At 70.5% G+C, this 55923-nt stretch carries 52 protein-coding genes and 1 pseudogene; 26 read left to right on the top strand and 27 right to left on the bottom strand.

What is annotated here, in order from left to right; all coding sequences use genetic code 11:
* Positions 1-11: 11 nt before the first annotated feature.
* Together ACFWV3_RS29870 and ACFWV3_RS29865 are read right to left on the bottom strand one after the other, a co-directional pair.
* On the bottom strand, positions 12-1325 hold the full coding sequence (locus ACFWV3_RS29870; protein ID WP_382415957.1) for an ATP-binding protein: 1314 nt from the start codon (positions 1323-1325) through the stop codon (positions 12-14).
* Positions 1322-1987, bottom strand: coding sequence for a response regulator transcription factor (locus ACFWV3_RS29865; protein ID WP_382415955.1), 666 nt, complete (start codon positions 1985-1987; stop codon positions 1322-1324). The genes ACFWV3_RS29870 and ACFWV3_RS29865 overlap by 4 nt, the downstream gene beginning before the upstream one ends.
* Before the next feature lie 161 nt (positions 1988-2148).
* Between ACFWV3_RS29865 and ACFWV3_RS29860 the strand changes: the two genes are divergently transcribed.
* Positions 2149-3357, top strand: coding sequence for a glycosyltransferase (locus ACFWV3_RS29860; protein WP_382416104.1), 1209 nt, complete (start codon positions 2149-2151; stop codon positions 3355-3357).
* Positions 3354-5399: an ArnT family glycosyltransferase gene (locus ACFWV3_RS29855; protein ID WP_382415954.1), complete on the top strand. Its 2046-nt coding sequence runs from the start codon at positions 3354-3356 to the stop codon at positions 5397-5399. Before ACFWV3_RS29860 ends, ACFWV3_RS29855 begins: the two co-directional genes overlap by 4 nt.
* Positions 5400-5405: 6 nt before the next feature.
* Here the strand turns inward: ACFWV3_RS29855 and ACFWV3_RS29850 are convergent, their stop codons facing one another.
* Positions 5406-6185 carry a hypothetical protein gene (locus ACFWV3_RS29850; RefSeq protein ID WP_382415952.1) on the bottom strand — a complete coding sequence of 260 codons (780 nt, stop codon included), beginning with the start codon at positions 6183-6185 and terminating at the stop codon, positions 5406-5408.
* A gap of 180 nt (positions 6186-6365) precedes the next feature.
* Positions 6366-8099 carry a hypothetical protein gene (locus tag ACFWV3_RS29845; RefSeq protein ID WP_382415950.1) on the bottom strand — a complete coding sequence of 578 codons (1734 nt, stop codon included), beginning with the start codon at positions 8097-8099 and terminating at the stop codon, positions 6366-6368.
* 235 nt (positions 8100-8334) lie between these two features.
* Here ACFWV3_RS29845 and ACFWV3_RS29840 point away from each other — a divergent pair, with 235 nt between their 5' ends.
* Entirely contained in the window at positions 8335-9588 is a 1254-nt protein-coding gene (locus ACFWV3_RS29840; RefSeq protein ID WP_382416102.1) for a DUF2252 domain-containing protein, read from the top strand.
* A gap of 6 nt (positions 9589-9594) precedes the next feature.
* Here ACFWV3_RS29840 and ACFWV3_RS29835 read toward each other — a convergent pair whose 3' ends face one another.
* A complete protein-coding gene (locus ACFWV3_RS29835) occupies positions 9595-10509 on the bottom strand; it encodes a diguanylate cyclase (protein WP_382415948.1) in 915 nt (304 codons plus the stop codon).
* A gap of 216 nt (positions 10510-10725) precedes the next feature.
* On the opposite strand from ACFWV3_RS29835, the gene ACFWV3_RS29830 reads away from it, so the two are divergent.
* From ACFWV3_RS29830 to ACFWV3_RS29815, 4 genes are all read left to right on the top strand, one after another.
* Positions 10726-11433, top strand: coding sequence for a hypothetical protein (locus ACFWV3_RS29830; protein ID WP_382415947.1), 708 nt, complete (start codon positions 10726-10728; stop codon positions 11431-11433).
* Positions 11434-11500: 67 nt separating this feature from the next.
* Positions 11501-12058, top strand: coding sequence for a hypothetical protein (locus tag ACFWV3_RS29825; protein ID WP_382415945.1), 558 nt, complete (start codon positions 11501-11503; stop codon positions 12056-12058).
* Positions 12045-13259, top strand: a complete 1215-nt coding sequence (locus ACFWV3_RS29820) for an MAB_1171c family putative transporter (protein ID WP_382415943.1) — start codon at positions 12045-12047, stop codon at positions 13257-13259. The genes ACFWV3_RS29825 and ACFWV3_RS29820 overlap by 14 nt, the downstream gene beginning before the upstream one ends.
* Complete coding sequence (locus tag ACFWV3_RS29815; RefSeq protein WP_382415941.1) at positions 13260-14636, top strand: NAD(P)/FAD-dependent oxidoreductase; 1377 nt, start codon at positions 13260-13262, stop codon at positions 14634-14636.
* On the opposite strand, the gene ACFWV3_RS29810 is transcribed toward ACFWV3_RS29815, so the two are convergent.
* Positions 14620-15093 (bottom strand): VOC family protein, encoded by a 474-nt coding sequence (locus ACFWV3_RS29810; protein ID WP_382415939.1) that lies wholly within the window; start codon positions 15091-15093, stop codon positions 14620-14622. The two genes, ACFWV3_RS29815 and ACFWV3_RS29810, sit on opposite strands and share 17 nt — an antisense overlap.
* Before the next feature lie 86 nt (positions 15094-15179).
* Between ACFWV3_RS29810 and ACFWV3_RS29805 the strand changes: the two genes are divergently transcribed.
* Positions 15180-16181, top strand: a complete 1002-nt coding sequence (locus ACFWV3_RS29805; protein WP_382415937.1) for a helix-turn-helix transcriptional regulator — start codon at positions 15180-15182, stop codon at positions 16179-16181.
* Between the two features lie 5 nt (positions 16182-16186).
* Here the strand turns inward: ACFWV3_RS29805 and ACFWV3_RS29800 are convergent, their stop codons facing one another.
* Both ACFWV3_RS29800 and ACFWV3_RS29795 read right to left on the bottom strand, forming a co-directional pair.
* Positions 16187-16369 carry a DUF4262 domain-containing protein gene (locus ACFWV3_RS29800; RefSeq protein WP_382415936.1) on the bottom strand — a complete coding sequence of 61 codons (183 nt, stop codon included), beginning with the start codon at positions 16367-16369 and terminating at the stop codon, positions 16187-16189.
* A gap of 115 nt (positions 16370-16484) precedes the next feature.
* Positions 16485-16622 (bottom strand): annotated as a pseudogene (locus tag ACFWV3_RS29795) (DUF4262 domain-containing protein); the annotation flags it as partial.
* A 249-nt stretch (positions 16623-16871) separates the two neighbouring features.
* Here ACFWV3_RS29795 and ACFWV3_RS29790 point away from each other — a divergent pair.
* The 3 genes from ACFWV3_RS29790 (at position 16872) to ACFWV3_RS29780 (ending at position 21251) form a co-directional block, all read left to right on the top strand.
* Positions 16872-19865 carry a TIR domain-containing protein gene (locus tag ACFWV3_RS29790; protein ID WP_382415934.1) on the top strand — a complete coding sequence of 998 codons (2994 nt, stop codon included), beginning with the start codon at positions 16872-16874 and terminating at the stop codon, positions 19863-19865.
* 136 nt (positions 19866-20001) lie between these two features.
* Positions 20002-20805, top strand: coding sequence for an SAM-dependent methyltransferase (locus ACFWV3_RS29785; RefSeq protein ID WP_382415932.1), 804 nt, complete (start codon positions 20002-20004; stop codon positions 20803-20805).
* A gap of 17 nt (positions 20806-20822) precedes the next feature.
* Positions 20823-21251: a very short patch repair endonuclease gene (locus ACFWV3_RS29780; protein ID WP_382416100.1), complete on the top strand. Its 429-nt coding sequence runs from the start codon at positions 20823-20825 to the stop codon at positions 21249-21251.
* A gap of 43 nt (positions 21252-21294) precedes the next feature.
* On the opposite strand, the gene ACFWV3_RS29775 is transcribed toward ACFWV3_RS29780, so the two are convergent.
* The gene (locus ACFWV3_RS29775) at positions 21295-22407 is read right to left on the bottom strand and encodes a DNA cytosine methyltransferase (protein WP_382415930.1); all 1113 of its coding nucleotides are present in this window, start codon (positions 22405-22407) and stop codon (positions 21295-21297) included.
* Between the two features lie 98 nt (positions 22408-22505).
* Entirely contained in the window at positions 22506-24113 is a 1608-nt protein-coding gene (locus tag ACFWV3_RS29770) for a ricin-type beta-trefoil lectin domain protein (RefSeq protein ID WP_382415927.1), read from the bottom strand.
* Between the two features lie 163 nt (positions 24114-24276).
* Between ACFWV3_RS29770 and ACFWV3_RS29765 the strand changes: the two genes are divergently transcribed.
* The 6 genes from ACFWV3_RS29765 (at position 24277) to ACFWV3_RS29740 (ending at position 32000) form a co-directional block, all read left to right on the top strand.
* Positions 24277-24783, top strand: a complete 507-nt coding sequence (locus tag ACFWV3_RS29765) for a SigE family RNA polymerase sigma factor (RefSeq protein ID WP_382416098.1) — start codon at positions 24277-24279, stop codon at positions 24781-24783.
* The gene (locus ACFWV3_RS29760; protein ID WP_382415925.1) at positions 24780-25712 is read left to right on the top strand and encodes an LCP family protein; all 933 of its coding nucleotides are present in this window, start codon (positions 24780-24782) and stop codon (positions 25710-25712) included. Before ACFWV3_RS29765 ends, ACFWV3_RS29760 begins: the two co-directional genes overlap by 4 nt.
* Before the next feature lie 86 nt (positions 25713-25798).
* A complete protein-coding gene (locus tag ACFWV3_RS29755; RefSeq protein WP_382415923.1) occupies positions 25799-28555 on the top strand; it encodes an AAA family ATPase in 2757 nt (918 codons plus the stop codon).
* 138 nt (positions 28556-28693) lie between these two features.
* Positions 28694-29614 (top strand): hypothetical protein, encoded by a 921-nt coding sequence (locus tag ACFWV3_RS29750; RefSeq protein WP_382415921.1) that lies wholly within the window; start codon positions 28694-28696, stop codon positions 29612-29614.
* A 109-nt stretch (positions 29615-29723) separates the two neighbouring features.
* Complete coding sequence (locus ACFWV3_RS29745) at positions 29724-30818, top strand: nucleotide disphospho-sugar-binding domain-containing protein (protein ID WP_382415919.1); 1095 nt, start codon at positions 29724-29726, stop codon at positions 30816-30818.
* Positions 30819-30854: 36 nt separating this feature from the next.
* A complete protein-coding gene (locus tag ACFWV3_RS29740; protein ID WP_382415917.1) occupies positions 30855-32000 on the top strand; it encodes a glycosyltransferase in 1146 nt (381 codons plus the stop codon).
* 19 nt (positions 32001-32019) lie between these two features.
* On the opposite strand, the gene ACFWV3_RS29735 is transcribed toward ACFWV3_RS29740, so the two are convergent.
* The 3 genes from ACFWV3_RS29735 to ACFWV3_RS29725 all read right to left on the bottom strand — a co-directional run bounded on the left by ACFWV3_RS29735 (position 32020) and on the right by ACFWV3_RS29725 (position 34071).
* A complete protein-coding gene (locus ACFWV3_RS29735) occupies positions 32020-32403 on the bottom strand; it encodes an STAS domain-containing protein (protein ID WP_382415915.1) in 384 nt (127 codons plus the stop codon).
* A 201-nt stretch (positions 32404-32604) separates the two neighbouring features.
* Positions 32605-32970, bottom strand: a complete 366-nt coding sequence (locus tag ACFWV3_RS29730; RefSeq protein ID WP_382415913.1) for an ATP-binding protein — start codon at positions 32968-32970, stop codon at positions 32605-32607.
* Between the two features lie 105 nt (positions 32971-33075).
* Positions 33076-34071 carry an FAD-binding oxidoreductase gene (locus ACFWV3_RS29725; RefSeq protein ID WP_382415911.1) on the bottom strand — a complete coding sequence of 332 codons (996 nt, stop codon included), beginning with the start codon at positions 34069-34071 and terminating at the stop codon, positions 33076-33078.
* 70 nt (positions 34072-34141) lie between these two features.
* Between ACFWV3_RS29725 and ACFWV3_RS29720 the strand changes: the two genes are divergently transcribed.
* Together ACFWV3_RS29720 and tuf are read left to right on the top strand one after the other, a co-directional pair.
* Positions 34142-35014 carry a LysR family transcriptional regulator gene (locus ACFWV3_RS29720; RefSeq protein WP_382415909.1) on the top strand — a complete coding sequence of 291 codons (873 nt, stop codon included), beginning with the start codon at positions 34142-34144 and terminating at the stop codon, positions 35012-35014.
* Positions 35015-35224: 210 nt separating this feature from the next.
* Positions 35225-36409: an elongation factor Tu gene (tuf, locus tag ACFWV3_RS29715; protein WP_382415907.1), complete on the top strand. Its 1185-nt coding sequence runs from the start codon at positions 35225-35227 to the stop codon at positions 36407-36409.
* 92 nt (positions 36410-36501) lie between these two features.
* Here the strand turns inward: tuf and ACFWV3_RS29710 are convergent, their stop codons facing one another.
* Genes ACFWV3_RS29710 through ACFWV3_RS29690 form a run of 5 tightly spaced genes read right to left on the bottom strand, consistent with a single transcriptional unit; the run spans position 36502 to position 40732 of the window.
* The gene (locus ACFWV3_RS29710) at positions 36502-37458 is read right to left on the bottom strand and encodes a TIGR03557 family F420-dependent LLM class oxidoreductase (protein ID WP_382415905.1); all 957 of its coding nucleotides are present in this window, start codon (positions 37456-37458) and stop codon (positions 36502-36504) included.
* Entirely contained in the window at positions 37455-39212 is a 1758-nt protein-coding gene (locus ACFWV3_RS29705; protein ID WP_382415903.1) for a thiamine pyrophosphate-requiring protein, read from the bottom strand. The genes ACFWV3_RS29710 and ACFWV3_RS29705 overlap by 4 nt, the downstream gene beginning before the upstream one ends.
* The gene (locus ACFWV3_RS29700) at positions 39209-39931 is read right to left on the bottom strand and encodes a metallophosphoesterase (protein WP_382415901.1); all 723 of its coding nucleotides are present in this window, start codon (positions 39929-39931) and stop codon (positions 39209-39211) included. The genes ACFWV3_RS29705 and ACFWV3_RS29700 overlap by 4 nt, the downstream gene beginning before the upstream one ends.
* Positions 39928-40176 (bottom strand): BON domain-containing protein, encoded by a 249-nt coding sequence (locus ACFWV3_RS29695; protein WP_382415899.1) that lies wholly within the window; start codon positions 40174-40176, stop codon positions 39928-39930. Before ACFWV3_RS29695 ends, ACFWV3_RS29700 begins: the two co-directional genes overlap by 4 nt.
* Positions 40139-40732, bottom strand: a complete 594-nt coding sequence (locus ACFWV3_RS29690; RefSeq protein ID WP_382415897.1) for a nucleotidyltransferase family protein — start codon at positions 40730-40732, stop codon at positions 40139-40141. Before ACFWV3_RS29690 ends, ACFWV3_RS29695 begins: the two co-directional genes overlap by 38 nt.
* Before the next feature lie 902 nt (positions 40733-41634).
* On the opposite strand from ACFWV3_RS29690, the gene ACFWV3_RS29685 reads away from it, so the two are divergent.
* Positions 41635-41862: a zinc-ribbon domain-containing protein gene (locus ACFWV3_RS29685; protein ID WP_382415895.1), complete on the top strand. Its 228-nt coding sequence runs from the start codon at positions 41635-41637 to the stop codon at positions 41860-41862.
* A gap of 73 nt (positions 41863-41935) precedes the next feature.
* On the opposite strand, the gene ACFWV3_RS29680 is transcribed toward ACFWV3_RS29685, so the two are convergent.
* Positions 41936-42511 carry a DUF998 domain-containing protein gene (locus tag ACFWV3_RS29680; RefSeq protein ID WP_382415893.1) on the bottom strand — a complete coding sequence of 192 codons (576 nt, stop codon included), beginning with the start codon at positions 42509-42511 and terminating at the stop codon, positions 41936-41938.
* 151 nt (positions 42512-42662) lie between these two features.
* On the opposite strand from ACFWV3_RS29680, the gene ACFWV3_RS29675 reads away from it, so the two are divergent.
* Positions 42663-43346, top strand: a complete 684-nt coding sequence (locus ACFWV3_RS29675; RefSeq protein WP_382415891.1) for an SRPBCC domain-containing protein — start codon at positions 42663-42665, stop codon at positions 43344-43346.
* Positions 43343-44170 (top strand): alpha/beta fold hydrolase, encoded by an 828-nt coding sequence (locus ACFWV3_RS29670; RefSeq protein ID WP_382415889.1) that lies wholly within the window; start codon positions 43343-43345, stop codon positions 44168-44170. The genes ACFWV3_RS29675 and ACFWV3_RS29670 overlap by 4 nt, the downstream gene beginning before the upstream one ends.
* Here the strand turns inward: ACFWV3_RS29670 and ACFWV3_RS29665 are convergent.
* The 5 genes from ACFWV3_RS29665 to ACFWV3_RS29645 all read right to left on the bottom strand — a co-directional run bounded on the left by ACFWV3_RS29665 (position 44080) and on the right by ACFWV3_RS29645 (position 48503).
* Complete coding sequence (locus ACFWV3_RS29665) at positions 44080-45285, bottom strand: MFS transporter (protein WP_382415887.1); 1206 nt, start codon at positions 45283-45285, stop codon at positions 44080-44082. The two genes, ACFWV3_RS29670 and ACFWV3_RS29665, sit on opposite strands and share 91 nt — an antisense overlap.
* A 28-nt stretch (positions 45286-45313) precedes the next feature.
* The gene (locus ACFWV3_RS29660; RefSeq protein WP_382415885.1) at positions 45314-45892 is read right to left on the bottom strand and encodes a Pr6Pr family membrane protein; all 579 of its coding nucleotides are present in this window, start codon (positions 45890-45892) and stop codon (positions 45314-45316) included.
* Positions 45893-45899: 7 nt separating this feature from the next.
* Positions 45900-47066: an NAD(P)/FAD-dependent oxidoreductase gene (locus ACFWV3_RS29655; protein ID WP_382415883.1), complete on the bottom strand. Its 1167-nt coding sequence runs from the start codon at positions 47064-47066 to the stop codon at positions 45900-45902.
* An 81-nt stretch (positions 47067-47147) separates the two neighbouring features.
* On the bottom strand, positions 47148-48092 hold the full coding sequence (gene sigJ / locus ACFWV3_RS29650) for an RNA polymerase sigma factor SigJ (RefSeq protein ID WP_382415881.1): 945 nt from the start codon (positions 48090-48092) through the stop codon (positions 47148-47150).
* A gap of 12 nt (positions 48093-48104) precedes the next feature.
* Entirely contained in the window at positions 48105-48503 is a 399-nt protein-coding gene (locus ACFWV3_RS29645; RefSeq protein ID WP_382415879.1) for a DUF2000 family protein, read from the bottom strand.
* A gap of 50 nt (positions 48504-48553) precedes the next feature.
* Between ACFWV3_RS29645 and ACFWV3_RS29640 the strand changes: the two genes are divergently transcribed.
* The gene (locus tag ACFWV3_RS29640) at positions 48554-49315 is read left to right on the top strand and encodes an AraC family transcriptional regulator (RefSeq protein ID WP_382415877.1); all 762 of its coding nucleotides are present in this window, start codon (positions 48554-48556) and stop codon (positions 49313-49315) included.
* A gap of 4 nt (positions 49316-49319) precedes the next feature.
* Positions 49320-51917 carry a BTAD domain-containing putative transcriptional regulator gene (locus tag ACFWV3_RS29635; protein ID WP_382415875.1) on the top strand — a complete coding sequence of 866 codons (2598 nt, stop codon included), beginning with the start codon at positions 49320-49322 and terminating at the stop codon, positions 51915-51917.
* On the opposite strand, the gene ACFWV3_RS29630 is transcribed toward ACFWV3_RS29635, so the two are convergent.
* The 3 genes from ACFWV3_RS29630 to ACFWV3_RS29620 are packed head-to-tail and all read right to left on the bottom strand — an operon-like array spanning position 51886 to position 54300.
* Positions 51886-52908 carry an FAD-dependent monooxygenase gene (locus tag ACFWV3_RS29630; protein WP_382415873.1) on the bottom strand — a complete coding sequence of 341 codons (1023 nt, stop codon included), beginning with the start codon at positions 52906-52908 and terminating at the stop codon, positions 51886-51888. The two genes, ACFWV3_RS29635 and ACFWV3_RS29630, sit on opposite strands and share 32 nt — an antisense overlap.
* 35 nt (positions 52909-52943) lie before the next feature.
* The gene (locus ACFWV3_RS29625; RefSeq protein ID WP_382415871.1) at positions 52944-53543 is read right to left on the bottom strand and encodes a DUF305 domain-containing protein; all 600 of its coding nucleotides are present in this window, start codon (positions 53541-53543) and stop codon (positions 52944-52946) included.
* A 4-nt stretch (positions 53544-53547) separates the two neighbouring features.
* A complete protein-coding gene (locus ACFWV3_RS29620) occupies positions 53548-54300 on the bottom strand; it encodes a lytic polysaccharide monooxygenase (protein ID WP_382415869.1) in 753 nt (250 codons plus the stop codon).
* Positions 54301-54663: 363 nt separating this feature from the next.
* On the opposite strand from ACFWV3_RS29620, the gene ACFWV3_RS29615 reads away from it, so the two are divergent.
* Positions 54664-55065, top strand: coding sequence for a hypothetical protein (locus tag ACFWV3_RS29615; RefSeq protein ID WP_382415867.1), 402 nt, complete (start codon positions 54664-54666; stop codon positions 55063-55065).
* 92 nt (positions 55066-55157) lie between these two features.
* Positions 55158-55703, top strand: coding sequence for a DUF305 domain-containing protein (locus ACFWV3_RS29610; protein ID WP_382415865.1), 546 nt, complete (start codon positions 55158-55160; stop codon positions 55701-55703).
* The last annotated feature ends 220 nt before the right edge of the window (positions 55704-55923 follow it).

The following is a 55923-nucleotide window of genomic DNA, read 5'->3' as shown; positions in this document are numbered from 1 at the left end:
TCGTCTGCTGCTCAACGGAATTCGGGCAGTTGGACGAACACCGAAGCGCCGCGCGGCCTCGGCACGAACCGCACCGTGCCGCCGTGCACCGCCACGATGTCCGCCACGATCGCCAGTCCCAGACCGGATCCGGGCAGGCCACGGGCGTCCGGCGCGCGCCAGAACCGGTCGAACGCCGACTGCCGGTGCTCGAACGGCACTCCTGGCCCCTCGTCGCTGACGACGAGCCAGCCCGGCCGCGAGCGGACCGTGATCGTGGAGCTCGCCGGGGAGAACTTCACGGCGTTGTCGAGCAGGTTGAGCACGCTGCGTTCCAACGCGCCCGCGTCGCCGACCACCGACCACCCGGCGCGGTCGACGTCGAAGACGTGGTCGTGGGCACGGCTGCGGGCCCGTTTGACGGCGCGGTCGATCACCTCGGCGACGTCGACCGGGTCCCTGGCCAGCTCCCGGTCGTCCCTGGCCAGCACGACGAGCTCCGCGACGAGGTCGCCGAACTCCTGGCTCTGGGCCTGCAGGCGGTCGAGGACCTCGCCGCGCTGGGGCAGCGGACGACCCGTGCGCTCGCTGCGGACCAGCAGGTCGACGTTGGTGCGCAACGAGGTGAGTGGCGTGCGCAGCTCGTGCGCGGCGTCGTTGACCAGGTCCCGCTGGCGCCGCCGGGACTCGGCCAGCGCCGCGGTCATGGACGTGAACGCGCGGCCCAGCCGCCCGACCTCGTCGCTGCCGGAGACGATGACCGGGGTCGTGAGGTCCTCGGTGCGGGCGATGTGCTCGACGGCCTCGGTGAGGCGTTCCATCGGGGCGAGGGCGCGGCGCGTCAGCCACAGACCTCCCGCGGCGACCACCACCGCGCCGAGGATCGACACGCCCACCAGCACTCCGGCGAGGGTGGCCAGCGTGGTGTCGATCTCGGCGGTGCTGCGGCTGAGGATCAGGACCTCGCCGCTCTCCAGAGGTTGCAGCAGGACGCGGGCGTCGGCACCGGACTGCGTCACGCCGTCGCGGAACACCGGCGTCGTCACGAAGTCGTCGGCGCTGGTCACCACCGGGTCGACGCCGGGTGGCGCGCAGGTGTGGCCGTCGAGGCCCAGGGTCTGGATGCCCTGCAGGACCTGCCGCAGGCCCTCCGCCGGGACGCTCGCGTCGCACCGGATCTTGATCCGCGGCGGGGGAAGGCTGGCCTGCAACGAGTTGTCGAGCTGCGAGCGCAGGTTGTGCTCGGTGGCGAGCCACGTCACGACGCTGATGCCGGCGATCGCGACGGCCACCACGAACGCGGTGATCAGCGCGAGCTTGCTGCGCAACAGCACCGGGCGGGTCACGGCGACTCGCGCAGGATGAAACCCATGCCCCGCACGGTGTGCAGCAGCCGCGGACGGCCACCCGCCTCCGTCTTGCGGCGCAGGTAGCCGATGTACACCTCGAGGAGGTTCGTGCCGGGGTCCTTGCCCCACACGGCGTGCTTGAGGTGGTTCTTCGTCAGCAACCGGTCGGGCTCGCCCAGGAACACGGCCAGCAGGTCGAACTCGGTCGGCGTCAGGTCGAGCCGCTCGCCGCCGCGCACGACCTCACGGGCGTCCGGGTCCATCCGCAGGTCGGCGAACTGCAACAGCCTCGGCATCGGCCGGTTGCGGTTCTGCTTGAGCAACGCCCGCACGCGGGCCAGCAGCTCCTCCAGTGCGAACGGTTTGACCAGGTAGTCGTCGGCACCGGCGTCCAGACCGGTGACCCGGTCGCCCAGCGCGTCGCGGGCGGTCAGCATCAGCACGGGCAGGCGCTCCCCCGCCGCGCGCAGCCGCCGGCAGGCCTCCGAGCCGTCCAGCACGGGCATCATCAGGTCGAGGATGGCCAGGTCGGCACCCCCGAGCCGGAGCAGGGCCTCGGCACCGTCCGCGGCGGTCGTGACCTCGTAGCCCTCGAACTCGAGACTGCGCCGCAGACTGTCCCGCACGTCCGGGTCGTCGTCCACCACGAGCAGTCTCATGGTGACGACGGTAGGGCCGCAGGCTGTGAGCCAGCTGTGCATCGCCGCTCTCACGATTCTCTCAGCGCCAGCCAAGGACGTTCTCACGACGGCGTCGACACGCTCGGTTGCACAACGGCCACTTCGGTGTCCACAGTGGAACGGAGACCCCCATGGCGGTGATGACCGCGCAAGCCACGGGCACAGTCGACATCATGATCCCCGTCTACAACGAGGAACGCGCGCTGCCCGGCTGCGTCGAGGTGCTCCACGAGTTCCTGAGCGAGCAGTTCCCGTTCGACTGGTCGATCGTCGTCGTCGACAACGCCAGCACCGACAGGACCCTGGACGTCGCCGCGGAGCTGGCGGAGAAGTACGAACGGGTGCGCGTGCACCACCTCGACCGCAAGGGCCGCGGGCTGGCGTTGCGGGAGTCGTGGGGCTCCAGCGAGGCCGCGGTCGTCGTCTACATGGACGTCGACCTCTCCACCGGGCTCGACGGGCTGCTGCCGCTGGTCGCGCCGCTGCTCAACGGGCACTCGGACCTCGCGATCGGCTCCCGGCTCGCGCCGGGGTCGCGCACGGTGCGCGGGCCGCGCCGGGAGCTGGTCTCGCGGGCGTACAACGCGCTGATCCGGCTCACGCACGGCGCCCGGTTCAGCGACGCCCAGTGCGGCTTCAAGGCGGCCAGGACCGACGTCATCCGGCCGTTGCTGGGACAGGCGCGCGACGAGGCGTGGTTCTTCGACACCGAGCTCCTGCTGCTGGCCGAGCACAACGGCCTGCGCGTGCACGAGGTCCCGGTGGACTGGATCGAGGACGTCGACAGCCGGGTCGACGTCGTGGGCACCGCCATCGACGACATCAAGGGGCTGGTGCGGGTGGCCAGGGCGAAGGCCAACGGCACCGCGCGGGTCTCCGGCCTGCCGCGGCGGCCGGAACCGAAGGCGATCCACCCCGACGCCGTGCTGAGCCGCAGCGAGGGCGGGCTCTCGTGGCAGGTGCTGTCGTTCGCGGTGATCGGCGTGATCTCGACGCTCGCGAACCTGGCCCTGTACGGGCTCTTCCGGCTCTGGTGGCCGGTGCTGGCGGCCAACCTGGTGGCGTTGGTGATCACCACTCTCTTCAACACGGAGGCCAACCGCCGCTTCACCTTCACGGCCCGCAACACCACCCGCGGCAGGACGCACCTGCAAGGGTTCGTGGTGTTCGGCCTCTACTACGCCTTCACGTCGGCCGCGTTGCTCGTCTTGCACGCGGCCTCCCCCAACCCGCCCCGCGCGCTGGAACTGGTGGTGCTGCTGGGCTCGTCGGCCCTGGGCACGGCGGGGCGGTTCTTCCTGTTGCGGAGCTGGGTGTTCCGCCGCGCCGAACGAAAGGACCCCGCATGACCGCCACTGCCGAAGTGGCCGCTCCGGTCGACCGACCGGCCGGAGCACAGCAGTCCCGTTGGCACGTCTGGGCTCTCGTCGCGATCTGCGTCCTGGCCGGTGCGCTCTACGCGTGGGCCATCGGCGCGGGGCAGATCGGCAACTCGTACTACTCGGCCGCCGCGAAGTCGATGTCGACGTCGTTCACCAACTTCCTGTTCGGCTCGTTCGACCCGGCCGGCGTGGTGACCGTCGACAAGCCGCCGATGGCGTTGTGGCCCCAGGCGGTCGCCGTATGGATCTTCGGTTTCCACGGCTGGGTCGTGCTGCTGCCGCAGGTCCTTGAAGGCGTCGCCGCTGTGTTCCTGCTGCACCGCACGGTCCGGCTGTGGGCGGACGAGAACGTCGCGCTGCTCGCGGCGCTGATCTTCGCCCTGACGCCGATCACGGTGGCGATCAACCGCGACAACAACCCCGACACGTTGCTGGTGCTGCTGCTGGTCGCGGCCGCCTACGCGTTCACCCGCTCGGTCAGGTCGGCGGAGAGCCGGCCGCGGACGAGGTGGCTGCTGTGGTGCGCGTTCTTCATCGGCTGCGGGTTCCTGACCAAGATGCTGCAGGCGTGGATCGTGGTGCCCGGGTTCGCCCTCGCGTACCTGGTGGGGTCGTCGGCACCGGTCAAGCGGCGGGTGCTCGACCTGCTGGCGGCCGGCGGGGTGCTGGTCGTGTCGTCGTTCTGGTGGGTGGCGCTGCACGCGTGGTGGCCGGGCTCGAAGCCGTACATCGGGGGCAGCACGGACGGCGGCGCGTGGGACCTGATCATCGGCTACAACGGGCTCGGCCGGGTGTTCGGCGGGAGCGGCAACCGGGGTGGTGGGGAGCAGATCGGTCAGCTTCCACCCGGCCAGGTTCCGAGCGGTCAGATGCCGTCCGGCGTGGAGTTCGGCGGTGGGCCCGGCGGTGGCTCGATGTTCGGCGGGCAGGCCGGTGCGACGCGCATGTTCGACGCGGCCGTCGGCGGGCAGATCTCCTGGCTGCTGCCGTTGTGCCTGATCGTGCTGGTCGCGGTGGCCGTGGCGGGAGTGCTGCGGTGGCGGCGCGGCGTGCCCGGCGACCCGGCCGAACGCGCGGGCTGGTTCCTGTGGGGCGGCTGGCTGCTCGTCACGGCGGTGGTGTTCAGCTTCGCGCAGGGCATCTTCCACCCGTACTACACGACGATGCTCGCTCCGGCGGTCGCGGCGATCGGCGCGGCCGGGCTGGTGATGTTCTGGCGGGCCAGGAGCTTCGTGCGGTTCCTGCTGCCGTTGTCGGTGGCGGTGACGGCGGTGTGGGCGTTCGTCGTCGTCTCGCGCGACCCGTCGTTCCACGGCTGGACGCGGTGGGCGGTGCTCGGCGTCGCGGCGGTGGCGATCGTCGTGCTGCTGCTGGGACTGCGCCGGGCCGGGCTGGTGGCCGCCGTCGTCGCGGTGCTGCTCACGCCCGCCGTGTGGTCGACGGCGACCGCTGCCACGGCCAGTTCCAACGGCACGATCCCCGCGGCCGGCCCGAACACGCCCGGCGGCGTGCAGATCTTCCGGAACGGTCAGCAGCCGCCGAACGGCGTGCAGCCGCCCGGCGGGCAACGACGGCCCCAGCAGAACGGCCGGGGCACCCGCGGGCAGGTGCCCGGCGGGTTCGGCGGCGAGCGGACGTCGTTGAGCGACGAGCAGAAGCGGATCCTCTCCTATGCCGAGGAGCACAGCGGTGGCGCGGAGATCACCCTCGCGGTCGCCGGGTCGTCCCAGGCCGCCTCGCCGTACATCCTCGGCTCGGACGAGGTCGTGATCGGCATGGGCGGGTTCTCCGGCTCGGACAACGCGCCGTCGGTCGACCAGCTGCAGCAGTGGGTCGCCGAGGGCAGGCTCAGGTTCGTGTTGAGCGGTGGCGACCGGATGGGCGGTGGTCCTGGCGGTCGCGGCGGTGACCACGGCCGCCAGGAGTGGATCTCCGCGCACTGCACGGCGGTCGACCCGAGCGCGTACGGCGGCGGATCGGCGGAGACGCTGCTGGAGTGCCGCGCGTGAGCCGGGTCAGGGCACGAGTGCCCACGCCTGCTGCGCGCTGGCCTGGCAGAACGCGAGCCAGCGGCTCTGGGTGGTGATCGCACCGTCCGAGCCGGCGCGGACCAGCGCGGCCGACGAGTCGCGCTGGGTCTGCGGGCCCCAGATGCCGTCGATCCCCGTGGAGTAGCCCCAGATGTACTGGCAGGCGGCCTGCACGAAGTACGTCTGCGTGGTCGACGACGTGGCGAAGCTCGAGTTGTCGCTGCCCGAGATCGCGTTGTCGACGTGCACGTGGTTGTGGTGGTCCGAGTTGTCCAGATAGGACAGCACGTGCCGGAAGTGGTAGTGCAGCGAGGCAACCGTTCCCCAGTACCGGATCCGCGCGGTGCGCAGGGCGTCGCCGGTCAGGTTCCGCCACTGGTCGTAGCGTGCGGTGAAGGCGGTGAACGTCGCGCCCGTGTCCCGGTTGGTGATGAGCAGGCGCGCGAGGTCGAACGCGCGGCCCTCGCCGTGCAGGCCCGGCTTGTCGACGTAGGCGCCGTACGAGTAGATCTTGTGCGGCGCGGTCCAGTGGTACGGCGTCCACTTGCGCCAGTTGACGTGCCAGGTCTCCAGGCGCGAGTAGAAGCCGGGCTCGTACTCGAACGACGACGCGGCGCCGTTCACCTCGTAGTAGGTCGGCTGCGAGTTGATCTCGCTGTGCGCGACGAGGGAGGCCGCGGTCGCCTGACCGGTGCCGAGCAGCAGCGCCGCCGGTCCCGCGAGCCCCGCGGCGAGAACGCTCCGGCGCGAAATCGATCCGTTCATGCCCGGCAGTCTTCTGCCGGGCATGAACGCGATCCCTAGTCTCGCGGCCAGTCTTGCGCCGCGCCGGCCGCCGCCTCTTCGACGACCGGCTCCGCCTCGTCCGTCAGCATTCGTTCGACCTGTTCCCTGCTGGCACCGAACATGAAGCACATGCCGTCGACGGTAGGCGCGGCTCCCTCGTCAGGCTTCTCGATTCCTGCTCGCTGCGACCGCTCCCGTCCCAAACGCCACGAGCAGTCCGCCGAGCAGGCACAGGCCGAGCACTGACGCGCCCGTCTGGGCCAGCGCGACCTTCACCGGCGGCGGGGCGGACCCGCCGGGACCGGGAGGGGTCGGGCCGGGCGTCGGCGGCCACGGCTCCTCCGCCTTCGGGTCGACCTGGATCCGCAGCTGCACCGGGGCGTACGTGGTCACGTGGACCACGCGTTCGAACTCAACGCGGTAGGTCCACGGACCGTCGACGTGTGCGACGTACCACCCGGCGGGCACGTGGTCGAACGTCAGCCGCCCCGACTCGTCCGTGACGGCCTCGGCGACGACCGCGTCGGTGTACTTGTCGTGCAGGACGACCCGAACCGCGGCGACACCTTCACCCTCCTCGAACCCGCCGCTGTTGTCCCTGCTGTGCCAGATCAGGCCTTCGATCGAACCGAACCCGCCGGGAACGACGGCCCTGGCACCGGCCTCGGCGAAACCCCTGTCCTTCAAGATCTGCGGCCCGAAGATGCAGACCGCGAGCACCTCACCGTGGTTCACGGCGTCCTGCGGCACCACGTCGACGACGCTGAAAGTCCTGGTCTCGCCTGCCCCGATGGTCACCCCCTCGCCCGTCGGCGCCAGATCACCCCAGTTCACCTGCGTGCCGATGTAGTAGTCGCCGAAGTCGCGGCACGCGGCCTGGACGCCGGTGACCGGTCGAGAGCCGTTGTTGGACAGCGCCACCGAGATCGTGGCCTGTTCCCCTGCCTGGTAGGTGCCCTTGTCCAGGGTCAGCGTCGCCGTGAGCGAGTCGGTGGAGGGGCGTTCGGCACGAACCAGCAGCTCCACGCCGTCCGGCGTGACGCGGAGGTTCTGCACCGACCCGTCACCCGTCGGCACCACCCAGCCGTCGGGGTGCTGGTAGGCGGCGAGCCAGGGGCCGCCCTCCACCTTCTCGAACAGGAACCGCCCGTCGGAACCGGTGGCACGCGTGTCCCGGTTGCCATACGCACCGAAGATCTGCACGTTCATGCCGGCGAGGGCCTCACCCTCGTCCTGGCGGCCGTTGTGGTTGCTGTCGCCGTAGACGACACCGCGCACGTCCCCCGCGGTCGGCGTCACCGCGGCGAGAGCGCCGAAGTGGTCCTCGCGGTTGTCCGTCCTGCCGGTGAAGTCGAGGTAGCGGTCGGTGAAGCCGGCCGTGCGGTCCTGCCAGTTGTACCTGTCGGCGACGGCGCCGGAGAACTCGAGCACGCGGGTCTCGCCGGGAGCGACCTGGATGCCGTCGCCGCCGGGGCGCAACGGCGACCAGTTCCACCGGTCGTACATCGGACTGCCGATCGGGAACGGGAAGCGGACGCGTTCGGCCGCCTGCTCGCCGATGTTGGTGATCGTGAACTTGATGCGCATGTCCTCGTGCAGCAGGTACTGCTGCTTGTCGAACTCGACGGTCGTGCGCAGGGCCGCGGGAGTCGCGACCGTTCGGGGCTGGGCCTGTTCCGATGACGGCGGCTGTGGTGCCGACGACGACGGTGGCTCGGTGGTGGTAGTAGTGGTCGTGGTGGTGGTTTCCGGCGGCGGCGAGGCCGACGTGGGAATCTCCGACGGATCGGGTTCCTGGGCCAGCACGGCCGAGGCGACGCCGCCGAACGCGAGCAACGCGGCTGTGGTGAGCGCTCCGCAGCTGAGCACGGCGCGTCTCAGAGACCTGTTCAACACTTCATCCCCCATGGATGTGTTGTCTCTTGACGCCCCTCAACGCCGCACTTGCCCGGTTTGTTGAGTTCCGCGGCCAACCGGGTCCGAACTGGCGGAGAAATTTGCCCGCGAAGCAGGATCCGCACGCTTCCTCGTGTTGAGATCTGCGTCCTCAGGTGTGACAGAAGGAGGGACCGTGACCGATCGCGGCGACCGCATTGTGAGTGTGCTCGAGGACGCGTTCTCCGGGCTGATGGCGGCCGACCCCGCCGCGTTCCGGCACAAGTTCCGCAAGATGGCGGCCGAGCCGTTCGCCTTCTACCGCGGCAGCGCATGCCTCTTTTACGCCGACATGGCCGAATTGCCCGATGAATGGACGGACGAGCGCACCAGTCGCATCTGGATCCAGGGCGACCTGCACGCGCAGAACTTCGGTACCTACATGGACTCCGAGGGCACGCTCGTGTTCGACGTGAACGACTTCGACGAGGCCTACCTCGGCTCGTACACGTGGGACGTCCGCCGGTTCGCCGCCTCCATGGCCCTGCTGGGCTGGCGCAAGGCGTTGCCGGACAGCGTGATCACCGACCTGATCCGCACCTACGTCTCGGCCTACGTCACCCAGGTCCGCACGTTCGCCGAGCACCCGAACGACGAACTCTTCGCCCTCCGCCTCGACAGCACCGAGGGGGCCCTCCACCGCGTGCTGCAACGAGCCCGCCTGGAGACGCGCATCGGCCTGCTGAACGACAAGACGACCATCGTGGACTACGAACGCCAGTTCCGCCGCGACCGCGAAGGCACCCACGAACTCACGGACGAGGTGCGCGCCGCCGTCGAGCGGGCGTTCGAGTCCTATCTGGACACCATCCCGACCGGCAAGCGGGCCAGCAGCCGCACCTACGCCGTCAAGGACGTGGTGGGCCGCAGCGGTTTCGGCATCGGCTCAGCCGGTCTGCACGCCTACAACATCCTGGTCGAGGGCCGCACGCAGGCGCTGGAGAACGATGTCGTGCTGTCCATGAAGCAGGCGAACATCGCGGCCCCCAGCCGAATCGTGCACGACGAACGCATCCGCGAGTACTTCACCGACCACGGCCACCGCACCGCCGTCTCCCAGCGCGCGCTGCAGGCCCACGCCGACCCGTGGCTGGGCAACACGCAGATCGACGGCGTCGGCTACGTCGTCGCCGAGCTCTCGCCGTACGAGGCCGACCTCGACTGGTCCGACCTGACCGAGCCCGCGGACATGCTGCCGGTGCTCGACTACCTGGGCCGCGCCACGGCCAAGATGCACTGCGTGGCCGACGAGGACTCGTCGCAGACGCTGGTCGACTTCCAGTGCGAGGAGGCGATCTCGGCGGTGATCGGCGACCGCGAGGAGGAGTTCGCCGAGGCGGTCGTGGAGTTCGCGCTGGAGTACGCGGGGCAGACGCGGGAGGACCACCGGCTGTTCGTGGACGCGTTCCGGGAGGGGCGGATCAAGGGGGTGGACGCGACCGCCTGAGCCGAGCTAGCGGGTAACGCCGTGGCGGCGGGTCCACGCGGCCACGGCGGGCAGCACGTCGGCGATCCACTCGCGGGCGGCGGCGGTCAGTTCGTAGCGTGCTGCCCTGCGGATCACGAAACCGTTGTCCTGCAGGCGTTCCAGGGTGAGGATCACGCGCGGGCCCAGGGCGCGGACCAGTTCCTCCATCGGCTGCGGCCCGTCGGCGAGGGCGACCATCACCTGGGGCAACTGGTCGCTGCTCATCAGGTCCTGCAACGCGACCAGGTGGTGCAGGGCGGCGGTGTCGGTCTTGCGGTCGGCCGTCACGGCTCGTGGGTCGTGCAGTTGCACGCGGGCGCGGCCGGTGCGCTTCGCCCGTTGCAGGGCGGCGTCGGTGTCGCGGACCAGGTCGATGAGCGTGTCCTCGGCGCCGGGGACGTGGGCCGCCACGCCGATGGAGGCGGTCTGGCCGTGCAGCGTGAGGTGGTGGCCGTCGTTGGTGGTCACCTCGGTCCGCAGCGCTCGGATGCCGCGCAGGACCTGTTCCGCGACCACGGCCGCGTCGGTGCCGGTGGTGTCGGGCAGCAGCACCAGGAACTCGTCGCCGCCGTAGCGGCACACCAGGTCCGTCGGGCGGGTGCAGGCGGCCAGGACGTCGGCCACGTCGGTCAGCACCACGTCGCCCGCGGGGTGGCCGTACTCGTCGTTGATCTTCTTGAAGCGGTCGAGGTCGACCATGAGGAGCGCGACCTGTTCCCAGCGGCGCTGGGCGCGGCGGTAGGCGGACGGCGCCTGGTCGTCCCAGCCCCAGCGGCCCAGCAGGCCCGTGAGGCGGTCGGTGGCCCATGCGCCTACCGGCTGAGCGCACGAGTTGCAGCGCGTGGGCGTGCTTTCGTCGTGCAGGCGCAGGGATCCGTGGTCCATCCGCGCGGTCGCCATGAGTCCCCCCGACCCTTCAGCTACGGCCCGGCCCGATCTGCCGCGTTCAACTGAAGTGACGTCGTTCGGATCAAACGCGACACATCAGTGCAAGCGGCGGAGTGTGATCATAGGGCTACGCACTGGTGGATTCAACCCCTGTGATGCCATATGATCTCTTGGTTCCACAGCAGTGGAATGATCGCTGGCCAGGAGAAGCTCCAGCGGAGGTGTGGTGTGAGGCCGTTCGCCGAGGTCCTCAACGAGCTGTGCACCAACCCGCCCGACGGCAGGGGCAAGGTGACCAACGTGGCGCTCGCCGCCGCGGTCAAGGCACGAGGCGGGGACATCGGGCACGGCTACATCTCCCAGCTGCGGCTCGGCGTCAAGGACAACCCGACGTGCCAGGCGATCGTCGACCTCGCGGGTGCGCTCGGCGTCCACCCGGCGGTCTTCCTCGGCGGCCGTGGTGAGCTGCGCCCCGGCGAACGTCCGCGGTGGCGGGCGAACGCGGTGACGACGCTCTTCGAGGCCGTGCACCCGCCGGACCGCGGGCCGTGGTCGCCGGAGGAGGTCGCGACGGCGATCAGCTCGTCCGGCCAGTTCGGCAGCATCTCCGCGAGCTACATCCGCGAGCTGCTCAGCTCCGCGAGCGACAACCCCCGCCTCAAGCACATCCTGGGCCTGGCCGACCACTTCGGCGCCGACCCGGCGTACTTCTTCGACGACGACCTCGCGGCGCGGGTCGACTCGGAGCTCACGGACTTCCTGGCACTGCGCGAGCTCGGCGTCGTCGAGTTCGTCACCCGGCTGGCCGAACGTACCGGCGAACTGTCCCCGCAGGCCAGGGCCGCTGCGGTAGAAGGGTTCAGACAGGCACTGGAGGTCGGCGAAGGATGGTCGTTCCCGTTGAACGGCCACCGCCCGGCCCCGGACCACACTTGACGATGACGACGCCGGCGTGAAGATCTCTGCCTGGACCGCTGCAGACGACATCGAGAGGAGGCGACGGGTGAACCGCAGGAAACTGCGCAAGCTGGTCGACGAGGTCGCCCGCGACCTCGACCTGCCGCCCGACGCCACGCACCGGGACGCGAGCCGCCGGGTCTGCGAGCTGATGAGCGAACGCCTGGGACGTCCCGTCGACGTCCGCTTCGGCGCCATCGGCAACGCGATCTGCCTCAGCGGCGCCACGGCGTTGCTCGAGAACGGCACGTACCTCGTCATCTGCGCCGACTCGCCGTCCTGGTACCACCGGCTGCACGTGCTGCTGCACGAGTTCGCGCACGTGCTGCTGGAGCACCAGCCCGTCGCGCTGAGCCGCGGCGAGGGCATCCGCAAGCTCGCCCCGCACCTGCTGCCCAGGATGGCGCAGATCATCGCCGGGCGGACGACGCTCACCGAGGACGAGGAGCGCGAGGCCGAGAACCTCGCCGACCACCTGCTGGAGCGCCTCACCGAGCACCGGGTGTGGTCCGACACGGCGACGACCGAGGAGCCCGCGCACGTGCGGCGGGTGGCGGAGTCGCTCGAGGGAAGATCCCGCTGGGTGCGTCGTGGCGATCTTTAACCTGATCTACCTCTCGTGCGGTGCCGTCGGTCTGCTCCTCCTCGCGTACAAGATCCGCGCGCTGCGGTCGATCTGGGGCAACCCCAGGGTCGTGGCGCTGATCTCGACCGTCTTCTTCGGCGCGTTCGCCGTGTTCCTCGCCGCGCCCGCGAACATCACGTGGATCAACTCGACCAGCGGTGTGCCGAACTTCGCCGCGCTGCTCGTCTACGGCATGGTGGTCTGCTTCGCCGGGGCGGCGTTCGCGCTGGTGCTGTACTGGCGCTACCCGGCGGCCCAGGCGTGGCGGCGGGTCCGGCTGATCCTGGTCGGCTACACGGCGGTCGTCACCGCGATGGCCGTGCTGTTCTTCCAGTCCGAGATCGGCGAGGAACGCCAGGTCGACTTCGACACGTACTACTCGTCCCAGCCGACCATCGCGGTCTTCCTGTTCATCTACCTCGTCGCCACCGCGGTCGGGTGCGGCGGGCAGGCCTACCACTGCCGGCAGGGCGCGCGGGACGAGGCGATCTCCGCCAGGCCGTGGCTCGCGCGCGGTCTGCTCTGGTACTGCGCCACGGGGCTGTTCCCGGTGGCGTTCGCGGTCGTCAAGCTGGTGGTGCTGCTGCTGAACTGGACCGGTGAGCACCGGTTCGACGTGCTGAGCACGGCGGCGCCGTTGATGGCTTCACTGGGCATGATCCCGCTGGTGATCGCGATGGCGTTGCCCGCCTTCGGACCGCAGCGCCCGTCGCCCTCGCTGTGGCTGCGGCGCTGGCGGACGTACTTCGCGTTGCGGCCGTTGCACCGCGCGCTGGTGCACGTGAACCCCGCGATCGTCCTCGTGGCGCCGGGCAAGTTCCTCAACCCGCACCACCGCGTGCGCCGGCAGATCATCGAGCTCAACGACTGGCGCTGGGCCCTCACGCCGTACTTCGACCTGACCATCGGCGAGGCGGCCACGTCGCTCGCCCGCGACGCCGCGCTGGCCAAGGACGAGGTGGCCGCGGTCGTGGAGGCGGCCCAGCTGCGGGCGGCGGGGTCGTCCGGCCGGTCGAAGCCCGCGCAGCGCCGTCCCGCCGCGGAGATCGTCGACGGCACGGACCTCAATGCCGAGCACGACCGGTGGGTGCGGATCTCCCGGGCGTACCAGCACTCGCCGATCGTCGACGCCGCCGTCGCCGACGCCCGGCGCGTCGAAGCAGCAGGGGGAATGGACTAGATGGCACCCACTCACGCCGTAGTGCTCGGCGGCGGGCTCGCGGGCCTGCTCGCGGCGTCCGTCCTCGTGCGGCACTTCGACGAGGTCACCGTGGTGGAGCGCGACAAGCTGCCGGACGGGCCGTCGCCGCGGTCGGGGGTGCCCCAGGCCCGGCACGCGCACCTGCTGATGTCCGGTGGCGCGCGGGCGATCGAGTCGGTGCTGCCGGGGACGCTGGACGCGCTGTTCGCCGCCGGGGCGCACCGGATCGGCGTGCCGAACGACCTGGTGTCGCTGAGCGCGCAGGGCTGGGTGCCGCGGTTCCCCGAGATGCAGTTCATCGTGTCGTGCAGCCGTGCGCTGCTCGACTTCGTGGTGCGCGGCCAGGCGTTGCGCGACGAGGGGATCTCCGTCCTGACCGGCACCGAACCGGTGTCGTTGCTCGGGGACCGGCACGCGGTGACCGGGGTGGTGGTCGAGGACCGGATCTCGCACGAGCGGACCCCGCTGGAGGCGGACCTCGTCGTGGACGCGACCGGGCGCGGCTCGCGGCTGCCCACGTGGCTGGTCGAGTTCGGGCTGCCCGCGGTGCCGTCGGAGTCCGTCGACTCCGGACTCGCCTACGCCACCAGGATCTTCCGCGCTCCCGAGTCGGCCGCGGCCGCCTTCCCGATCGTCAACGTGCAGGCGAACCCGCGTGACCCGCATCCGGGCTGCACGGCGACGTTGCTGCCCATCGAGGACGGGCGGTGGCTGGTCACGCTGTCCGGGACGCGCGGCGGCGAGCCGACGACCGACGAGTCGGAGTTCGTGTCGTTCGCGCGGTCGGTGCGCAACCCCGTGGTGGGCGAGCTGATCTCGTCGGCCGAGCCGCTGTCGCCGGTCTACGGGTCGCACAGCACGACGAACCGGCGCAACTACTTCGAGCGCGTGAAGCCGTGGCCCGCCGGCTTGCTGGCGCTGGGCGACTCGGTGGCCACCTACAACCCCGTGTACGGGCACGGGATGTCGATCGCGGCGCAGAGCGCGCTGGCGTTGGACGCCGGTCTTTCCACCGGGAGCGGTGCCGCGCGGATCCAGCGCGACATCGGCAAGGTGGTCGACGGCGCGTGGGCGATGGCGACCAACCAGGACATCCTCTACCCCGGCGCGGTCGGCAAGCCGTTGCCGTTGGTGGGGCGGGTGTTGCAGCGCTACGTCGACCGCCTGGTGCGCACGGCGACGACGGAAATCGCTGTCACACGGGCGTTCCTGGACGCGTTCACGCTGTCCGCGCCGATGGCGAACCTGCTGAGCCCGCGGATGGTGTGGGCGACGTTGCGCGGACCGCGGCGGTCGGTGTCGCCGGAGCCCACGCTGACCGCCGACGAGCGCGAGCGGGTCACCTCCGCGGAGTGAAGTCCAGGCTCTGCACGTACTTCATGGCCTGCTCGAACACCGGGTCCTGCATCCGGGCGGTCAGCTCCTCTGCGCCTGGCTCGGCGACGCGCTGGTGGATCCACCACAGGGTGCCGAACGGGTCGGCGAACCGGCTCACCCGGTCGCCCCAGAACATCTCGGTCGGCTCGGTCACGACGGTAGCGCCGTTCTCGCGCGCCTTCCGGAGCGTCTCCGCGTCGTCCTCGACGTAGAGGCGCAGGAACGCCGGGGTGGGCGGCCAGGCCGGCACGTCGAACAGCATCACGACCGAGTCGCCGACGCGGACCTCGGCGTGCCCGATGTTCGGCGCCTCGCCCACCCGTCCGAGCTCGGTCGCGTCGAACACGTCGACGATGAAGTCGATGAGCTCGGCCGTGTGGCCTTGGGTGATCAGCCACGGCGTGACGGTGTGATAGCCCTCGGGCACGACGTTCATCGGTTTCTCCCCTGCTTTCGGTGGTGAGACGACCGTATGACCGATATAGGACCGTTTCGGCCCTAGTTCTGCCTTAGGTTGGACCCGTGAGTGACGCGGCTCGGTTGTTGCGCTTGTTGTCGTTGCTGCAGATGCCCCGCGAGTGGCCCGGCAGCGAGCTCGCGCGCCGCCTGGACGTCACCCCGCGCACCGTGCGCCGCGACGTCGACCGCCTGCGCGACCTCGGCTACCCCGTCGAGGCCACGCTGGGCGCGCTCGGCGGGTACCGGCTCGCCGCGGGCACGGCGATGCCCCCGCTGCTGCTGGACGACGAGGAAGCCGTCGCCATCGCGGTCGGCCTGCGCACCGCCGCCCGTCAGCCGGTGGCCGGCATCGCCGAGGCGTCGTTGCGCGCCTTGGCGAAGCTGCAGCAGGTGCTGCCGTCCCGGCTGGCTCGGCGGGTGTCGGCCCTGACCGCGGCCACCGCCTCGGCCGGGGCGCCGTTCGCCTCGCTCGTCGACCCCGGCCAGCTGACCGTGGTCGCGGGCGCGGTCGAAGCCCGTTCGCGCGTGCGGTTCTCCTATGTCGCGCAGGAGAACGTGACGTCCCGTCGGCATGTCGAGCCTGTTCAGTTGGTAGCGCTGGACCGGCGCTGGTACCTCCTCGCTTTCGACGTCGATCGGGACGACTGGCGGACTTTCCGGCTGGACCGCGTCTCTTCCGCGCTGGCGACCGGGGTTCGGTTTCCGGCGCGCGTGCCACCGGGTGGAGATGCGGCCGCGTACGTGAAGTCGACGATGTACGCGTCGGCGCCGACTTACCGGGCTCGCGCCACGTTGCGGGTGCCCGTGGAGCCGGCTCGAGCCCGGCTGGGCGACGCCGCCGGTGAGCTGACTGCTGTCGACGACGGCTCGTGCGCGTGGGTGAGTGACGAGGACACGGTGGAGTACCTCGCGTTCCGGCTTGCTCTGCTGGAGTGCGAGTTCGTGGTGCACGGGCCGGCGGAGCTGGTGGAACAGCTGCGAGGGCTGGGAGAACGGATCAGCCGCTCGGTGGGAGGGCGAACTGCTCCGGAGCGGCGGCGATCAGCGCCGAAACCCCGGCGGTAGGCGCCTCACCCTCCCGGCGGTCTCGCTCTCATCCCCAGCACCGGCTGCCCACCCGTCACACCGGCGTATTCCGGGTCCCACGGCCACCTCCCCTCCGCATCCGCGTGCACGAGTTGCAGCGCCGCGATCCCCTCCCCGAACAGCCGCGCGGACACCAGCAGGTGGGCCCACGGCCGTGCGACCTTCACGACCTCCAGCAGCGGGCCGCCGGGTGGCGAGAAGCGCTGGCCCGGTGAGGGGAGGCAGGTGGTCGGCGGTGTCGTCGAGCAGGCGGCCGCCCTCCAGGACCGGCAGGCCCGTGACGACGAGCTCCGGCAGGCCCAGCAGGGTCAGGCCGACGGTGTAGGCCCAGGGCGGGTGGGCTCGGTCCCGTTCCAGGGCCTGGACGGCCCAGCCGCGGGCGTCGATGCAGCGGCGCAGGGTGGCCAGGTGGTCTTCCATCCGGTCGGCGGGGTGGTCGCAGTCCCAGCACATGGCGGTCTCCTCGGATCGGTGTGGTTCCAGTGTGGCGAGGAGGACCGACAAGATCGTTTGGGCAGTTCATGGACAGAAAGTTGACAAACGATCTGTGGGCCGTCTGGATCGTTAATCTGCGACGCACGGAGGATCGTCCATGCGCCAAAGAGGGCTTCTCATCGCGTTGGTTGAGGCTGTACACACGTTCGCCGTTCCGGCGGTCCGGGGCCGCTGATGGACATGGAACCCGGCTCGCCGTTGGCCAACGCCGTCAAGGCCGCGCGTTCCGCCGCGCTGCGCGGCAACGTGCTCGGGGTCGACCTCGCCTACGTGCGAGCCGCCAAGATCAGCCCCGTCGTCACCTACGACCACTGCTCGACGCTGCTCAACCTCGGCGCGATCGGCAGGGCCGCGCAACGGTGCGACGAGTACCTGGCGCAGTTCGACGACACGGCGCTGCGCGTGCTGCGGGCGCAGATCCGCAGTGCGACGACGAACCACGAGGGCGCGACGCGGGAGGTCCGCGAGCTGCGCAAGCGGAAGCTCACCGAGCTGGAGCAGGCGAAGCTCGCCAGGGTCGCCGCGCTCGCCGCCGCCGACCGGTACGACTTCCCCACCGCGGAGAGCGAGCTCGACGCCGCCGAACGGCACTTCCGCCGCGCCGGCCGCAGTGAGTTCCTCGAGGACGTCGGCAAGGACCGGCTGCTGCTGGACGTGCGCAGGTCCACGCACGTCCCGAGGCTCCCGAAGCCCACGCTGCACACGCCCGCCGAGTTCCTGCGGCGGTCGGCGGCGTTGCGGCGGGACGTGCGGTACGAGGAAGCGCTGGCGTTGATGACCAGGGCCGTCACGAGCTACCAGGTCGAGCCCGCGCTGCGGTTCGCCGTGCTGTACGAGCTGACGGTGCTGCTCGTGCTGACGCGGCAGGCAGGATCGGCGCGCAAGCTGTTCCCGCTGCTGGTGTCCGCGGCCGGGCCCGAGGTGATCTCGAAGCTCCCCGACGCCACCAGGACGTTGCGCCTCGAACGCCGGCTCGACCACGTGCGCAGGCTGGTCGTGGACGGCGAACTGCTGAAGGCGAAGGGGATGCTGGGCGAGGGCAACTCCGCGCTCTGGCACCTGACCGCCGCCGAGATCGCCCACGCCGAGGACCAGTTCGACGAGGCTGCGCACCACTTCCACGAGGCCGCGACGCGGTCGAACCACGCGGAGCTCAAGGCGCTCGCGCTGCGCAAGCTCGGCGACGCGTGCGCCGACGCCGGCGAGGAGGACGAGGCCGCGCGGTACTGGCGCGAGTCGCGCCGGGTCGAGCAGGGCACCGCCGACCAGCAGAACGGCCCGAAGCTGAAGATGCTGCGGGCGGCCCCGGACGAACGCGACGGCCGCGTGCTCGCCGCGGTCCGGCGGGTCGAGCGCGAGGGCCGGAAGGCGTTGCCGGGCCTGGTGGTCGCGGTCGAGGCGGCCAAGAACGCCAAGATCCTCACGGCGCCCAGGAACCTCCCGCGGTTCACCGACCTCCCGGCCGCCCGGCGCTGGCTCGCCAGGACGACCAGGAACCTGCCGCGCGACCAGGTCGTGTGGATGATGCACGCGACGCCGGACGAGCTGCACCACGTGATCATCGGGCGCGACGTCACCCACCTCACGACCGACGTCCACATCAGCGACCTCACCGAGACCGTGCGCCGGCTGAAGGCCTGGAAGCCCAAGCACGAACCGACCGTCCTCGGCGCGCTGCTCATCGAGCTGACGACGTTGATGGGGCTGGAAGAAGTCGTGCGGGTGCTGCCTCCGAACGCGACCAGGGTCGTCGTGGTGGCGGGTGACCTGCTGGCGGACGTGCCGTTCGCCGGTCTGCCCGTGCTCGGCCGGTTCCTGGGCATCAGCCACGCCCTGTCGGTCCTGCCGTGCCTGTCCGCGCTGCCACCGCTGCGACGTCGTGCGCGCGCCCAGCGAGGCGACGGGACCGCGGTCGTCGGCAAGGCGTCGGAACTGAAGAACGCACTTGGGGAACGCCACGTCCACCGCGTCCGCATCGACGCCTGCAGCACGTCCAACAGGCTGAGCCCCGAGCAGTCGTGGCTGCAGCTCGGCGGCGAGAGGGTGTCCGCGGAAGCGTTGCGGGGCATGGACTTCAGCTCGTGCGGCACGGTCGTGCTCGGCGCGTGCGAACCCGGTTTCGCCCACGCCGTCGTCACCGCGGGAGCGGGCGCCGTCGTGGCGGCGCGCTGGGCGACGGACGACGGGCCGAAGCGCGCGGTCCTGGAGGCGTTCGACAGGAACCTCGCCACGCTGCCCCGCGACCGGGCGTTGCAGCAGGCGCTGGGAGAGGTCGGCGACCGGCACCCGGCGGAGTGGGCCTGCTGGTCGGTGTACGGCGACGCGGGAGTGCAGACCACGGCGGGCCCGCTGCGCAGACGACTCAGGAAGAACGGAGAGCCCGTGCCGCTCGAAACCCGTCCCAAGGTGTTCCTGTCGTTCTCGGGCAAGGACCGCGCGCACGCCGAACGGCTGCGCGCGGAGCTGGAGGAACGCAACGTCAACGCCTACCTCGGCGAGGCGGAGACGGACGACGCCGCGCCCGTCGACGAGGCGCTCGCCACCTCCGACTACCACGTCCTGCTGTGGTCGGCGAACACCTCGCGGCGCGAGTGGGACACCGAGGAGTGGACCGCGGCGTTCGCCCTGGAACTCACCCGGCGGCGCGCGTTCCTGTTCGTCGTGCGGCTCGACGAGGAACCGCTGCCGGCGTTCCTGGCTCCCCGCAAGCACATCGACCTGGCCGACGCCGCCGACCGCCTGGTCGCGACGTGGCGGGCGGACCGCAAGTCGGAGCTGCCGGTGTTCCCGCAGCCCGTCCCTCCCGCACCGGACGGCCCGACCACCGCGGTCTCCGTGCGCAGCCACGACCTCGGCGTCACGCACGTCGTCATGACGCCGGCCCACGTGACCGGTGCCGAGCTGTACCAGGTGGTGTTCGACTCGCTGCGGCTGCCGACCGAGCAGGCGACGTTCGACGGGTCGACCGGGATGCGGTTCTCCTACGAGCTGTTCCAGCAGGACGAGTCGATCCCGACCGATCAGTCCACTGTGGAGCTGACCGGTCTCGTCGACATCGCCGTGCGGGTCGAGCCGTTCGGCACGCGCGACGGGTTCTCCGACGAGGGGCTCGACGTCGACCAGCAACGCATGCTGCTCGTCGCCGCGTTCCGGCACCTGCTGCCGTGACAAAGGTTGGCACGTATGACGAGTTGCATTCGACGGACGCATAGACGCTGGTCCGTCGCGTCCTGCACCTCGTGGCCGGGCTTTCACCCATTCCGGGCCGATACACGCGTGCACACGAGCGAGTAGGTTCTCCGGCATGGCCGAGCCTTTCTCGTGGGTGCCCGCAGGAATCAACACGGACGTGCCCAGCGCCGCGCGCGTCTACGACTTCCTGCTGGGAGGTGGCCACAACTTCGCGTCGGACCGCATGGTCGGCGACAAGGTGCTGCAGATCCTGCGCGACGGCCGCGCGATCGCCGCGTCGAACCGCTCGTTCATGCGCCGCGCGGTGCTGCTGATGATGGAGCAGGGCATCACCCAGTTCCTCGACCTCGGCTCGGGCATCCCGACGGTCGGCAACGTCCACGAGATCGTGCAGCAGGAGAACCCGGACGCACGGGTGGTCTACGTCGACTACGACGAGGTCGCGGTCTCGCACAGCCACCTCATCCTGGAGGGCAACGACCACGCGGGCGTCGTGCAGGCCGACATGTGCCGCCCGGACGACGTGCTGTCCAACCCGGTCGTGAAGGGCCTCATCGACTTCTCCAAGCCCGTCGGCCTGCTCATGGTGGCCGTGCTGCACTTCGTGTCGGACGAGAAGGGCCCGGCGGAGGTCGTCGCCCGCTACCGCGACGCCATGCCGGCCGGCAGCCTGATCGCCCTGTCCCACCTGACGGCCGACTTCAAGCCGGAGGAGATGGGCGGCGTCGTCGAGGCCATGAAGAACAGCCGCGACCCCATGTACTTCCGCTCGCTGCAGCGGTTCCAGCCGATGTTCGACGGCATGGAGGTGCTCGAACCCGGGATCGTGCCGGCGCCGCAGTGGCACCCGGATCTCGGGCCGGCCGGTGAAGGTGGCCCGGAGGACGTCTACGTCGGGGTGGGCCGCAAGGCTTAGGGTCCGTGTCCGGGACAATGCCCGGCGTGGAGTCCCTCGAGACCGCGCCGGCCGTGCGCGCCCGCATGAGCAAGCAGAAGTCCCGGGACACGCAGATCGAGGTCGACCTGCGCAGAGCGCTGTTCGCCGCCGGGCTGCGCTACCGGGTGCACCGCAGGCCGGTGAAGGGCGTCCGGCGCGAGGCCGACATCGTGTTCACCTCGGCCAAGGTCGCCGTGTTCGTCGATGGCTGCTTCTGGCACGGTTGCCCTGACCACGCGACCTGGCCCAAGAACAACGCCGAGTTCTGGCGGACGAAGATCGAGACCAACCGCCGGCGAGATCTGGACACGGACCGGAAGCTGGCCGACGTCGGCTGGCTCGCGGTGAGGGTGTGGGAGCACGAGACGGCCGCCACCGCGGCCGCTCGCGTGCATGAAATCGTGCTGAGCAGGCGACCCGGCTGATCCAGCCGCTCAGCAAAGCGGTCACGGGAGATCGCAGGCGGAGTCAATCCCGCTTCGTCGGCAGCAACGGCGTCTCGTACATGCTCGCGTCCCACGTCTCGTCGACAGCGCGGTCGAGATCGTCCGTCTCGAACGTCATGCCGAGCGCGGCGGCGAGAACGTGCGCCGCGAGTCGTGGTGGGATCGCATTGCCCACCTGCTGCGCGACCTGCTTCCCCGACCACGGGTAGTCGGCCGGGAAGGTCTGCAGCCTGCCGCTCTCCTCCGGAGTGAACCGCTCGAGCTCACGCGTGAGCAAAGGATCGCTGTAAAGCCTGTTCCGGGAGATCTTGCCCGTGACCGTCGCGGAAGGTTCGTCGGACCGGCGCCTGCCGCGGTCCTTGGGATCGCCGCCGGTGCCGTAGTTGGACACGACGACGAACTTCTTGCGGTGCGGAAGAACGTCCTCCATCGACACCCAGGGCCGCAGGTCGGCGTCCCCTTCGGACCGCGCCTTGCCCTTGCGGTAGCGTCGATGGGTGGGCTTGGGCAGCTCTGCCTTGCCGTGGCGCCGCGCGATCAGAATCGCCCGACGACGTGTCTGCGGAACGCCGTACTCCTCGGTGTGGAGAACACCGCAGATGACGTTGTACTCCAGTTCCTGCAACGCCTTGGCGTAGGCGTCCCACACCGGGAGCACGGCGGGAACCTGCTCGAGCACCACGGCTTCATAGGGCTTACCGCTGCGGTGGGCGTCGAGGATCCACCGCATGGGCTCGAGCACAAGCCCCGTGCGCTCGTCGTCGTCGCCGTGCAGTTTGCTCACTTCTTCGGTGACGTCTTCACCGTCGGCCACCATGCGGCGCAGGAAGTCGAGCACCTGGTCCAGGGCTCGCCTGCCCGCTCCTCCGCCTGCGACCGTGTACGTCTGGCAAGGCGGTCCTCCGGCGAGGACGGTCGCGTCCGGAAAGTTCTTCGGGCCGAACTTGCGCACGTCGGAGTGCCTCGTGGCCAGTCCGGCCTTCGCCCTGGTCGCACAGGCGTCGTCGTCCCACTCGATGCCGGTCACGTTCACGCCGAGCCAGTGAGCTGCGACATCGAGGCCACCAGGCCCCGCGAACAGGTCGACCATGTGGGTCTGCGCAGGCGGGAACAGCTGCGGCTGCACAGAGGTCATGAGCGCGGAGTTTATCCCTTTGGGGTCGTCAGACCCAGCAGGGACTCGCACGGCTCGGCGCACCTCGGCCGGAACGGCACCCGCAGCTGACTTCCGTCCTAGCGGAACCTCCACGCCTGAGCGGCGGAACCGTTGCAGCTCCAGATGTTCAGCCGCGTCCCCGGCGAGGTCGACGAGTTCGGGTTGTCCAGGCACAGCCCGGACTGCGGGTTCTGCACCGACCCGTCCGATCGCACGCGCCACTGCTGCGCACCGGTCCCGTTGCACCGCCACAGCTGCACGAGCGTGCCTTCGACAACCCCGCCGTTGTCCACGTCGAGGCACTTGCCGGCGATGGCGATGGTGCCGTCGGCGACGACGCGCCACTTCTGCGCGTAGGAGTTGTTGCACGTCCAGATCTGCACGGGGTTGCCGTCCGCGGAGCTGCCGCTGTCGTTGTCCAGGCAGAGTCCCGACGGCAGCTCGACGGAGCCGGTGCCGGACGGGAGGCGGTCGGTGGGCAGGGCGGGCGTGTTCAGGTGGTAGAAGTCGACGGCCAGGTAGTTCGGGGTCTTGCGGGCCGCCGGCTCGCAGAAGCGGCGGGTGCGGTCGGCCGCCTTCGAGTTGTCGGTGGCGACGGTGCCCTCGATCGGGACGTCGCGGAAGTGGTTCATGACGTAGAGCGGGCGGAAGGCGGAGTCCGTCGCGGTCAGCGGTTTGTCGCCCCAGCGGGAGTAGCAGGACCAGTCGGACGTGCCCAGGCCCGCGCCCATCGACCAGTAGTTCTCGACGGTCCAGTCGCTCTGGTACAGCACGCCGGCGTTCTCGCGGCCGTCGCGGCCGTGGCTGGTGAAGATCAGCAGGCGCTTGCCGGAGGCCCTCATCTGCGACAGCGTCGGCCAGCCGTGCTCGCGGACGCCCTCTGCCCGGTACAGGACGTCGGCCAGGCCCTGGACGCGGGCCAGCTCGGCGCGCAGGACGTCGGCGGAGACGTAGTCCTCCAGGAAGACCGTCACGATCTCGGTCGGGCGGGCCTTCAGGAAGTCGACCATGCGCTGGAGGTCGACGTTCAGGGCCACGGGCTTGCTGACGAGGGTGCAGCTGTTGTGGCACAGGATCGCGCCGTCGGGGGTCTCGTGGATGTCGAGCATGAAGCCGCGGACGCCGTCGTTGAGCTGCTGCACGATGCCGCGTGACTGGTTCGGGGCGATGTTGGCGAACATGAAGCCGCCGTCGACGCCGTTCGCGAAGGCGTTGTGGGCGGTCAGGAACGTCATCTCGTCCAGGCGCGGGTCGGCGGGGCGCTGGACGCGGACCGGGGTCACCGGGGTGAGGAACCACGTGTCGTTGCCGGTGCCGACGCGGACCTGGTCGGTGCCCGACGCGACCAGGTAGCGGTCGGCGCCGGGGTCCTTGAACCGGTATCTGTCCTGGTCGTCGAGCACGGCGGTCCACTGGGCGTCAGCGCTGGAGCAGCTGATCATCTGGGCGGTGTCGCCGGTGCGGCCGAGGCACTGGCCGCCTTCGGACAACGTGCTGCCGTTCCAGGAGAACTGCTGGCGGTCCTCGTTGCCCTTGGGGCGGTGCTGCTGGACCGAGGAGCCGGAGACGGCGGCGTTCTGGCCGGTCACGGCGCTTTGCAGGTAGTAGTTGCCGTTGGGGGCGGCGGCCGCGTCGACGGGGACGAGCAGCAGCGACAACAGCGCGAGTGCAGGGATGATGCGCATGGGTGAAGGCTCACCCATCGCCGTGAACATGAAAAGGCTTCACGTCGAAGTTCGTCCCAAACCGAGACGCGTGTGGGCCGGACCACAAAACCCGTTGCAGCGAACGGCGGCATCCAGGGGGTTTCCCGAACCGCACACGACCACGGAAGAAGAAGGGGGCGGCGTGGGGTTCGACCAGTTCGTCACCGATCGGCTGGACCGCCTGCTGGGGTACGCCACCGCGATCACCTGTGACAAACACCTGGCGCAGGACATCGTGCAGAACGTGCTCATACGCGCGCAGGGCAAGTGGGAGCGCATCGGAGCGATGGATGCTCCGTACCTCTACGTGAAGCGCATGGTGACCAACGACTACCTGTCGTGGCGTCACCGCAAGGCCGCGCGTGAGATCGCCGTGGAACGCGCCGAGCTCGCCAAGCACGTGCCGTCGATGGCCGATCCGGCCGACGCGCACGCCGAACGCGACGCCATGCGCGCACGGATCGCCGTCCTGCCACGCAAGCAACGTGCGGCGTTGGTGCTGCGGTTCTACGAGGACTGCAGTGACGCGGAAATCGCACAGGTGCTCGGCTGCGCGGAATCGACCGTGCGCAGCCAACTCTCTCGCGCACTGCAGACGTTGCGCGCCCACGAACTCGCTCGATCCGCCACCCTGGGGGTGCACTCGTGAACGACCTCATCCGCCGAGCCATCGCCGCCGAGGCAGAGGAGCGCGTCGATCCCCGGACCGTGCAGGCAGGGCTGCGGAAGGCCGAGAAGCGCACCAGGCCGTGGGGGATGATCGTCGGCGTCGCCACGCTGACCGCTGCCGCCGCGGCCGCCGCCGTCATCGTCCCGACGGCGATCAAGAAGACCGACGTGTCCCCCGCCGCGCAGACCGCTCCGGCGACCGACCAGACCGTCCTGCTCATCGGCGAGGACGACGCCGGCAGCACCGACGCGCTCATGCTCGCGCGGTTCCCGGCGGACGGGCGCTCGGTGCTGGTCGTGTCGCTGCCGAGCGACGTCCTCGTGGACGGCGGCAAGATCAACGGCCTGTTCGCCCAGGACCCGGCGAAGCTCACGGCCGCGGTCGAGCGGGCGACCGGCACGAAGGTCGACCACCACGCCGCCGTGAAGATGTCGGAGTTCGGCAAGATCTCGCAGGTGATCGGGGGTGTGGAGGTCTGCCTGAAGGCGGACACGACCGACCCGGCCACCAGGACGCGCTTCCCCGCCGGCCGGCAGACCCTCGCCGGCGACGGGGCGCTCGCCTTCCTCAGGCAGCGCCAGGGCCTCCCCCACGGCGACCTCGACCGGGTCAGGCGGCAGCAGATGTTCCTCGTCGGGCTGGCCTCGCAGGTCACGAAGGACAAGGCGCTCGCACTGGCCCGCGAGGCGAGCGGAGCGATCAAGGTCGACGCAGGCTGGGACGTGCTGGACTTCGCGCAGCGCTTCACCGGCGCGATGGGAATCAGCGTGACGACGCTGCCGGTCGGCGAGCCCCTCTACCGCGAGAACGGGTTCGCGTACGAGGCCGACCCGGCCAAGTCGAAGGAGTTCGTCGACAAGGCGCTGCAGGGCCGGGACAGCTCCGGCGGGGGCAGCTGCGTGAACTGACCTTCACCCCAATGGAGCATCAAGTCCCCCGGTTGCACCGCCGATGACCAGCATGTGGCCCGCCAGATGGCCGCTACGATCACTTCGTGCGTGAACCCCTCGAACGAGACGGCGAGATCGCGCACCTCCGCGAAGCTCTCGACGCCGCCACCCGTGGTGAGGGGCGTGTCGTCGTCATCGAGGGCCGTGCGGGCATCGGCAAGACCAGGCTCGTGCACGAGTGCCGCGAGCTGGCCAAGGACCGCGGGTTCGGGCGGCTGCAGGCGGTCGGCGACGGCCTGGAGAGCGCCATGGCGTGGGGCGTCGTCCGGCAGATGGTCGAGCGGTCCGTGTCGCGGTACTCGGGCGAGATCCGCGAGAAGATCCTGGCCGGGCCGTCCGGGGCGGCGCTGCGAGCCCTGGACGACGCCGCGCTCGACCAGAGCGAGGCCGAGCTCGCCCGCACGTTGCACTCGCTGTGGTGGGTCGCGGTGGACCTCTCGTCCACCCGGCCGCTGCTGATCACCGTGGACGACGCGCACTGGGCGGACCACTCGTCGTCGCAGTTCCTCGTCTACCTCTCGCGCCGGATCGCCGACCTGCCGATCGCGCTCGTCGTCGCGACCAGACCACCGGCGGACAACTCGGGGCCGCTGGCGCAGCTCAGCGTGTCCGCCGGCCGGTTGCTGCCGCGCCCGCTCACCGCCGAGGCGCTCACCGCCCTGGTCGGCGGGCACCCCGCGGTGGTCGCGGCACTGCACGCGGCCAGCGGCGGAAACCCGTTCCTCACCGGCGTCCTGGTCGACGAACTGGCCGCGCTGGCCCTCCCGCTCGACGACGCCTCCACGGCGGAGAAGGTCGGCACACTGGGCCCGAGCACCGTTTTTCGCGCCACGCTCGGACGGTTGCCCGCACCTGCCGTGGCGCTCGCGGGCGCCGTCGCCGTTCTCGGGTCGCACGCGGATCCCTGGCAGGCAGCGGAACTGGCGGGCGTCGACGACCTCCCGGCCGCGGTCGAGGCACTCACCACGGCCAACGTGCTCGTGACCGGTGAGCACCTCGAGTACGTGCATCCCGTTGTGCGCGAAGCGGTTCTGACCGATCTCGGTCCGATCGCCCGCGCCTCGCTGCACGCGAAAGCCGCGAAAGCGTTGTGGGACCGGCACGCGCCGGCGGACCGGGTCGCCGCACACCTCGTCCACGCTCCCCAGGGGACACTCCCGAACGCCGCGGAAGTCCTGCGCAAAGCCGCGTCCGCGTTGCTCTCGGCCGGTGACGCGCGTACGGCGGCGGCCCACCTGACCCGTGCGGTGGACGAGCGGCCCGACGACCCCGGCCTGCGCGCCGAGCTCGGCCGGGCACTGCTGCGCACCGGCGACGCGGTGAACGCGCACCGGCACCTCAAGACCGCGGCACAAGGGCTTCCGGACGCCGAACTCGTGGCGGCAGCGGCTTCGGCGACGGCGGCGCTGGAAGGTCCGGCCGCGGCGATCACCGAGCTGACCGAGGCCATCGCGGCACGACCGGACGGCGAGTCGCGGTTGCACCTGGAAGCCCGGCTCGCGGTGTTCCGCTCGTTCCTCCCCGACCAGCGCCGAACGGCGTCCGCACACCTCAGCGCCTATGCGGGCCTGGCGGGCAGCACACCGGACGAACGCACGTTGCTCGGCCTGCTCGCGCAGATGGGCCGCTACGAGGTCCGGCCGCACGACGAGGTGGCCGCGATCGCGACGCGCGCGCTGGCCAACGGCGCCTATCTCGACGACGCGACGGGCAGCACGGACGCGATGGTCGCGTGGCTGGTGGCGTTGCTCGCGCTGATGGCCGCCGACGGGGTCGACACGGCGCGGCACGAGATCGAGTGCGCACGGCGGAAGGTCCGCCGGCACGGGTCGCCGACCGAGTTCGCGATGGTCGCGAACGCGTCGCTGTTCCTGCACTGGCGCACCGGGAACATGCAGGTCGTCGAGGCGGAGGCGGAGGGCGCGCTGGCCGCCGTCGCGCACGAGGACCCGGTGTCCGAGGTGATCAGCCTGCGGGCGACCTCGACGCACTTCGCGGTGTACGCGGCGCTGGAACGGGGTGACGTCGCGGCGGCCGAGGCCTTCGTCACCGCGTTCGACACCAGGCACGCGGACGCCCGGCTGACCATGCCGATGATCTGGCTGCACGAGGTGCGGGCGCTGGTCGCGCTGGCGGAGGGCGACGCGCGGCGCGCGATGTCCGAGGCCTACCGGCAGCGCGACGCGATGCACCAGGTGCACGTCGACCCGCCGACGATCCCGTGGCGCGGGCCGGCGGCGAAGGCGGCGTTGCAGCTCGGCCGGCCCGAGCTCGCGCTGGAGCTGGCGACCGAGCAGCTCGACGTGGCACGCCGGTGGGGCGCCGCGACCGAGGTCGGCGCGGCCCTGCGGTTGCTCGCACACGCCTCGACCGACCGCGTGGACCTGCTCACCGAGTCCGTGGCGGTGCTGGAGAACTCCCCCGCACGCCTGGAGCTCGCGCGCTCGCTGGCCGACCTGGGCGAGGCGCTGCGCGTGGCCAGACGGCGCACCGACGCGCGCGAGCCGTTGCACAGGGCCATGGACCTCGCGGAGAAGTGCGGCTCGGCGGTCCTGCACACGCGAGCGGTCGAGGCGTTGGAAGCGCTGGGCGACCGACCCCGGCGTCAGGTCGTGCTGGGCACGGAGGCGTTGACGGCGTCGGAGCGGCGGGTCGCGGACCTCGCGGCGGCCGGGCGGGCGAACCGGGAGATCGCGCAGGAGCTGTTCGTGACGCCCAAGACCGTCGAGAACCACCTCGGGCGCATCTACACGAAGCTCGGAATCGCAGGTCGCAGGGACCTCGCCCGCGTTCTCGCCTGAGACAGAGCGACGTGGGGGTGGCCCTGATACACCCCACTTTCCCTCCCACGGGTTGAGGGCTCTCCCCTCATGCCCTCGGGGGTCCGTCCCGGCGAATCTTGTGTCACCACAGGGGAACACGAGACAGGGGACACCGAAATGATCCGCAATGCGCTCATCGCCGCCGCCGCTCTCACCGCCATCGCCGCACCCGCCACCGCCATCGCCGACCCGGTCCTCGGCACCCCGCCGCCGTGCGTCGGTGCCGCCGACCTGACCGGTCCCGACTTCAGCGTCAAGAAGTGCGGCATCAGCGACGTGGACCAGCACCGCGCCGGTCTGGAGAACAACGGCGGCGCCTACTGCGGCCCCGCCTCCCTCTACAACGTCCTGCACTACTGGGGTCACGAGAAGAACGCCCCGGTCGGCTGGCTGACCACGAAGGTCGGCAACCTGGACCCGAAGGACCCCGCCGACTTCAGCGTCATCACCAACTCGATCTGGCGGATCGGCGTCGACGCGAAGTACGACGGCGGCACGAACCTCACGAACCTGCGCAAGGCGTGGGACATCGCCACCAAGCCCGCCCGTGACGCCGGCTGGACCACCTCGACGGGTGTGGTGAGCACCAACAACGTCCCGGACTTCGCCGGTGAGCTCGCGAAGAAGCTCAACGAGGGCCCGATCCAGCTCGTCTACGGCCGCTACAAGGCGGGCCCGGTGGCCGGTTCGGTGCAGCGCAGCGGTGGCCACATCGTCACGGTGGTGTCCGCGACCGGGTCGTTCAACGGCAACACCATCTCGCTGAGGCTGGCCGACCCCGGCCGGGCGCTCGACAGCGGCCAGGGCGACTACCTCTACACCCAGTCCGCCTACGAGTCCCTGGACGTGACGCTGACCAAGAAGGTCCTGAACGAGTACGTGCCGGTCAAGGACGACGAGAACACCCGCGAGGACGAGTCTCAGCAGCCGGGCACCTACCGGACCGTGACGCGCTGGGAGCTGACCGGGCCGCGCTACGTCAGCGACACGACGCGTCAGATGGTCGAGGGCTTCAACTGGTTCGACATGGCCAAGTGACCTGAGCCCACCAGGGCCGCACCCTTCCCGGGGTGCGGCCCTCCGGTGTCCGGCGCACATCACGGCCGAGGACGCGGTGCCGCGGCTGATCGAGCCGTAGCCTGGCGGTATGCGCGTTCTTGTGGTCGCTGCGCCGCTGCTGGGCCATGTGTTCCCGTTGATGCCCCTCGCCCTCGCCCTGCGCGAGGCGGGTCACGACGTCGTCGTCGCCACCGGTGGCGAGGCCCTGCGGGTCCGCGACTCCGGTCTGCCGGTCGAGGACGTCGTCCCCGCGAACGTCCGGTTCGGACCGATAGCGCTGCGCATCATGATCGGGCACCCCCTGGTGGCGAAGAGGGAGCTGCGCGGGAGCGGCCGGCTCGACTTCGTGTCGCGGCTGTTCGGCACGGTCGGCAACGCGATGCACGGGCCGTTGCGCGCGTTCGCCGAGAGCTGGCGGCCGGACATCGTGGTGCACGAACCGCTGGCCGCCGCCGGGTCCGCGCTGGGCGTGCCCTCGGTGATCCACGACGTGTCGCTGTTCGACGGGGTGGACCTGACGGCGGCGGTCGGCGCGCGGATGAAGGCCGACGTGCGTTCTCCCACGACGATCCTGCGCACGGCACCCAAGAGCCTCGCCGAGTTCCTGGGCGGACGGCCGCTGCGGTTCGTCCCCTACAGCGGTGACGGCGAGCTGCCGCGGTGGCTCGCCGAACCCTCCGGCAAGCCGCGCATCCTGGTCAGCCGCAGCACCGCCCCCGGTCCCGGCGCCACCCGCATGATGGCGGCCGTGACGAAGGCCGCGGAGCACGTGGACGCCGAGTTCGTGCTGGTCCGGCCCGAGCGGACCGAGGGCCTGCCGGACAACGTGAAGGCCGTCGGCTGGGTGCCGATCCCCCGCGCGCTGCCGTTCTGCGACGGGATCGTGCACCACGGCGGCGCCGGGACGTTGCTCGGCGCGCTGGCGACCGGGGTGCCGCAGCTGGTCGAGCCGGGGCCGGGTGACCGGACCGTGCACGCGACGGCGGTCACCGGGCGCGGGGCCGGGCTCGCGGCGCGGCCGGAGGAGGTCACCCCGGCGCTGCTCACCCGGCTGATCGAGGACTCGAAGCTGCAGCGGGCCGCGGGCGAGGTGCGCGACGAGATCGCGGGGATGCCCTCACCGGCGGAGGTCGTGGAACAGTGGGAGAGTTTCGCGCGATGGGGTCGCAGCTCGCGAGATTGACCCCGGCGTAATGCGAAAGCCTCTAATGTGGATCGAGTGCGCATTCTCTTCTCGAGCTTAGGCTCACACGGTCACGTTTACCCGATACTCCCGCTTGCGATCGCCGCCCGCGAACAGGGACATGACGTCCTCTACGCCGTCGACTCGGGATTCCACGCGACCGTGGAAAAGCTCGGTCTCACGGTCGTCGACGCGGGCATCAGCATCTGGGACGCGTTCCGTCAGGCCAACGAGCTGCACGGCACGTCCGGGTTCCGGCGCGACATGCTGCGCCAGACCGCGGTCGACGCGTTCGGATCGTTGCTGCCCAGGGCCTTCGTGCGCGACCTGGAGCCGGTGCTGGAGCGGGACAAGCCCGACCTCGTCGTCTTCGAGATCATCAACGCGGGCGCCGGCCTCGCCGCGATGCGCGCCGGCATTCCCGCCGTCTGCCACGGATTCGGCAAGATGGACGAGAACCTGGTTCCGGAGGCGATGAGCGATCTGCTCCTGGAGTACGTCGACGAACTCGGCATCACGCTGCCGAATGGGCAGCATTACGGACTCGGATCACCGTATCTCGACCCCTTTCCGCCGTCTTTGCAGGACATCGAGTTCCTCGCGGACGTCGATCGGATTCCGATGCGTCCCGTTCCGTTCGCCGAGCCGGGCGAATTGCCCGAATGGGTGACGAAACGCTCGAAGCCGCTCGTCTACCTGACGTTCGGCACGGCGTTCTCGAACCCGGACGTGCTGCGGACGGCGATCGCCGGGCTGGCCGGCGTGGACGCCGAGGTGCTGGTCGCGACGGGCCCGCAGGTCCAGCCGTCCGTGCTGACCGAGGTGCCGGGCAACGTTCACGTGCTCCCGTGGGTGCCCCAGGCGGATCTGCTCGCGCACGCAGATCTCGTCGTGCACCACGGTGGCGCGGGCACGACGGTGAGCGCCATGGCGAACGGCGTGCCGCAGCTGGTGCTGCCGCAGGGCGCCGACCAGTTCCGCAACGGCGAGATCGTCACGAACACGGGGCTGGGCGGCGCGCTCGTCGCAGAGCAGTTCACCTCGGAGGCCGTGCGGGAGACCGCGACGACCCTGCTGGCCGACAGCGACGTGCGGACGGCGAACGCCCGCATCGCCGCCGAGATCGCGGCCATGCCCCACCCGAGCGAGGTCGTGCCGAAGCTGGTGGAACTGGCGCTCTGAGGCGGCCGGGACCGGTGTCCTACTCGCTGGGCACCGGTCTCAGCGCGGACAGCGCCTCGGCGACGGAGTCGTGCAGCAGCAGCACGTCGGCCACGCCCGTGACCTGCAAAGGCCTCTTCACGGCGCGATGAGGCGCGACGACGTGGAAGTCCTTGCTGTGTTCGTCTGCCAGCTCGTGGGCCGTGATCAACGTCGAGATGCCGGTCGAGCCGAAGAAACTGACCTCCGTGAGGTCTGCGACGAGCGCGGGACCCTCGGACGCGAAGCCGGCGCGCAAGGCGTCGAGCACCTCGTCCGCCGTGTCCACGTCGATCTCGCCTTCCACCGCTACGACCACTACACCGGCGACGTCCTCCGCTCGCACGGTGAGCAGCGGTGACTCCCTGAACTGATCTTCGTTCACCAGCACTCCCCGGTGGCCGAAGCACGTGAAACGCGGACTCCGAGCACGCTGCTGAACCCGGTTACCCGTTCGACGTTACGGCCGTTGCTCCCTCATCACAACCTGTTGCCCACCCAACCGCCTGATGGCTGCGACCAGTCCAGTGTTCCTCACGCGCCCGACCAGGTGGACGGTCACCCCCACCCCGGGCGGCTGATCGGCCTAGGCCGTCAGCTCGCACCAGACGATCTTCTGACCGTCCAGTTCGGCGACGCCCCAGCTCCGGCAGAGCTGGTCGACGAGCTGGAGGCCCCAGCTGCCCGCGCGCGGCTCGGCCTCGGCGTCGTCGGCGACCTCGACGCGGAGCTGCTCGCGGTTGCCGGCGATGCGCACCAGCGGACGGCCGCTGCCGTGGCAGACGGCGTGGGTGGTGAACTCGTTGACGACGAGCACGACGTCCTCGTGACTGCCCTGGTAGCCGCAGCTCAGCGCGATGTGCCGGGCGAAGTCGCGGGCGAGCGAGACACCGCCGCGCTGGTCCGCCTCCGGCAGGGAGAACACCGCTTCGGTGAGCGAGCTGGTGGCCACCTCATCACCCTGCACCGCCCGCACCCAGTACGTGCAGATGCAACCACACCAACCCGGCTGGTGCGGTTGCACCAGCCGGGGGCGACCGGCTCGGTCCCGCACGCCTCAGCCCACGGCGTACCGGAAGTTCCGCGTCCGGCCGAGCACGAACGGCCGCAGCAGGTCGAAGACCTCTTCGTGCAGCTCGCGAACGCCCAGCCGGGGCGAGATCAGCTTGACGAGGTGGGTGGCGTCGGTCGTCAGCGCGCCACCGAGCGGGAGGACGCCGACGAAGATCGGCACGCTGGACCGGGCGGCCTTCTGCCGCACCTCCTGCAACGCTTCGAGCGGCAGGTCGCCGAGCAGGACGTTGTCGCCCTGGTAGGCGTGCGGAGGGAGCGGTTTGCCGGCGGCCTCCGCGAACGGCCGCGGCCCGAAGTCCTCGCTCAGCCGTGGTGCGACGCGGAGGTGCCCGACGTCGAACGGCTTCGTGCTCGCGAACGTCACGCGCACGACGTCGCCGAGGGTCGTCAGCGCGGGCGTGACGTGGTCCGGCAGGTCCCACGCGTGGAAGGCCTCGAACACCTCGGCGGCGTGCTCGGCCTCGAAGAACATCTCCCCCGCGTGCACCCGGTCGACCTCCAGGAGCTCGAACTCCAGCGCGGTGACTACGTCGCCGACCTTCTCGGTGGCGCGGACGCGGTCGCTCGCGAAGCCGAACTCGCGGGCGAGCACGCTGAACCCGCCGCCGAGGGTGTAGCCGACGACACCGACGTCGCTCGCGTCGCCGCTGAGCGGGGCGAGGCCGTGGGGTGCGGCCTGCTCGTGGACCTGCTGCCAGACCGCACCCGCCTCGGCCCTGGCCGTCCTCGTGACGGGGTCGACCTCGACGGCGTTCATGCGCCTGGTCGAGATGAGGACGCCGGTGGTCGCCGTGGTGAGGCCGTGACCGGTGGTCTGGATCGCGTACTCGAGGCCGTGGGTCACGGCGTGGTCGACGGCTTCGCGCACGTCGTCGGCGTTCTCCACCGCGAAGACCACCTGCGGTTCGTGGCGGAGGCCGGTCTGGAAGCCGCTGCGTTCGTCGTCGTAGCCGGTGTCGCCGGGACGGAAGATCTGCATGTCTTCAGCCTTGCTGGCCTGCATCTATATGTCCAAGATCTAGTTGTGCTCGCTTCTATAATCGTCGGTTATGGAGCTTCGGCAGCTGGAGTACTTCGTCGCCGTCGTGGAGGAGGGCTCGTTCACGCGGGCCGCGGAACGGGTGCACGTCGCGCAGCCCGGCGTCAGCGCGCAGATCCGGCGGCTGGAGCGGGAGCTCGGGCACGACCTGCTCGACCGGTCGGGACGCGCGGTGACCGTGACGGACGTGGGCGCGGCGGTCCTGCCGTTGGCGCGGGCCGCGCTGGGGTCGGTGGAGTCGGCACGGCGGACCGTCGAGGAGATGGCCGGGCTGGTGCGCGGTGTCGTGCGCGTCGGGATGGTGGTGTCGTGCGGGATCATGGACGTGCCGGAGCTGCTGTCGTCGTTCCACACGGCCTACCCCGGTGTGGAGATCACGTTGGCGGAGGCCAACTCCGACGCGCTGATCTCGTCCCTTGTGGACGGTGAGTTGGACCTGGCGCTGATCGGCTACGCCGGGCCCGTGCCGGACGGGCTGGCGGTGCGGGTGCTCGTCGACGAACCCCTCGTGGCCGCCGTCGCTGCCTCGGATCCTTGGCACAGCAGGGAGTCCGTCACGGTGGACGAGTTGCTGGAACGCGGGTTGATCAGTCTCCCGCCAGGCACCGGACTGCGCGGGGCCCTGGACGAGGCGTGCGGGTCCCGCCGGCCGCGGATCGCGTTCGAGGCGTCCGCGCCACCGATGGTGATCACGCTGGCGCAGCGGGGGCTCGGGCCGGCGGTGCTGGCGTCGTCGATGGTGCCGGACGACCTGCACGCGGTGCGGATCACCGGTCCGTCACCGTCGAGCAGGCTCGCCTTCGCGTGGCGGTGCGAGGGGCCGCACAGCCCGGCCGCGCGGGCGCTGGTTCGCCTGGCGGAAAACCGGATGACAGCGCCGTAGGGCTCTGTCACGATCATCGGCATGTTCCTGACGGTGGTGTGCAACGAGCTCGCGGGTGTTCCCGCGGGTGCGCTCGCCGCTGCCTCGGCACAGCTGGCCGGCGCCCGACTCTGACCCTTCTCCAGTCCCTCCTTCAGGACCGCTGGGGGAGGGTCGTAGCGGTCCAACGGTTCTGAGCCTCCCGCTGTTCGCCTTCGAGGAACCAGGAAGATGAAGCAAGAGTTCGTGCGCGCCAAGCCGCACCTCAACATCGGCACCATGGGTCACGTCGACCACGGCAAGACCACCCTCACCGCGGCCATCACCAAGGTCCTGTCCGAGCGGGACCCCTCGGGCACGACCTTCACGGCGTTCGACCGGATCGACCGGGCGCCGGAGGAGCTGGCCCGCGGCATCACGATCAACATCGCGCACGTCGAGTACGAGACGCCCACGCGTCACTACGCGCACGTCGACATGCCCGGCCACGCCGACTACGTGAAGAACATGATCACGGGTGCGGCGCAGCTGGACGGCGCGATCCTCGTGGTGTCCGCGGAGGACGGCACGATGCCGCAGACGCGCGAGCACGTGGTGCTGGCGCACCGGGTGGGCGTGCCGCACGTGGTGGTGGCGCTGAACAAGGCCGACGCGGTGAGCGACCCGGAGCTGCTCGACCTGGTGGAGCTGGAGATCCGCGATCTGCTCTCCCAGTACGGCTTCGACGGTGACGCCACGCCGGTCGTGCGGGTGTCCGGCCTGCGCGCGTTGCAGGGCGACCCGGTGTGGGTGCGGTCGGTGGTGGAGCTGCTCGACGCCGTCGACGCGCACGTGCCGGTGCCCGAGCGCGACGTGACCGGCCCGTTCCTGATGCCGGTCGAGAACGTCCTGACCATCACCGGTCGCGGCACGGTCGTGACCGGTGCGGTGGAGCGCGGTGCGCTCGGCCTCGGCGACGCCGTCGAGGTGGTCGGTCTCGGCGCGGCGGTGACCTCGGTCGCCACCGGCATCGAGACGTTCGGCAAGCCGATGCGGCAGGCTCAGGCGGGAGACAACGCCGCGATCCTGCTGCGCGGGGTCAAGCGCGGCGACGTCCGTCGTGGCCAGGTCCTGGCCCTGCCGGGCAGCGTCGCGCCGCACACCAGGTTCCGCGCGACGGTGTACCTGCTGTCGCACGCGGAGGGCGGCCGGCACACCGGGATCGCGTCGAACTACCGGCCGCAGTTCCACTTCCGCACCGGCGACGTCGTCGGCGTGGTGGAGCTGTCCGGCACGCCGCTGGCACTGCCCGGCGACACCGTCGAGGTCGTGGTGGAGCTGGGCAAGGCGGTGGCGATGGACACCGGGCTCGGGTTCGCGATCCGCGAGGGCGGCAAGACCGTGGGAGCGGGCACGGTCGGCGAGGTCCTCACCTAGGGCGGCGGTGACGACCCGAGAAGGTGGTTGCGCCGCCTTGCGGAAGGCGCGGTGGGGTACGTCCCCGCCGCGCCTTTCAGCCTGATCCGTCCCTATGCCTGAGAGTCGAGCAACGGCACGACTTCCTTGACCCAGAACTCGAAGAACTCCTGCTGGTTCGTGCCGATCTGCTGCACGTGGACCTCGTCGAACCCGGCGTCCGCGAACTCCTTGATCTTCTTCGCGTACTGCTCCGGGTCCGGTCCGCACGGCATGGCGTCGCGGATCATCTCGGGCGTGACGAGCTCGGACGCCTGCTCGAAGTGCTTCGGCGTCGGCAGCACCTGGGCCAGCTCACCGGGCAGGGCGTCGTTGGGCCACAGGCGGTGCGCGGTCTTGACGGCGTCCTCCTCGGACTTGTCGTAGCAGACCTTCAGCCCGCTCTGCGCCGGTCCGCGACCACCCTCGGAGCGGTACTTTTCCACCAGCTCGCCGGCCGGGCCGACGCTGACGTAGCCGTCGCCGCAGCGGGCGGCCACCTTGACCGCCTTGGGGCCGAACGCGGAGACGTGGATCGGCACCGGGCGTTCGGGCACGGTGTAGATCCGGGCGTTCTCGACGGTGTAGTGCTTGCCGTGGTGCGTGACCTCGTCGCCCTGGTGCAGCGTGCGGATGAGGCCGATCGCCTCCTCCAGCATCTCCAGCCGCACGTCGGCGGACGGCCAGTGGTCGCCGAGCACGTGTTCGTTCAGCGCCTCACCACTGCCGACGCCGAGCACGAACCGGCCCTCCGTCTGGACGGCGGCGGTGGCCGCTGCCTGCGCGATGACGGCCGGGTGGATGCGCACCGTCGGGCACGTGACGGCCGTGGTGATCGGCAGCGTCACCGCCTCGGAGAGGGCACCGATCGTGCCCCACACGAACGGCGACTGGTCCTGCTCGTCGTTCCACGGGTGGAAGTGGTCCGAGATCCACAGCGACTCGAACCCGTTGTCCTGCGCCATCTTCGCGTGCCGGACGAGGTCGCGCGGGCCGTGCTCCTCAGACGAGAGGAAGTAGCCGATTTTCACGGGAGGAACTCCTGGATCTTGGTCTTCACACCGCGGCGCAGCAGGTCCCAGGCGTCGGGATCACCGCGGAGCACGGCCTCGGTCATGTCCTTGATCTGGTCGAACGTCGCGTGCGGCGGGATCGGCGGCACGTTCGGGTCGCAGCGCACGTCGAGCACGGTCGAGCCGTCGAACGCGAGCGCGGTCTCCCACGCCGTGCCGAGCTGGTTCGGGTCGTTGACCTCGATGCCCTGCAGGCCGATGGACCGCGCCCAGGACGCGTACGACACGTCCGGAAGCGTCTGCGACTCCTCGAACTTCGGTGCGCCGCCCATCGCGCGCAGCTCCCACGTGACCTGGTTGAGGTCGTTGTTGTGGAAGACGCAGACGACGCAACGGATGCCGTAACGCCTCAACGTCAGCAACTCCGCCATGCCGTTCATCTGCATCGCGCCGTCGCCGACGAGCGCGATCAACGGCCGGTTCGGCTGGGCGAAGGCGGCGCCCAGCGCGTACGGCACGGCGCAGCCCATCGTGGCCAGCGTGCCGGACAACGACGACCGCACGCCGCCGCGGATCTTGAGCAGGCGCGCGTACCAGTTCGTCGCCGAGCCGGAGTCGGCGGTGACGATCGCGTTGTGCGGCAAGCGTTTCGACAGCTCGGACACGATCCGCATCGGGTTGACGGGGTCGGCGGGCACCTGCGACTGGCGTTCCATCACCTCCCACCAGCGCTCGACGTTCGACTCGATCTTCTCCCGCCACGAGCGGTCGGTCTTGCGCTCCAGCAACGGGATCAGCGACCGCAGCGTCTCCGCCGAGTCGCCGACGAGGTTGACCTCGGTCGGGTAGCGCATGCCGATCGCGCGGCCGTCGACGTCGATCTGCACGCCCCTCGCGGCACCGAACTTCGGCAGGAACTGCGAGTACGGGAAGTTGGAGCCGACGATCAGCAGCCGGTCGCAGTCGCGCATCATCTCGTACGACGGCCGGGTGCCGAGGATGCCGATCGACCCGGTGACGTACGGCAGGTCGTCGGGCAGGACGTCCTTGCCCAGCAACGCTTTCGCGACGCCCGCACCGAGCAGGTCGGCGACCTCCTGAACCTCGGCGGCGGCGTTCCTCGCACCCTGGCCGATGAGGATCGCGACCTTCTCGCCCGAGTTCAGCACCTCGGCGGCGCGGCGCACCTCGTCCGTGGAGGGCACAACGGTCGAGTCCGGGCGTGAGGGAGGGCTTGACGGGATGTACTTGAACTCGTGCTTGGGCGCCTCGTACTCCTGCTCCTGCACGTCGTTCGGGATGATCAGCACGGCCGGCGCGCGGTCGGCCTGGGCCGTGCGCATCGCCCGGTCCAGCGCGTTCGGCAGCTGCTCCGGCACCGTGACGTCGACCAGGTAGGAGGCGACGTCGCGGAACAACGAGTGCAGGTCGACCTCCTGCTGGTAGCTGCCGCCGAGCGCGGTGCGGGCGGTCTGGCCGACGATCGCGACGACCGGCACGTGGTCGAGCTTCGCGTCGTACAGGCCGTTGAGCAGGTGGATCGCGCCGGGACCGGACGTCGCGAGGCACACGCCGACGTCGCCGCTGAACTTGGCGAACCCGACGGCGGCGAACGCGGCCATCTCCTCGTGCCGCGTCTGGATGAACCTGGGGTCGTTGTCCGCCTTGCCGAACGCGGCCACGATCCCGTTGATGCCGTCGCCGGGGTAGGCGAAGACCTGCTTGACGCCCCAGTCGCGCAGACGTCCGACGATGAAGTCGCCGACGGTCATGACGCGTTCCCCTCCAGCACGTAGACCGTGTAGGCGGACCGGATGATCGGCTGGGCGACGTTGCGGACCCGCACACCGCCCGGCGTCATGCCGTGCTCGGTGCCGAAGTGCGCGTGCCCGTGCACCGCGAGGTGCGTGCCGGTGGCGTCGATCGCCTCGCCGAGCAGGTAGGACCCGAGGAACGGGTAGATCTCCGGCGGCTCGCCCCGCAGCGTGTCGGGCACCGGCGCGTAGTGCGTCAGCGCGACCTTGACGTCGGTGTCCAGTTCGGACAGTGCCTGCTCCAGGGTCTCCGCGATGTCGCAGGTGTGCTGGATGAACGCCTTCATCTCGCGCTCGCCGAACGCGCTCCCGCACTTGCCCGCGAACCCGCCGCCGAAGCCCTTCACCCCGCCGATGCCGATCGAGCAGCCGTTGACCCGATGGATGAACGTCGTGCCCTCCAGCACGTGGATGCCCTTGTCCTCCAAGGTCTTCGTGACCTCGGCCGGCTTGTCGTCCTGGTGGTCGTGGTTGCCCAGCACGGCGACGACGGGCACCGGCAGGTCGGCGAACTCGTCCGCGACCACCTCGGCCTCGACGACGGTGCCGTGCCGGGTCAGGTCGCCCGCCAGCAGCAGGATGTCGGCGTGCTCGCCGACCTTCTCGAGGGCGGGACGCAGGTGCCCGCGCATGTCCTCGCCGAGGTGGATGTCCCCGACCGCAGCGACCCGGATCATCGCAGGTCCTCCTCACCTTCCGGCTCACCGGCCGGTGTCACCCGCACGTCGTTCAGGATCTTCAGCTCGGGAGCGGCCTCGTGCAGGACCTCCTCCAGCGCGGCCCTGCGGTCCGCACAGGCCACGTCGCCGGAGAGCATCACGTTGTCCCCGCGCACGGTGACGCGGACGCCGAGCTCCGCGGTCCTGGGGTCCTCCGCCACCGCCCTACGCAGATTTGCCGCCAGGTACTGCTCGGATTCCATTGCCGCTCCTCCCGATGATGTCCAGGCGTTCGATGAGCAACAGGAACGCCTCGGCGTACGGGGAGTGCCGGGTCTCCTCGCGCACCTCGTCCCAGTCGATCTGTTCGCGCAGCGCACGGGCGAACGGCAGCAGCTCGCTGAAGTCGCAGCGGTGCCCGTCCAGCACCAGCAGCTTGCTGGCCAGCACGAACGTCGCCGGCATGACCGGCAGCATCACCGATCCGACGGGCATCTCCTCTGCCATGGCCAGGGTCTCGTCGGTGACGAGCCGCTCGTTGGGCCGGAACAGCAGGTCCACCAGCGAGTCGCCGTCGTAGACCTTCAGCAGCCAGTCCTCCGGCGGCTCGGCGGCGCGCAACCCGCGCTGCACCAGCACCCGCACGGCCTCCCTGGCGTCCTGCTCGCGCACGAGCAGGTCCACATCGTGTTCGCTCGTCGGGCCACCCCGTGCATAGCCGGCGCAGCCACCCGTCAGCGCGAAGGGGATCTCCGCGCTGCGCAAGGCGTTGGCGACTTTGGTCAACGTCCGCAGCAGCTCGTCCTGCACGTCGCTCATGCACTCGCGGTTACCCGGCGGTGGGCGGGGTGAACCTCACGGGTGGGGGACGTCGGGTGGGGGTGGGTGAGCTTGGGTGGGGCTTGACGGGGTGGGGGTCGGCGGGGTGGTGGGCTCGGCTTGGGCGGGTAGGCGCGGGGCTCGTTGCAGGTGAGTGGCTGGGGGCTCGGGTGCCCGGCGCGGGAGGGCTCGGGTGCCGGCGTGGGTGGGCTCGGCGTGGGCGACTGGGCCTGGGGCCCGGCAGGGCGGCTCAGACGGGCGCGGGATCGGAGTGGAGGCAGAGGCGAGCAGGTGGGGCATGGCGGATGCATCGGGGATGGCGGTGGAGTGAGCGGCAACGGACACACGACGCAACGTGCGCGCGAGGCCGACCGTGTGCCCAAGGCCAGCCGTGCGCGCGAGGCCCGCTGTGCGCGTGAAGCGAGAGCCATGCGCGCGGAGCCAGCCATCCGCCCGAAGCTAACCGTGCACGAGTGGGCGACCGTGCGCGCGAGGCCAGCCCGTGCGCGAGTGGGCGACCGTGCGCGCGAGGCCAGCCCGTGCGCAAGAGGGCCGCCGTACGCGAGAGGCCAGCCCGTGCGCGCGAGAGCAGCCATGCGCGCGAGAGCAACCGTGCGCTAGAAGCCGGGCCGTGCGCGACAGGCCAGCCGTGCGCTAGAAGCCGGGTCGTGCGCGCGAGGCCGACCGTGTGCCCGAGACCAGCCCGTGCGCGAGAGCCCAGCCGTGCGCGCGAGGCCTGCCGTGCGCGAGAGGCCAGCCGTGCGCGAGACGCACCAGCCCGTCCCCAACCCCCTAACCAGCGGCCACTCCCACGTGCCTCCGTGCGACCCCCGTCACCCCACCCGGCGCAACGAGAACCGCGACCCATGCGTCAAAGAATGAAACAACCCCCGGGAGAACACATGGTCATCTTCGGCTGGCGCACCACGATCCAGCAGCTGCGGATGGTGCAGCTGGTGTGCGGGCACTGCCACCACCAGTCCGCGCACAACCTCTTCCGGCGCTACACGAAGCCGACCCTGTTCTTCATCCCGTTGTTCACCATCAGCAGCAAGTACGGGTTGCAGTGCACGTTCTGCGGTGTCTCCTACGACATCAGCAAGATGCACGCCCACCAGCTCACCGGCTGAGCACGCACTCAACGGCAGGCAGCACAGCCGGGCGCGCCCGAGTCCGTCGTGACGCGCCCGCACTCCGGGCAGATCAGCTCGAGAAGGCAGGCCGGCTCAGCCTCAGGGACACGAGAGAGGTCCAGAGCCAGCCGATCGTCGCCACCGCGTACAGCAGCACCGTGCCGCCGGGGTTGCCCAGGAACGCCATCGGCACCATCAGGAGCACGCCCGTCAGGCCGCTCATCACCGCCAGCCATCCTCCGAGCCTACGCGCGAACACGAAGCACGCGCCGATCCAGCCGATCATGGCCACGCCGAACGCCACCGCGTGCAGAACGCCGTGCCACGAAAGAGGACCGTCGGGTGTGCCCGGAGGGAAACCGAGGGCGGGATCGGCGACGAACACGCCTCCCAGCACCATCCCCACGCCCATCAGGCCGATCAGGCGGGCACCCCAGCGGCTGAACCGGGCCATCCCGGTCGCGGCCACCACGAACAGCGCCCCGCACACCACGAAGTTCGCCATCTGGATCCAGCCGAGCGAACCCAGGCTGAGCATGCTGAACGGGTGCCGCGTCAGGTCGAAGCCCTCGCGGGTGAAGGCTTGCGCGTACCCGACGACGACGTAGAGCGGGCCGGCGACCACACCGCACGCGATCCGGGACATGAGTTCCTCCGAAGAGTCGGCAACCAACGACGGGCAGGCATGAACGACATCACCGACAAGTTTTTTTGTCAAGAACAGCAAGGCTGTCTTGACGACAGGAATTGTCGGGAGCAGGATGGCACCATCCACGGAGCACGTAAGGGGAGAGCTGATGGGCCACGCGTTCGAGAGCACCGACGAGATCGAGGTGCCGGCATCGGTCGAGGACGTCTGGACGGCCATCGCGACCGGGCCGGGCATCGACTCGTGGTTCATGGGCAGCAACGAGGTCGCGGACGGTCAGGTCAGGATGGCGTTCGGCGGGTACGGGCCGACGTGCGAGATCACCGCGTCCGATCGACCGAGTCACTTCGCCTACGACACCGGCAAGGCGCCGGACGGGCGGTTCATGGCCTACGAGTTCCTCGTCGAGGGCCGGGAGCACGCCAGCACGGTGCTGCGCATGGTCACGAGCGGCTTCCTGCCCGGCGACGACTGGGCCGACGAGTTCGAGGCGATGACGTTGGGCGGCGCGCTCTTCCGCGGCACGCTGGCCGAGTACCTCACGCACTTCGCCGGGCGCACGGCTCGGCCGCTCACGGTCTTCGGGCCGATGGTCACCGACTGGGACGACGCCTGGAAGAGGCTCGACGCGGCGATCGCCGAGAAGCTCCCCGACGCCGTCGAGTACCACCGCAACGCCCACACGCTCGGCCTGCGCACGAGCACGGGCCTCTACCGCTTCATGCGCGGGTTCACCGGTCCGATGATCGCCGCGCACCACGTCTTCGAGGGCGACGAGTCCGAGCAGGACTGGCAGAGCTTCCTCGACACCACCCTGGGAGAGCAGAAATGACGCGCTTCACCACCTCTGCCGACGGCACCGAGGTCGCCTACTCGGTCACCGGCGCCGGGCCCGCGCTGATCCTCGTGGACGGCGCGATGTGCCACCGGATGTTCGGGCCGTCGACCGAGCTCGCGTCCGTGCTGGACAAGAACTTCACCGTCTACACCTACGACCGGCGCGGCCGCGGCGAGACCGGTGACGGCGTCACGCCGTGGTCGCTGGAGCGCGAGGTCGAGGACATCGACGCGATCGTCAAGGAGGCCGGCGGCAGCGCGTTCGTGTTCGGCGTGTCCTCCGGCGCGGTCCTCGCGATGGAGGCCGCGACCAGGCTGCCCGGCATCGCGCGGCTCGCGCTGTACGAGGCGCCGTTCGTCGTGGACGACACGTACCCGGCGCGGCCCGCCGACATCGCGCAGCAGATGGACCGCTTCATCGCCGACGGCAACCCCGGCGGCGCCGTCACCGCGTTCATGAAGATGGTCGGCGTGCCCGGCTTCGGCATCGTCATGATGAAGCTGATGCCGCCGTGGAAGAAGCTCAAGCAGGTCGCGCCCACGCTGCCGAACGACCTGCGCATCCTCGGCGACGACGGCCGCGGCTCGAAGCTTCCAGCGAACCGGTGGAACGTGAAGGTGCCGACGCTCGCGATGGACGGCGGCAAGTCGCCGCAGTACCTCCGCAACGCCATGAAGAACGTCGCGGAGGTGCTGGGGCCGGACACGGAGTACAAGACGCTCCCCGGTCAGACGCACATGTACAAGCCGTCGCTCATGGCCGTGGAACTGGTGGAGTTCTTCTCGCGGGCCCAGCGCACCGCCGGTCCCATCGCGTAGCCGGCCACGGCGAACAGCCCGCCGACCAGCAGCCACCCGACCGATCCCCAGCCGAGCACGACGGTGGTGAGCAGGGCGGGGCCGACCATCCGGGCGACGGCCGTTCCGGTCGCGAAGAAGCCCTGGTACTGGCCCTGCCGGTCGGCGGGCGCGAGGGAGAAGCTGATCTCCCACGCCCCGGAGGCGAGCATCATCTCGCCGAGCACCTGCAGCGCGGCGGCCGCGACCAGCAACGCCGCCGCGGGCCAGGCGCCGAAGCCGAACGCGGTCACGGCGAACACCGCGCACGACGCGAACAGGACCAGCCCGGCGTGCCGCACGAGCCGCGAGGACGACGCAAGACCGGTGGCACGACGGGCGATCCGCACCTGGAACAGCACTACGGCACCGGTGTTGAGCACCAGCAACGCGGCCGCGAGCCACGTCGGCGCCGAGGTCCGCTGCACGATCCACAGTGGAATGACCAGGCTCAGCAACGGCATGTAGAGCAGCATCACGGCGTTGATCACCGTGATCAGCGCGTACGGCTTGTCCTTGAACACGTCGAACTTGCCCTTGGCGCGGCTCATCACGGTCTCCGGCAGGGTCGCGAGAATCCCCGCAGCAGCAAGGAAACACACGGCGTCAAGCACGAACACGGCGGTGTACGCGATCTCGGTGCCGAGGTGCAGCGCGAACCCACCGGCCGCCGCACCGATCGCGATGCCCGCGTTGGCCGTCGACTGGATGCGTGCACGGGCCCGTGTGCGTTCCTCGGGTGTGGTGAGTCCCGCCAGCAGGGCCTGCCTGGACGCCTGCAGCCCGCTCTGGAAGCTCGCGTACAGGCACATGACCAGCACGAACGCGGTGAAGTTCCTGGTCAGGAGCAGGATCGCGATGCTCGCGGCGGTGGCGAACGCCAGCACGACCGCGGTGGTGCGCGGCCCCCACCGGTCGGCGAGGTGTCCCAACGCGACCCCCGCGACGGCTCCGACTCCCCACGCGAGGGTCAGCGCGAGGCCGACCCGCGTGGCGCTCAGCCCGACGACCTGGGTGAAGTACAACGCCGAGACGACGAGGAAGCCGCCGTCGCCGATCGAGTTCGTGAGCTGCGCGTACGCGAGTCGCCTGGTCATGACTCCGACCGTAGGGCGATGATTGGCCCTAACCTTGGGACACCACAGGGCTGTTTCGTTGGGCCAATTTGGTGCCGACCCACGACACCGCGTACGCGAGCACGACGATGATCACCGCCACGACCAGGCAGTTCACCAGCACCCCGCCGTAGCCCTGCTGCCGCGGGTCGACGAACGGGTACGGGTACCAGCCCACGATCGGTCCCCTGACCAGCGTGTACGCGATGTAGGCCAGCGGGAACGCGAGCCAGGTCCACGGCCGTGTGGTCCGTGCCGGCGCGAGCAGCCAGTCGACGACCATGAGCACAGGAACGATCGTGTGCAGCACCCAGTTCGCATAGGGCGGCGTCTGCACGTCGATGCCCCGCAACAACAGCGGATAGACCAGGCCCGTCGTGGCGATGTAGAGCACGGCCGCGCCCCTGATCTGCGCCGACACCGGGCGGAACACGCCCAGCAACGCCACCACGGCGGCGATGACGTTCGACAGCACGGTGAAGTACCCGAGGTGGTCGACCGGCTGGAACCTGTCCCCCAGCACCACCACCAGGTACACCTCCGCCGAGAGAACCAGCAGGAACACGGCCATCCGGAGCAGCTTGGTCACCAGCGCATTAGAACGCGCTTTTCCGCGCGGCGCTGTCCGTGGTGACGCGCCGGCGGCGGGACGGCACCAACATCGTCGGGTGCTCGATCCCCCAGGCCGCCGACTTGCAGATGAGCTCTTTGAGCCGCACCGCCGCCCTGCCGGTCACCGCGGACGGCTTGGGCCGGTCGTCGGGCGTCACCCACTGCATCACGGCGTCGTGGCGGCCGAGGCTGATGCACTGGCCGAGGTACCCGATCTTGTTCGGCGGGACCTCGCGCCCGGTCAGGCGGGCGGCGATCGCGTCGGCGGCCAGGAAGGCCGTCTGGACGCCCGAGGCGCAGGACATCCGCAACGGGTCCCCGCTCGCACCCCGCGCGAGGGCGGCATCTCCCACGACGTAGATGTCAGGGTGCGAGACCGAGCGCATCGAGTCGTCGACGACGATCTGCCCGGAGCCCGACACCTCCAGCGTCGTGGCGGAGGCAATGGGGTGGACGGCGAACCCGGCCGTCCACACCGTCACGTCGGCCGCGATCTCGGTGCCCGCGGCGGTGACCGCGCCGGTCTCGCGGACAGCGGCGATGTCGGTGTTCTCGTGCACGGTGATGCCGAGCCGGTCGAACGCCGCGCGCAGGTGGCGCCGGGCCTTCTCCCCCAGCCACGACCCGAGCTCACCGCGGGCCGCGAGCGCCACGCCCAGGTCGGGACGGGTGTCCGCGATCTCGGTGGCCGCCTCGATGCCGGTCAGTCCGCCCCCGACGACGAGCACGGTCCCGCCCGCGCCGAGACCCGCGAGCCGGGCGCGCAGGCGTTGCGCCGACTGCTTCCCGGCGAGGTCGTGGACGTGCTCGGTACCGGGAACGCCGCGGGCGGCCGCGCTGCCGAGGGCGTAGACGAGCGTGTCGTAGGAAATCTCGCCCGCGTCCGTGGCGACGGTCTTGCGTTCGGCGTCGACGCCCTGCACCCGCGCCAGCCGGAAGTCGACGCCGGTGCCAGCGAAGACGTCGGCGAGCTTCCTGACTTTCAGGTCCTGGCCGGTCGCGAGCTGGTGCAGGCGCACGCGTTCGACGAACTCGGCGTCGGCGTTGACGAGGACGATCTCGGTGTCGGCGCGGTGCAGCCGCTTGGCGAGGCGCCCGGCGGCGGTCGCTCCGGCGTACCCGGCTCCGAGGACGACGATGCGGTGCTTCATGGTTCGGCTCCTGTCCGGTGGTGGTCGCTCCCTGAACCGGACAGCGGGGCGAAACCTGACAGGAGCCGCCTGTGAACTGGGTCACCAGGCCTCGGCGAGCAGCTCCCCGTGCTCCGCGGTGGCCCACCGACGGGTCGCGCGGGCGAGCTTGGCGGGGTTGGCCTGGATGTGGACGGCCGCGACGCCCTCGGTCGTCACCTCGAACGACATGACGACGACCACACGCCCGTCGACCACCAGCACGAGCGCGGGCATGCCGTTGACGACCTCGGCGAACAGCGACGGACGGCCGCCGACCATCTCCCGCTTGGCGTCGTCGGGCGTGAGCAGGGAGCGCAGGAAGCGCGCCACCCGGAGCGCGCCGGTGATCGGCCGCGGCAGGCTCGCGAACACACCGCCGGCGTCGCCCGCGGTGATCACGTCGTCGGAGAGCAGCTTCACGAGCGAGTCGGTGTTGCCGCTGTGCGCCGCGGCGAGGAACTCCTCGACGATCTTGCGCGCGCCCGAGGCGTCGACCTCCACCCGGACCCTGTCGCTGCCGAGGTGCTGCTTGGCGCGCCGGTAGATCTGCTGGCAGTTCGCCTCGGTGAGGCCGAGGACCCCGGCGATCTCCGCGTGGGTGTGGCCGAACGCCTCGCGCAGCACGTAGACGACCCGTTCGTTGGCCAAGAGCCGTTCCATCAGGGTGAGCATCGCGACGGAAACCGACTCGCGCTGCTCGGCCGTCTCCGACGGGCCCAGCATCCGGTCGCCCGCGAGGACCGGTTCTGGCAGCCACTGGCCCACGTAGGTCTCGCGCCGGGCCCGCGCCGAGGCGAGCAGGTTCAGGCAGATGTTGGTGAGGACCTTCGTGAGCCACGCCTCGGGCGTCTCGACGTGCGCGTGGTCGGCGGAGCGCCACCGCAGCCAGGTGTCCTGCACGGCGTCCTCGGCGTCGCTCGCCGACCCCAGCAGCCGGTAGGCGATCGCCTCCAGCCGCGGCCTGGACTTCTCGAACAGGGTGACCTCAGGGCTGCCGACCGCCATGTCCCGAGTGAATCACGGATGCATGCGGGCGCCCTTGAAGATCTTGTCGACGGCGTTCTTCTGGCCGTGCACGGCGATGCCGACGAGGTCGAGGTCCTGCGTGTGCACCTTGCGGACGGCGGCGCGGTTGTCGTCGTCGTTGCCGGTGGCGAACAGGTCGGCGGTGAAGATCGTCATCGGCTGGTTGCGGGTCAGCGCGCGCTCGTGGGCCTTCTTGACCAGGTCCTTGTCGCCCTGCAGCACGACGACGGGCTGGCCGAACATCGCGAGGTACTGCTGGTCGTCGGCGTCCACGTAGGGCTCGCCGCGCAGCGTCTCGGGCAGGCCGCTGACGAGGAAGGCGGTGACGTTCAGCGCCTGCCAGCCGGCCAGGTCGTCCCGCAGCAGCACAGCGATCTTGGTGTCGAACATGGCCACCACGATCGCGGGCAGGCCGGTTTCGCGTCTTGTACGTTTCTGACATGTCCGTCGCGGCCTGGAAGCCGGCGGTGGAAGGCATCAAGGAGGTCTTCCACGCCTCCTTCACCACGCACGTCTACCCCGCGCACACGCACGACGCGTGGACGTTGATGCTGCTCGACACCGGTGCCGTGCGCTACGAGCTGGACCGCCACGAGCAGAGCGCGCTGGTCGACGGCGTCACGCTGCTGCCGCCGCACGTGCCGCACGACGGCCGGTCCGCGCTCCCGACGGGGTTCCGCAAGCGCGTGCTGTACCTCGACGACGCGGCGCTGCCGTCAGACCTGGTCGGCAAGGCCGTCGACACGCCGATGCTCGTCGACCCGCTGCTGCGCCGGCGCGTGCACCAGCTGCACCTGGCGCTCGACGAGCCGTTCGAGGCGTCGAGCCGGCTCGCGTTGATCACCGAACGCCTGACGCACCACTTCGCGGGCACCGAACCGGCCCGTTACGCCGATCCGACGCTGGCCGACCGGCTGCGGCAGCTGCTCGACGCGTCGCTGCCGGACGGGATGACGCTGAACGCGGCCGCGCAGGAGCTGCAGACCAGCCCGACGCACCTGGTGCGGGCGTTCAGCCGCCGGTTCGGGCTGCCCCCGCACCGGTACCTGACCGGCCGCCGGGTGGACCTCGCGCGCGGGTTCCTGGTGGAGGGGCGGTCGGCGGCCGAGGCTGCGGTGCTGGCCGGGTTCCACGACCAGTCGCACCTCACGCGCCATTTTCGCCGTGTCCTGGGTACGAGCCCCGGCAGGTTCGTACGCTGACACCGTGCACGTCGGCATCCTCGGGCCCGTCGAGGCCCACTCCCCGGACGGCAAGATCGCGATCGGCGGTCCGCGTCCGCGCACGCTGCTGGCGTTGCTCGCGGTGCGGGCGGGCGACATCGTCCCGCTCGACCGGCTGGTCGACGAGCTCTACGGCGACGAACCGCCCGCCGACGCCGCGAACGCCCTGCAGGGCCAGGTTTCGCGGTTGCGCCGGGCTCTCGGCGGCGCCGGGCTGATCGAGTTCCACCCGGCCGGCTACCGCCTCGTCCTGGCCGCCGACCAGGTCGACGCCCACCGGTTCGCCTCGCTCGCCGCGGAGGGCAGGCAGGCGCTGGACCACGGCGACGCGCGGGCGGCGGAATCCCTGTTGTCCGAAGCACTCCAGCTGTGGCGCGGCCCCGCGCTCGCCGACGTCCCCGCGCCGGACCACGCGACCCGTCTCGAAGAGCAGCGGTCGGCCGCCACGAGCGCCCTGGTGGCCGCACGGATCCGGCTCGGCAAGGCCGACGTGCGGGAGATCCAGGACCTGGTGCGGCAGAACCCGTTGGACGAACGGCTGCGCGGCTACCTCATGCAGGCGTTGCACCAGGACGGCCGCCAGGCCGAGGCGCTGCAGGCGTTCGAGGAGGCCCGCGCGGTGCTCGCCGACGAGCTCGGCACCGACCCGTCGCCCGAGCTTCGTGCCATCCACGTCCAGATCCTGCGCGGGCAGACACACCGCGAGCTGCCGGCGCAGCTCACCAGTTTCGTCGGCAGGCAGGAGGAGCTGCGGCGGATCGCGGCGCTGGAGTCCAGGCTCGTCACGCTCACCGGTCCCGGCGGCGCGGGCAAGACCAGGCTCGCGCTGCAGGCGGCGCCGCCGACCGCGATCTTCGTGGACCTGGCGCCGGTCAAGGACGTCGCGGCGGCGACGCTGCAGGCGTTGGGGCTCAAGGAGACCGTGCTCGAACCGGAGGACCGGCTCACGCTCGCCCTGCGCGACCGCGGCACGACGCTGATCCTCGACAACTGCGAGCACGTGGTCGTCCAGGCGGCGCACCTGGCCCAGCACCTGCTCAGCACGTGCCCGTCGCTGCGGATCCTCGCCACCAGCCGGGAACCGCTGGGCATCACGGGCGAGACGCTGTGCCCGGTACCGCCGTTGGAACCCGAGCAGAGCGTGGCGCTGTTCACCGACCGCGCCCGGCTGGTGAACCCGAACTTCGTGCAGGACGGGCACACCGCCGACATCTGCCGCGAGCTCGACGGCCTGCCGCTCGCGATCGAGCTCGCCGCCGCCCGCACGCGCACGCTGACGACGAGCGAGATCGCGGACCGGCTCAACGACCGCTTCCGCTTGCTCACCAAGGGGAACCGCGCCGCCGCACCGCGCCACCAGACGCTGCGGGCCGTCGTGGAGTGGAGCTGGGACCTGCTGTCCGAGGACGAACGCGACCTCGCCGCCTCCCTCGCCACGTTCAGCGGCGGCGCGACGCTGGAGGCCGTGGAGCAGGTGTGCCGGCACGACGTCGAGGTGCTGGAAGCGTTGGTGGACAAGTCGTTGGTGGAGGCGAACGACGGCCGCTACCGGATGCTGGAGACCATCCGCGAGTTCTGCTCGCGGCACCAGCGCGTCGACGCCGAGCACGCCGCGTACTTCCACGACCTCGCCCGGCGCGCGGATCCCGAGCTGCGCCGCGACGACCAGGTCGCGTGGTTCACCCGGATGACCGCCGAGCACGCGAACCTGGTGCAGGCCGTCGAGTGGAGCGTCGAGCACGACCAGGACCGGGCGCTGCGGCTGTTCCTCGACCTCGCTTGGTACTGGTACGTCAAGGGCAGCCGCGCGGAGGTCCGCGGCCTGGCGCAACGACTGCTGGACCGGGTGCAGGAGACGTCCACGGAGGAGTACACGGTCGTGCTCGCGCTGGCCGCCCCGGAACGCGTGCAGGAGAAGTTCGGCGAGCTGCGCGGCCCGATCCGGCAACCGTTCGTGCTCATCGCGTGGGCCATGATGGCCGGCCCGCCCGACCCGTCCGCGCCGCGCACGCCGCTGCACGACGAGGTCGAGAACAGCGACGACCCGTGGATCCAGGGCCTGATCGGCTTCAGCAACTCCTACACCGGCTGGACCGTGCGCGGCGACCGCGCGCAGGCGATCGAGCAGGCCCGCGCGGCGCTGCGGCAGTTCCGGGACCTGGGCGAGCGCTGGGGCACCGCCCAGGTCCTCGACGTGATCGCCACCCTGACCGAGGACCCGCACGAGGCCCTCGCCCTCACCGACGAGGCGTTGCGGGCCGTCACGGAGCTGGGCGCGCGGGAGGAGCTCGCCGAGCTGCGCTGCCGGCGCGCCGACCGGTTGCTCGACCTCGACCCCGACCAGGCCGAACGCGAGTACCACCAGGCGCTGGCGCTGGCGACGCACGCGGGTCTCGCCGCCACCACGGCCCTCGCCAAGACCGGCCTGGCCAGGATCGCCCAGCGCAGGGGTGACCCGGAACGGGCAGGGCTCCTGTTGCGCGAGGCGCAGCAGGAACTCGGCCACGGGTGGATGCACGCGGCGGCGCTGCGGCAGGTGGACGAGGCGCTCAGCGAGCTGGAACGTAGTCGGGGAGCTTGATCGCGGTCGCCGCCTTCATGTCCATCCGCGCGACCATCGGCATCTTCGGCAGCAGCCCGAACATCCGGTCCCGCACCCACATCCCGAGCCGGCTGCCGGGCGCGAGGAACCTGCCGGGGCTGCCCTGGCACCCCCGCGCGTACGGGCCGACGAGGGCCTCGTAGCGGGCGAACGCGTCACCGCCCGCCGCCATCTCCCCCGCCAGCACGTAGGCCGAGACGACCGCGAGCCCGGTGCCCATGCCGCCCAGCGTGGAGCCGTAGCCGGCGTCGCCGATCAGCGTGACCCGGCCGGAGCTGACCGTCGGCATGCGGACCTGGCTGATCGAGTCGAAGTAGACGCCGGGCGCGAACACGGACTCCGGCATGAGCTCCGGTGGCACCGAGGACCTGTACATCAGCCAGCCGGGAGCCGAGACCACACCGGGCGCGCACGTCAGGTCGTGGTCGTCGCCCTCGGCGTCCCAGATCGCGAAGTAGTAGCCCTGGAACCGCGGCCGGTACTCCGGGAACACCAGGCGCCGCACGCCGGACCGCATGCCGTCGGCACCGATCACGAAGTCGAACCGCCGCGACGGGCCGCGGGCGAACGTCACGTCCACGCCGTCGCCGTCGTCGTGCAGCGAGGTGATCCAGTCGCCGAACACGTACTCGGTGTCGGCGGCGGTGTGCTCGTGGAGCAGGCGGGAGAGGTCTCCGCGGAGGATCTCGACCTCGCCCGCGGTGAACGAGCCGGGTAGCCGGGCGCGTTCGCGTCCGTCGAGACCGCGGAAGACCATGTCGCGCGGTGAGGTGCGCGCGTCGAAGATCGCGTCGAGCACGCCCATCCGCCTCAGCACGGACAGGTGCGCCTCGCCGCGGAAGTCGACGGGCTGGCCGCCGCCGCGCAGCGACGGCGCCCGTTCGACCACGACCGGCGTGAAGCCGAAGTGCCGCAACCAGTGGGCGAGCGCGGGGCCGGCGATCCCCGCGCCCGAGATCAGTACGTCCATGCGGGACAGGGTCCGCCTGGCCGCTGACCGAACGCCTACGACTGACTGATGATCTTGAGCATCTGCTGGACCTGGCCCTGGCGGCTGGCCACCACGCGTTCCGCGTAGGCCGTCGCCTCCGGGTTCATGCCGTCCTTCTTCTCCGTCAGCGACATCTCCACGGCGGAGCCCTGGTGTCCTGTCATCAGGTTGAGGAAGGAGGCGTCGAACTCGGCGCCGCTCTTGTTCTTGGTCTCGTCGAGGACCTTGGCGTCGAGCAACGGCTCACCGCCGTGCGAGGAGTGCATGCTCGCACCGTTGCCCTCGGGCTTGTCCCAGAGCTTGAGCCAGGACTTCAGCGTCGAGAGCTCCTCGCGCTGCGTCACGTCGATGGCGCCGGCGAGGTCCTTGGCCTCCTGCTTCGTCGCCTTCGCGAGCGCGAGCTGCGAGAGGCTGATGCCGAGCTGCAGGTGGTCCACCATCATCTGGACGTACATGACGTCCGCGTCGTTGAACCTCGCGCTGGCGGCAGGGGGTGGTGCGGCGGAGGACGCACCGTGTCCGTGGGCACCCTGGCCCTCGGGCACGACGGCCTCTCCACCGCACCCCGCCAGCGCCAGGACCGCGACGGCCGTCACGATCACAAGGCGCTTCATGCGATCAGATCCGCTCCCAGAGAGCCGGCACGTTCGGCGGCTCCCACCCGGTCAGCGAGGTGTGCGCCTGACGGCACCGGTAGTTGGCACCGCCGTAGCTCACCTGGGAACCGGTCGCGTACGACACGTTCGCCGCCCACGTGCCACCGGCAGGCGGCTGGGTCGGCTGCGTGGTGGTGGTCGGCGGGTTGGTGGTCGTCGTGGGGGGCTTCGGCGTCGTGGTCGTGGGAGGAGGCGTGGTGCCACCGCCGTTGATGTTGACGTCGATGCAGGAGTAGAACGCGTTGCCCGTGTCGGCGATGTTCCAGACCGCGAGGAGCTTCTGCCGGCCGGAGAACCCGCTCAGGTTGATGGTGTGCCGCGTCCCGTCGACCGGCGCGGCGTTGCCGCCGTCGACGAACCCGACGCGCGTGCCACCGATGAAGTACTCGTAGTTGCTCGTCTTGTGGCGGGCGGTGTAGGTCCAGCCGATGGTGAGGCTGGTGCCGGTGTTGGCGGCCTGCCAGCCCTTGTTGTCGTCGTTCAGCTCTTCGAAGTCGCCGCGAGCGCCGTTGCAGTTCTTCAGGCCCTTCGGGCCTTCAGCGCTCTGCGGCTCGTACGTGGGAGCACCACAGGGAACCGTCTTCAGCGCGCACTGCGCGGACCGGCTGGGCGGGGAGGACACGTAACCGTGCGCACTCGCCGACCCGACCGGCGTGATGAAGACGATGGCAGGGACAGCGGCCAGGACGAGCGCCGCTTTGCGCGTGAGTTTCATTCGTCCGAACTCCTCGGATCGTTCCCGGACAGGGGGGATCCCGTAGGCAGGGGGCGGGAACCGGGAGCGTGCCGCAGCACCACTCGCCGATCCAGTGTCGGTCTGGTCTAGACCATAAGCCTGTGCCCGGAAAGTGGTCAAGTGACCACTTCCGGAGGCGGAAGTCATTGTGCAGCAACAGGTCCACTACGAACATTGGTACTATCCGTCGTCCGTTCGGAGCACTCGAAGAACCCACTCGGCCCACTGGTACGACCGCCACCGGAGTGGGTATCCCCCGCCATGCGCGATTTCGACGAGCCCACCAGGGCAGCCGGCCCCAGCGTGGTGACGGACGGACCGGCAGGTGCGCCAACGGTCCTCGTGATCGATCCAGCGGGCGAGGCCCTGCACGACGGCATCCCGGCGACCTGGCGCGACCTGACCGACCGGCTGCGCGTGGTGTGGCTGCGCGTCCCGGCCGCACCGGGCTGGCAGTCCACAGTGGACGCCGTGCTCACCAAGCACAGCGACGAGGAGCACCCTGTCCTCGACGTGGTCTCGAGCGGCCCGATAGCGGCCGATGTCCTGGACCTGGTCCGCCGCCACGAGGACCTGGTCCGCTCGGTCCTCCTGGTGGACCCCGAGACCCCGGTGGACGAGCCCTTCGCCCACGTGGTCGTCCGCAGCCACCAGGCCCCGGACGACCGGATCTCGCCCCCACTCCCGCTGGGCCACCCGGACGTGGTGTTCAACGTGGTCAGGACCCTGAACACGTTCGACTGACCACCACACCACTTAGGTTCGGGAACTTTCTCTGAACCGGACACAACGACCACCCGTATCCCTCGGCAGGGAACCGAGACGGGAGGGTCATCATGCGTGCGCGTCTGCTCATGATCGTGCTAGGCGGCCTTTTGGCACTGACGGGCTGCTCGACGGCGAGCGGAGGCACCAACGGCGAACCGGCCGCCAACGAGGCGGACGCGACGTTCTCGTTGCAGATGATCCCCCACCACCGCCAGACGATCGAGATCTCCAAGGTCGCGATGGAACGGTCGAAGGACGACTTCGTCGTGAACGTGGCCGACAAGATCGCCACGGCCGAGTCGGGCGAGATCGAGCAGATGTCCACCTACCTGCGCAGCTGGAACATCCAGATCCCCGGCGACGACCCCGGCGCCACCCACAAGATGGCGGGCATGATGACCGCCAAGGACGTGGAGACCCTGAAAGCCGCCCAGGGCAAGCAGTTCGACGAACTGTTCCTGGCCACCCTGTCCCGCCACCTCCGCAGCGGCGTGAACATGGCGAAGGACGCCCAGGCGAAGGGCGAGCACATCGGCTCGAAGGCCCTGGCGGGCAAGATCGTCGTGAGCCAGACCGAAGTCCTGGACCAGATCGCCGCCAAGCAGAAGTCCTGACGCGAGGCCGAAGGCGAGCCACCTCAGCCGCGAGGCCGAAGGCGAGCCGAAGCGAAGGCGAAGCCGAGCAGTCTTGGCTTTTGCTCTTGGCTTTTCCCACACGCTCGGGTGGGGTGGGGGGGGAGGCGGGGGCGAGACCGGGAGGAGGAGGGGAGAGAAAACCACCCACCCCACAACAACACAAAAAAACACAAACCAAAAAAAAAGGAATGGGAAAAAC

It is taken from the genome of Lentzea sp. NPDC059081 (assembly GCF_042738015.1).
Lineage (GTDB): Bacteria > Actinomycetota > Actinomycetes > Mycobacteriales > Pseudonocardiaceae > Lentzea.
This window is presented reverse-complemented; position numbering and strand designations above follow the sequence as displayed.

Excerpts from the sequence above, each read along its gene's own strand:
- ACFWV3_RS29705 (WP_382415903.1), bottom strand. The coding sequence starts at position 39,212 with ATGACCGTCGGCGACTTCATCGTCGGACGTCTGCGCGACTGGGGCGTC.
- ACFWV3_RS29640 (WP_382415877.1), top strand. The coding sequence starts at position 48,554 with ATGTCCGTCGCGGCCTGGAAGCCGGCGGTGGAAGGCATCAAGGAGGTC.
- ACFWV3_RS29690 (WP_382415897.1), bottom strand. The coding sequence starts at position 40,732 with ATGAGCGACGTGCAGGACGAGCTGCTGCGGACGTTGACCAAAGTCGCC.
- ACFWV3_RS29835 (WP_382415948.1), bottom strand. The coding sequence starts at position 10,509 with ATGGCGACCGCGCGGATGGACCACGGATCCCTGCGCCTGCACGACGAA.
- ACFWV3_RS29785 (WP_382415932.1), top strand. The coding sequence starts at position 20,002 with ATGGCCGAGCCTTTCTCGTGGGTGCCCGCAGGAATCAACACGGACGTG.
- ACFWV3_RS29850 (WP_382415952.1), bottom strand. The coding sequence starts at position 6,185 with ATGAACGGATCGATTTCGCGCCGGAGCGTTCTCGCCGCGGGGCTCGCG.
- ACFWV3_RS29770 (WP_382415927.1), bottom strand. The coding sequence starts at position 24,113 with ATGCGCATCATCCCTGCACTCGCGCTGTTGTCGCTGCTGCTCGTCCCC.
- ACFWV3_RS29810 (WP_382415939.1), bottom strand. The coding sequence starts at position 15,093 with ATGAACGTCGTGCCCGAGGGCTATCACACCGTCACGCCGTGGCTGATC.
- ACFWV3_RS29680 (WP_382415893.1), bottom strand. The coding sequence starts at position 42,511 with ATGTCCCGGATCGCGTGCGGTGTGGTCGCCGGCCCGCTCTACGTCGTC.
- ACFWV3_RS29670 (WP_382415889.1), top strand. The coding sequence starts at position 43,343 with ATGACGCGCTTCACCACCTCTGCCGACGGCACCGAGGTCGCCTACTCG.
- ACFWV3_RS29655 (WP_382415883.1), bottom strand. The coding sequence starts at position 47,066 with ATGAAGCACCGCATCGTCGTCCTCGGAGCCGGGTACGCCGGAGCGACC.
- ACFWV3_RS29865 (WP_382415955.1), bottom strand. The coding sequence starts at position 1,987 with ATGAGACTGCTCGTGGTGGACGACGACCCGGACGTGCGGGACAGTCTG.
- ACFWV3_RS29790 (WP_382415934.1), top strand. The coding sequence starts at position 16,872 with ATGGACATGGAACCCGGCTCGCCGTTGGCCAACGCCGTCAAGGCCGCG.
- ACFWV3_RS29620 (WP_382415869.1), bottom strand. The coding sequence starts at position 54,300 with ATGAAACTCACGCGCAAAGCGGCGCTCGTCCTGGCCGCTGTCCCTGCC.
- ACFWV3_RS29695 (WP_382415899.1), bottom strand. The coding sequence starts at position 40,176 with ATGGAATCCGAGCAGTACCTGGCGGCAAATCTGCGTAGGGCGGTGGCG.
- ACFWV3_RS29685 (WP_382415895.1), top strand. The coding sequence starts at position 41,635 with ATGGTCATCTTCGGCTGGCGCACCACGATCCAGCAGCTGCGGATGGTG.
- ACFWV3_RS29725 (WP_382415911.1), bottom strand. The coding sequence starts at position 34,071 with ATGCAGATCTTCCGTCCCGGCGACACCGGCTACGACGACGAACGCAGC.
- ACFWV3_RS29700 (WP_382415901.1), bottom strand. The coding sequence starts at position 39,931 with ATGATCCGGGTCGCTGCGGTCGGGGACATCCACCTCGGCGAGGACATG.
- tuf (WP_382415907.1), top strand. The coding sequence starts at position 35,225 with ATGAAGCAAGAGTTCGTGCGCGCCAAGCCGCACCTCAACATCGGCACC.
- ACFWV3_RS29855 (WP_382415954.1), top strand. The coding sequence starts at position 3,354 with ATGACCGCCACTGCCGAAGTGGCCGCTCCGGTCGACCGACCGGCCGGA.
- ACFWV3_RS29675 (WP_382415891.1), top strand. The coding sequence starts at position 42,663 with ATGGGCCACGCGTTCGAGAGCACCGACGAGATCGAGGTGCCGGCATCG.
- ACFWV3_RS29750 (WP_382415921.1), top strand. The coding sequence starts at position 28,694 with ATGATCCGCAATGCGCTCATCGCCGCCGCCGCTCTCACCGCCATCGCC.
- ACFWV3_RS29780 (WP_382416100.1), top strand. The coding sequence starts at position 20,823 with ATGCCCGGCGTGGAGTCCCTCGAGACCGCGCCGGCCGTGCGCGCCCGC.
- sigJ (WP_382415881.1), bottom strand. The coding sequence starts at position 48,092 with ATGGCGGTCGGCAGCCCTGAGGTCACCCTGTTCGAGAAGTCCAGGCCG.
- ACFWV3_RS29775 (WP_382415930.1), bottom strand. The coding sequence starts at position 22,407 with ATGACCTCTGTGCAGCCGCAGCTGTTCCCGCCTGCGCAGACCCACATG.
- ACFWV3_RS29840 (WP_382416102.1), top strand. The coding sequence starts at position 8,335 with ATGGCGGCCGACCCCGCCGCGTTCCGGCACAAGTTCCGCAAGATGGCG.
- ACFWV3_RS29815 (WP_382415941.1), top strand. The coding sequence starts at position 13,260 with ATGGCACCCACTCACGCCGTAGTGCTCGGCGGCGGGCTCGCGGGCCTG.
- ACFWV3_RS29860 (WP_382416104.1), top strand. The coding sequence starts at position 2,149 with ATGACCGCGCAAGCCACGGGCACAGTCGACATCATGATCCCCGTCTAC.
- ACFWV3_RS29610 (WP_382415865.1), top strand. The coding sequence starts at position 55,158 with ATGCGTGCGCGTCTGCTCATGATCGTGCTAGGCGGCCTTTTGGCACTG.
- ACFWV3_RS29625 (WP_382415871.1), bottom strand. The coding sequence starts at position 53,543 with ATGAAGCGCCTTGTGATCGTGACGGCCGTCGCGGTCCTGGCGCTGGCG.
- ACFWV3_RS29745 (WP_382415919.1), top strand. The coding sequence starts at position 29,724 with ATGCGCGTTCTTGTGGTCGCTGCGCCGCTGCTGGGCCATGTGTTCCCG.
- ACFWV3_RS29665 (WP_382415887.1), bottom strand. The coding sequence starts at position 45,285 with ATGACCAGGCGACTCGCGTACGCGCAGCTCACGAACTCGATCGGCGAC.
- ACFWV3_RS29720 (WP_382415909.1), top strand. The coding sequence starts at position 34,142 with ATGGAGCTTCGGCAGCTGGAGTACTTCGTCGCCGTCGTGGAGGAGGGC.
- ACFWV3_RS29645 (WP_382415879.1), bottom strand. The coding sequence starts at position 48,503 with ATGTTCGACACCAAGATCGCTGTGCTGCTGCGGGACGACCTGGCCGGC.
- ACFWV3_RS29630 (WP_382415873.1), bottom strand. The coding sequence starts at position 52,908 with ATGGACGTACTGATCTCGGGCGCGGGGATCGCCGGCCCCGCGCTCGCC.